We start from the raw sequence: 57671 nt of genomic DNA, 5'->3' as shown, positions 1-57671 counted from the left end.
CTTCGACTTCGAGAATGAGCCGCTGGGCCAGGACTCGGCGGGCAACGATGTCTACCTCAAGGACATCTGGCCGGACCCGACCGAGGTGCAGAAGATCATCGAGGAGTCCATCGACACGGAGATGTTCACCTCCAAGTACAGCACCATCTTCGACGGCGACCACCGCTGGCAGGAGCTGGACACTCCCGAGGGCTCGACCTTCGCCTGGGATGAGGGCTCCACCTACGTGCGCAAGGCCCCCTACTTCGATGGCATGGAGCTGGAGCCCCAGCCGGTGGAGGACATCGAGGGAGCCCGTGTGCTGCTGAAGCTGGGCGACTCGGTGACCACCGACCACATCTCTCCGGCCGGCTCCTTCAAGTCGGACACCCCGGCAGGGCGCTACCTGCTGGAGAACGGCGTGGAGCGCAAGGACTTCAACTCCTACGGCTCCCGCCGCGGTAACCACGAGGTCATGATCCGCGGCACCTTCGCCAATATCCGGATCAAGAACGAACTGCTCGACGGCGTGGAGGGCGGTTTCACCCGCGACTTCACCAAGGGCGGCGAACAGGCCTACGTCTACGATGCAGCGCAGAACTACGCTGCTGAGGGCACTCCGCTGGTGGTCCTGGGCGGTAAGGAGTACGGCTCCGGCTCATCCCGTGACTGGGCAGCCAAGGGCACCCGCTTGCTGGGTGTGAAGGCCGTGATCACTGAGTCCTTCGAGCGTATCCACCGCTCCAACCTCATCGGTATGGGTGTGCTGCCCCTGCAGTTCCCCGAGGGTGAGAACGCCGAGACTCTGGGCCTGACCGGTTTCGAGACCTTCAGCATCTCCGGAATCACCAAGCTCAACGAGGGTGAGACTCCGAAGACTGTGAAGGTCACCGCCACCGGTGAGGACGGCAAGTCCGTGGAGTTCGACGCCGTGGTGCGTATCGATACTCCCGGCGAGGCCAACTACTACCGCAACGGCGGCATCCTGCAGTACGTGCTGCGGTCCCTGGTCAAGAGCTAGTTACGTCCACTGAGGGCGAATGAAGGAGGGTCAGTCTTCGGACTGGCCCTCCTTTCGCCGTACACTGAACCAATGAGCATCCTGCAGACGATCGGCTCACCCCAGGATCTCTCCAAGCTCAGCGAGGACCAGATGACCCGCCTCGCCGAGGAGATCCGCCAGTTCCTGATCACCCATGTATCCGCCACCGGTGGACACCTGGGTCCCAACCTGGGCGTAGTCGAACTCACCCTGGCCATCCACCGGGTCTTCGACTCCCCACGGGACTCCGTAATCTTCGACACCGGCCACCAGTCCTATGTGCACAAACTGGTCACCGGTCGCCAAGACTTCTCCACCCTGCGTCAGCAGGGCGGGCTCGCGGGCTACCCCGACCGCAGCGAGTCCATCCACGACATCGTGGAATCCTCCCACGCCTCCTCCTCCCTGGCCTGGGCGGACGGGATCTCCCGTGCCCGCACACTCCAGGGTGAGGGGGATCGGTATGTCATTCCGGTGATCGGCGACGGCGCCCTCACCGGTGGAATGGCCTGGGAGGCGATGAACAATATCGCCGCTGATAAAGACCGCCGGGTCGTCATCGTGATCAATGACAACGGCCGGTCCTATGCCCCAACTGTTGGCGGTATCGCCAATCAGCTCTCCAAGCTGCGCCGCGGTGTGCTGGACAAGCTGCGCACCCACCGGATCTATGAATCCTTTATGGACGGCACCAAGCGGCGGTTGGCCAAAGGTGGTCCCATCTCCCAGATGACCTATCGCAGCCTGCATGCGATGAAGAAGGGTGCGAAGGACTTCTGGGCTCCCCAGGGACTCTTCGAGGACCTCGGCATGAAGTACATCGGACCGGTGGACGGACACGACCAGCGGGCCATGGAAGAGGCTCTTGCCGATGCCAAGAACTACGGCGGTCCGGTGATCGTCCACGCCATCACGGAGAAGGGCCGCGGCTATGCCCCGGCCCGGGCTCATGAGGCCGATCAGTTCCACGCTGTGGGAGTTATCGACCCCGAAACCGGGGATCCCGTGTCGCGTGGATCAGCGCGTTCCTGGACCTCGGTCTTCGAAGAGGAGATCGCCGCCATCGGCGATGAGCGTGAGGATATCGTCGCCCTCACCGGGGCGATGCTGATCCCGGTGGGTCTGCGCAGTTTCGCCCAGCAGCATCCCGAACGGGTGGTCGACGTCGGCATCGCCGAACAGCATGCCGTAGCTGCCGCGGCTGGCCTCGCCTATGGCGGAATGCACCCGGTGGTCGCGGTCTACGCCACCTTCCTCAACCGGGCCTTCGATCAGGTCCTCATGGATGTGGCCCTGCATAAGGCCGGAGTGACCTTCGTGCTGGATAGGGCCGGGGTCACCGGACCCGATGGACCCAGCCACCACGGCATGTGGGATCTCTCCCTGCTGCAGATGGTCCCCGGACTGCAGATCGCCGCCCCCCGCGACTCCACCCGGCTGCGCGAGGAGCTGCGGGAGGCGGTCACCGTGGAGGATGCACCCACTGTGGTGCGTTTCTCCAAGGGCTCAGTCAATGATGAGCTCGACGCTGTCGAGCGACTCAACGACGGCGTGGATGTCCTCTACTCCAGCAGCGCTAAGGAGAAGGACGGCTCCTATACCAATGACGTCATGATCGTCTCAGTCGGTGCCATGGGGGAGCTGTCCCTGGATCTGGCCCGCCGGCTGGAGGACCAGGGCATCACTGCGACTGTTGTGGATCCCCGCTGGGTGCTTCCGGTGCCCGGCTCAGTGGTCTCCCTGGCTGCGCGTCACCGGATTGTGGTCTGCGTCGAAGACGGTGTGAAAGCCGGCGGTGTCGGATCCCGGATCCGCCAGGTGATGCGCGAGGCCGGTGTGGACACCGCGCTGAACGAAGTGGGTCTGCCGGTGGAGTTCCTCGCCCATGGCAGCCGCAATGAGGTGCTTGAGCGGGTGGGACTGACCTCGGCGCAGATCGCCCAGGACACTGTCGCCCAGGTGCTGGGAACTAAGGTCCCCTTCGCCCGCCGGCTCCCCGGTGAGGAAACCCCCACCGGGGAAATCCCGGTCTTCCGGCGTTAGTGGAAGATCTTACCGTTGACCCGCTGGCTGACGCCCTGCTGGTCGAGGTAAGGGGTGATTCCGCCGCGGTGGAAGGGCCAGCCGGCGCCGAGGATCATGCAGAGGTCCACATCCTTCGGTGAGGCCACGACCTCATCGGCCAGCAGCAGCCCGATCTCCTCGGCCAGTGCATCCAGGACAGTGTTGAGGACCTCTTCGGAGGTCTTCGGGGAGTCCCCGATCTCCATCAGGGCCAGGGTCTCATCCTTGATGTACTTCGCGCCGAGGTCATTGCGGCTCCAGATCTCGGTGACCCCATTGTCGATCAGGGCCTGCAGGTTCTTCGAGACGTAGAAGCGTTCGCCGAAGCTGGACTGCAGGGACTCAGTGACATGCTGGGCCACCGGGATGCCCACCATCGCCAGCAGATCGAAGGGAGTCATTGGCAGCGCCAGGGGGGCAAGTGCCTCATCGGCGGTCTTAGCGTCAGTGCCCTCATCGAATGCCTTCTGCACCTCTGCCATCAGACGCAGCAGCACACGGTTGACCACGAATGCGGTGGCGTCTTTGGCCAGCACCGGGGTCTTGCGCAGTTTGGCGGCCAGATCGAAGGCAGTGGCAATGGCCTCATCGGTGCTCTGCGGGGTCCGGGCGATCTCCACCAGGGGCATCACCTGCACCGGGTTGAAGAAGTGGAAGCCGATGACCCGCTCCGGATGCTTCAGATCCGCAGCCATCTCGGTCACCGAGAGAGAAGAGGTGTTGGTGGCCAGGATCGTATCGGGGGAGATGATCTCCTCCAGTTCGGCGAAGACCTGCTTCTTGACCCCGATCTCCTCGAAGACGGCCTCGATGACGAAGTCAGTCTCGGCGTAGACGGATTTATCGGTGGATCCGGAGACGAGACCCGCCAGAGCCTCTGCCTTCTCCTGGGGCAGCCGGCCCTTCTCCATTTGCTTGGCGATCTGGGCGCGGATATAGTCCAGACCCTTATCCACCCGTGCCTGGTCGATATCGGTGATCACCACCGGTACCTGCAGGCCGGTGGCGAAGACCAGGGCCAGCTGGGAGGCCATCAGACCAGCGCCGACGACGCCGACCCGGTTGATGCTGCGCGGAGCAGTCTCCGGGACCCCGGCCGGCTTCTTCCCGCGCTTCTGGACCAGCTCCATGAAGCCGTAGACCGTATTGCGGAACTCGTCGCTGACCAGCAGCTCACCGAGGGCCTTGACCTCCAGCTCGCGGTCCTCCTCGCGGCTGTTCTGCGGGACCTGTTTGAAGATCTCCAGGCAGCGCAGGGGACCGGGGGCAGTGTCACCGGTTTTGGCAGCTACTGTCTTCGTCGCGGTCTCGATGGCCCGTGCCCAGGCCTCCTCACTGGTGTCACGGCTGCGGTGAGTCTTCAGCCGAGCCACAGTGTCGGCGTCGCCGGCGATGATCTTCGCCGCCCAGGCCAGGGATTCCTGCTCGAAGCTCTCGTCGTCGAAGAGCACATGGGCAATACCCAGATCGAAGGCCTGCTTGCCCTTGAGGCTCTTATTGTTGTTCAGGGGGTTGCTGAAAATGACCTGTGCTGCGGCCTCGGGTCCGATCAGCTGCGGCAGGCGATAGATACCGCCCCAGCCGGGAACCAGGCCCAGGAATGCCTCGGGCAGGCCGATGGCCTTCGCACCTGCGGAAACGGTCCGGTAGTCGGCCGGCAGGGCGATCTCCAGGCCGCCGCCGAGGGCGGTGCCGTTGATGAACCCGAAGGTAGGTGCCGGGAAGTCAGCCAGCAGGTTATAGGAGTAGTGGCCCAGCTCGGCCAGTCCCACGCCCTGATCAGCGCTGGTCAGCCCCTGGGCGGAGACGATATCGGCCCCTGCGGCGAGTGCACCGGCTTTGCCGATGACGCCCAGGCCGACGATCTCGCCGGATTCGGCGCGCTCATATTGGCTGGCCACAGCCTTGCCGAATTCGATCAGTGAACCGGGTCCCAGAGTATTGGGCCGCTTTCCCTGCTGATTATCCAGCCGGATAAGCGCCAGGGTGCCGGCGCCATCGGGCAGTTCCACATCCTCGACTCTGCTATAGGTGAGAACTTCCTGGGGGAAGTCTTCGGTCAGTTGAGTGAAGCGGGAGAAATCCTCGGACACCTATGGCCTCCTGAATGGTATGGATGCTGCGGTCTGCATCACATCATACCGAATACTACTGCTCAGTAAGATCCTCAGGGTCAAGCATGGCAACTGTGATGATGGCAGCGCTCTGAGACACCTGCCAGTCCCGGGCGCCGAACTCCCTCAGGGCCTCACTGACCGTATCGAGATCGATGGACTCCGGAGGTGTCCAGCACAGCTGTTTGAGCACTGCCGGTGCCAGCAGAGTCTCCGGCATCATCTCCAGCTCCTCAGCGCGACGGGCCAGTCTCGACCGGGCCGTGCGGAACTGGGCGAAGGCCCGCGGATTCCTGTCCCGCCAGGTTCGCGGAGCCGGGGGAGTGCCGGATGGGACATGTTTGGCCGGAAGGTCCTCACTGCGGGCCCCGGTCTGCACTGCAGCCAGCCATCGGCGAGCTTCCCGTTTGGCGGCCCGGCCGTGGAAGCCATCAGTGCTCAGCAGCATCGGAACAGTCCTCGGCATGGCCTCGGCGGCTTTGACCAGCGCTGAATCTGGAAGCAGGTGTCCCGGTGCAAGATCGCGTTTCTGGGCAAGATCCTCCCGGGCCCGCCACAGCTCACGCAGTACCGCCAACTGCCGGGGGGACTTCAGCCGGTTCAGGCCCGAGGTCTTCCGCCAGCGGTCCTCATAGGGGACCACCGAAGGTTGGAAACTGCGCAGGGCGTCGAACTCCTCACGCGCCCAATCGGCTTTGGACTGCGCCTGAAGACTCTCCACGAGCTTCTCGCGCAGGGGAATCAACAGGTCCACATCCAGGGCCGCATAGCGCAGCCAATCTGCGGGCAGCGGTCGCTTGGACCAGTCGGCAGCCGAATGCTCTTTGGCCAGCCGTACACCGAGCAGCTGCTCAACCACAGCGCCGAGGCCCACCCTCGGCAGCCCGCTCATCCGGGCTGCGAGCTCCGTGTCGAAAAGCTCCTGGGGGTGCATGCCCAACTCCGCCAGACAGGGCAGATCCTGGGTGGCGGCATGCAGAATCCATTCAGCCCCGCCGATGGCGTCCTGGATGGGCGCCAAAGAGTCAAAAGGTTCTGGATCGATGAGCCAGATCCCAGAACCGGTGCGTTTGAGCTGCACCAGGAAGGCCCGCTGGCCATAGCGGAAACCGGAGGCCCGTTCGGCATCCACCGCCACTGGGCCAGTGCCCGCGGCAATGGCCTCGGCAGCCCGCTGCAGGCCCCGTTCGGTATCGATCACGGCGGGAACTTTTCCGCCCTCGGGTTCCTCATGCAGGGGCAGCTCAGCCTCCACCTGCTCCTCTGTTTGAGTCATCGCCTCAATTCCTCCGTAGATGGGGTAGGGCGACAACACCATCGGGCAGCGGGGGCAGGCCGGCGAAAGAACAGACCATATCTGCCCATGCTTCCAGGTGCGCCCCGAAACGGGTGTCCACCGGTGTCCATGAGGCGCGGAGTTCGACGTCGTTGCTGGCCACACGGGTCTCCAGGGAGCCGAATGACTCCGACAGGATGCGGGTAGCGGTGCCCCCGGCCTGAGTGTGCTGAACACCGTGCTGGGCCAGGGAATCGGCCAGCCAGGTCCAGGCAACTGATGCCAGCAGGGGGTCATTGCCCATTTCCGGCTCCAACTCAGCGCGGATGTAGATGACCACCCGGAAGGTGCCGCTCCAGGACTCCTGCCCCTCGGGATCATGCAGCAGGATAAACCGCCCGGTGGCCATATGCTCTTCGATCTCCGCGCTCAGGGCCACAGCATAGGGGGCCAGACGCGCCGGTGCCGGAATCTCCTCGACCACTGCTTCGGAGCGGGTTTCGGCAGCTTTGAGCTCGTAGATAGCGGCGCGGAAGGATTCGGGCACACCACTGAGCCCCGATGCTGCGCTCACAGGCCCGAATAAGCTCACTCCATCAGCCTATGGAGAGCGTCGTGCAGGCTGGCTCAGGCACGCCGCGCAGGCCAGGAATCACCCGGCGGCACAGGCCACCAGAGCCGAAATATCCTCTTCGGTGGTCTGCCAGGAGCACATCAGGCGCAGCACTGGCTTACCTGCAGGGGAGGTATCCCAAATATGGGCCAGGTAGCGCTGCTGAATCCGGTCGGCGATCTCCTGGGTCACCTCCGGGAAGACCGCGTTGACCACCGGTTCGGTAGGCAGGGCTGCACCGGGCAGTTCCGCAATGGCCCGGCCCAGGGCCGCAGCCTGGGCGTTGGCATGGCTGGCATTCTGCCGCCAAAGCTCGGTGCCGAATAGAGCCAGCAGCTGTGCGGCGACGAAGCGCTGTTTAGAGGCCAGCTGCATAGAGAACTTCCGGATGTAGTCAATGCCGTGGCAACGTTCGGGATTGACCACGACGACGGCCTCAGCTGCCAGTGCGCCATTCTTCGTCCCACCCAGGGAGATGATGTCAGCTCCGACCTCAGAGGTGATCTCACCAAGACCCATACCCAGGGCCGCCGCAGCATTGGAGAGCCTCGAGCCGTCAATATGCACGCCCATGCCCAGGGCATGGGCAGCCTCTGAGACCTCAGCGATTTCCGCGGGGGTATAGAGGGTGCCCAGTTCGGTGGACTGAGTCAGAGTCACTGCTGCCGGCTGTGCCGCGTGAACGAATCCGATGGCTGCGGATTCAGCCTGGATATCGGCCGGGGTAAGTTTCCCGTCAGCTGTGGGGCGCGGCAGCAGCTTCATTGCTCCGAGACGCTCCGGGGCAGCCCCCTCGTCATTATTGACATGTGCCTGAGCTGAGCAGATCGCTGCACCCCAGCGGGGCAGCAGTCCCTGCAGGGCCACCACATTGGCTCCGGTGCCGTTGAAGACCGGGAGGATCTCCGCCTGGTCGCCGAACTCCGTCTTTGCCCAGTCGGTCAGCTCAGCTGAGACTTGATCACCCCCATATGGCAGGGCTGCGCCTTGATTGGCGCCGGCCAGTGCCTCCATGACTTCCGGGCTGACTCCGGCGACATTATCTGAGGCGAAAGAGGCGTCGAGCTCGGGGGTGATGGTGGCGCGTTTCTTGCTCATTCTCCGTCTGTTTTCGGTTCGAAGGTCATGGACACTGAATTGATGCAGTAACGAAGGTCCGTGGGTGTGGAGAACCCCTCACCTTCGAAGACATGGCCCAAATGGGATTCGCAGGACCCGCAGCGGACCTCGATCCGCTGCATACCCATGGAGGTGTCCTTCAAATAGGTGACATTGGAACCCTCGGCCGGTTGGTAGAAGCTCGGCCAGCCACAGCGGGAGTCGAATTTCGTCTCGGATTCGAACAGCTTGTCACCGCAGGCCCGGCAGTAATAGGTCCCGGCTTCCTTATTGTCCCAGTGCTCGCCGGTATAGGGCCGTTCAGTGCCACCTTCGCGCAGCACGTGGTACTCGAAATCGGTCAGCTTTTGGCGGAACGGATCAGTCACCTGACCAGTCTACGCTTCAGGCCGTAGAGTAGAGAGCAGCAGGTCATCAGACGGTGGGAGGTCTATGAACGGCGAGATCAGGCGGAAGCTGCAGAAGGCCGCCGATTCGGCAGAACTTGCTCAGTTGAAGACTCAGCGTCAGACCAAACGGCTGCTGGCGAAATTCCGTCGAGAACCTGAGCCCACCCCCTGGATGCGGTCAGTGGTGCTGGGGGCGGGCACAGGTCTGGCTGCCGGGATGACTATCACCGCTGCAGCCTCCGCGCTGGCCGGCTATTTCGCCCGGGTAGTGGTGACCCCGGTGAAGGAGCGCGTTGAGGACCTCGAGATTCTCGCGGTGGTCCGTGGCAGTGACGGCGATGAGGTCATCCTCCCGGCCACCGATGAGACAGTCGTCGACGGCGTCTACGGGCTCTACTTCCACGGCGGAAAGGGGCACGCCAGAATCGGTGAGATCACCAGCTTCACACCCCGGGACGGCACTTTGGCCCGCCGGGTAGAGGCTGTCACCGGTGGTGATCTGCGCACTGCAGTGCGCGGTTGGTGGTCATCCGTGCCCTGGCTGAGCCCCCAGGCAGCAGGCTTCCCCACGGAAGAGGTTGTCCTGGATCTGCCCGGTGGTCCGGCCCCGGCCTGGTACGTTCCGGCAACTGATGAGAATGCGCCCCTGTACAGCAAGAACGTCTGGGGAATCATGGTCCATGGTCGCGGCGGCACCCGCGCCGAAGGGATCAAAGCACTCTTCGCCATGCGGCGGCTGGGCATCAACTCCCTTCTGATCTCCTACCGCAATGACGGCGAGGCCCCGGCTGCTCCGGATGGGAAGTATGGGCTGGGCGTGACCGAATGGGAGGACGTGGAGGAGGCCATCCGCTATGCCCTGGACCAAGGTGCCGAGGAGGTCGTCCTTCTGGGCTGGTCGATGGGTGGGGCTATCAGCCTCCAGACCGCCGATCGTTCGCCGCTTGCTGCACATATCCGCGGGCTGGTGCTGACCGGACCGGTGATCGACTGGATCGACGTACTGGCCTATCAAGCTCGGGCACTGAAGATTCCTGAGCCCATCGGAAGGCTTACCCGCTGGTTCATCTCCAATAAGGCCGGCCGCCGGGTGACCGGACTGGCCTCACCGGTGGACCTGAAGATCCTCAACTGGATCGACCGATCCGACCAGCTGCATGTGCGAACTCTGGTGCTGCACAGTATCGACGACGACGTCGTGCCTTATGGTCCCAGCCGGGATCTGGCCCGGCGGAACAAGATGGCTAGCTTCGTACCATTCACCGGTGCCCGCCACGTCAAGGAGTGGAACCGCAACCCCGAGCGCTGGGACAGCCGGGTAGAGGAGTGGCTCACGGCCCTGTTCACCAGTCCGGAACCGGGACAGCGCCGGCCAGAGGAGCATGAACCGGTGGAACCTGCGGATTAGCATGACCACTACTCACTGGTAAGGTGATGCGCGTCACATATCTTCAGTGAAGGAGAACACGTGAGCATCATCCCCAGTCCGCATGCACCCGTTGAGATTCCTCAGGGAAGTATTTATGAGCTGATCTTCGGCAACCTCAGCGATGAGGATGCCGAACGAACCGCCCTGATCCAGGGTGAAACCGGTCGGGAGATCACCTACGGGGCCCTGAAGGAACAGGTGGACCTCCTCGCAGGAGCGCTGGCCTCCCGCGGAATCGGCCCCGGTGATGTGATCGCCCTGCAGGCCCCGAACATCCCGGAGTTCGTCACTGCATTCCACGGCATTCTGCGCGCCGGGGCCACCGCCACCACAGTGAACTCCATGTACACCGCAGGTGAGGTGGCCAAACAGATTCGCGCAGCCGGTGCCCGGATGATGATCACCGTCTCAGCTCTGGCTGAGAACGCAGTGGCCGGGGCTGAAGAGGCAGGACTAGGCACTGAATCGATCATCCTGCTCGACGAGGACGGGGTGCACCCTTCTCTGCTGCGGCTGCTGGGTGAGGGACTTAAACCGCCGGAGGTCAATATCGACCCCCAGGAGCATCTGGCGGTGCTGCCGTTCTCATCAGGCACCACCGGAGCGCCCAAAGGCGTGATGCTCACCCACCAGAACCTGGTGGCCAATACCTGTCAGATCCAGTATCTGCTTCCAGCCGGGCCCGGGGTACCGATCCAGGCTGTACTGCCGATGTTCCACATCTACGGGATGACCGTGCTGATGAACTTCGGTCTCTACCGGCGGGCCAAAGTCGTCACCATGGCGAAATTCGACCTCGAGGACTTCCTGCGCATCATCCAGGACCAGCGCATTGAGGTCTCCTTCATCGCCCCGCCGATCGCCGTGGCCCTGGCCAAGCACCCCCTGGTGGATCAGTACAACACCGACAGTCTGATCTCCATCCTCTCCGGAGCGGCACCTCTGGATGAGGGCACTGCCAAGGCCGTCTCCACCCGGCTGGGCTGCGAGCTCAGCCAAGGCTTCGGGATGACCGAGCTCTCCCCGGTCTCCCATCTGTCTCCGTATGGTCAGGACCAGTACCCCCAAGGTTCCATCGGACCGGGTGTCCCACTGGTGGAGACTAAGCTGGTCGACCCCGCCACCGGTGAGGACATCGAGGTGCCTGAGACTGGAGACTCCGCAGCCGGGGAGATGTGGGTCCGCGGACCCATGGTTATGAAGGGATACCTCAACAACCCCACAGCCACTGAGGCGACACTTATGGAAGGCGGATGGCTGCGCACCGGAGATATCGCCGTCTACAACTCCGGGGGCTGGTTCACAGTGGTGGACCGGCTCAAAGAGCTCATCAAATACAAGGGCTACCAGGTGCCTCCAGCCGAATTGGAAGCCCTGCTGCTGGAGCACGAGAAGATCGCCGATGCCGCCGTGGTGGGAGTGCCCAGCGCCGAAGGCGAGGAGATCCCCAAAGCCTTCGTGGTCCGGCAGGCCGATGCCCAGGGAAATCCCGCTGAGCTCAGCGCCGAGGAGGTCATGGAATATGTGGCCGCCCGCGTGGCTCCCTATAAGAAAATCCGCGAGGTGGAGTTCATCGAGCAGGTGCCGAAATCGCGCACCGGCAAGATCCTGCGCAGGGAGCTGAAGCCCGCAGCCTGAGCCCAGCCCCGGAGTCGGCGTAGAGTGGAGGCCATGTCTTTTGCTGCCCAACCACTTGCCGAGCGCACCCCGCAGGTCACAGTCGATGACCTCCTGGCCGGTCTGGAGCCTTCCTTCCGCTTCGCCGAGGTCTCCTTCGACAGCTACATCCCCGATCCCCAACACCCCTCACAGACCGAGGCAGTGGAGGCGCTGAGGGGCTTCTCACGCACTTTGGGCAAGCAGGCGTCGTCGTCATTCTTCGGCAAACTCTTCGGCGGGGGGAAAAAGCCCACCGGACCGGCCGGAATCTACCTCGACGGGGGATTCGGTGTGGGCAAAACCCACCTCTTGGCCTCGCTCTACCATGCAGCCGGCGAGCAGGGGGTCCCCGCTGAGAAGCGCGCCTTCGGCACCTTCGTGGAATACACCAACCTCGTCGGCGCCCTGAGCTTCCGCAAAACCGTGGAGGTGCTCAGCGACTATCAGCTGGTCTGTATCGACGAATTCGAGCTCGACGACGCCGGGGACACCACCCTGATGTCGCGGCTGCTGCGTGAACTGGCTGATGCCGGGGTCAAGCTCGCCGCAACCTCGAACACCCTGCCCGGCTCCCTGGGTGAGGGCCGGTTCGCCGCCAGCGACTTCAAGCGTGAGATCCAGGTACTGGCCGATCAGTTCCGGGTCATTCGGGTCGACGGTGAGGACTACCGGCACCGTGGGCTGCCTGAGGCCCCGGCTCCGCTGAGCACAGGGGAACTGGAGGACTTCGCCGTTGAACACTATGGGGACCAGGAGATCGCCGTGGACGATTTCGGCCCTCTGTGCGAGAACCTCTCCAAAGTCCACCCCAGCCGTTACCGTCAGCTGATCAGCGGTGTCGATGTCCTGGTGCTCAAAGACGTCGAGACGATCGAAGGCCAGTCCCTGGCACTGCGCTTTGTAGTCCTGGCAGACCGGCTCTACGACCAGAATGTGAAGATCATCGCCTCCGGTGTGCCCTTTGATGCGCTGTTCACCGAGGAGATGCTCTCCGGCGGATACATGAAGAAGTACTACCGGACCGTCTCCCGCCTCACAGCTCTGGCCCGTTCGGGGCAGATGGGGGAGCAGGCGCTGTAGGCTGGTAAGTCACCGTTCACGCCCCGTTTACACGCGGGTTGTGAGATGACGCCGTCGTCATCGAGTCGTAGGAAGGGCAGCAGCTATCGTGAAACAGGATCTCTGGGAAGGGCTCGAGGCCAATAAGCCGCGGCAGAATCTGCGGGAGTTCATCGACCAGCTGCGCGCCGGGGGATACACCGTTCAGGATGGTCATACCCCTGACCCCGATCTCATTGACCCCCAGGGCAATGCCGTGGAGACCTGGCAGGAGAACTACCCCTACGAATACCGGCTCAGCCGTGATCTCTACGAGATCGAGAAGTACCACCTTCAGGTAGAACTGCTGAAATTTCAGTACTGGGCTGAGGACTACGGGCTTAAGCACGTCATTGTCTTTGAGGGCCGCGATGCCGCCGGCAAGGGTGGAACCATCAAACGGTTCACCGAACACCTCAACCCACGTACCGCCCGGGTAGTGGCGCTGAATAAACCCAGTGACCGGGAACGCGGCCAATGGTACTTCCAGCGTTATATCTACCACCTGCCCACAGCCGGAGAGATGGTGCTCTTCGACCGCTCCTGGTACAACCGTGCCGGAGTCGAGCGGGTGATGGGCTTCTGCTCTGATGCCGAATACGAAGTCTTCATGAACCAAGCGCCGGTCTTCGAACAGATGCTCATCGACGCTGGAGTGCATCTGACCAAATTCTGGTTCTCCGTCACACAGCGGGAACAGCGCACCCGCTTCGCGATCCGGCAGATCGATCCCGTCCGGCAGTGGAAGCTTTCCCCCATGGACCTGGAGTCACTGGACCGGTGGGAGGCCTATACCGAGGCCAAAGAAGAGATGTTCCGGCGCACAGACACCGATCACGCGCCGTGGATCACCATCAAGTCCAATGACAAGAAGCGGGCCCGGCTCAACGCCATGCGGTATTTCCTCTCCCAGTTTGAATACGAGGGGAAGGACCATGAGGTGGTCGGGGAGCCAGATCCGCGGATCGTCCAGCGCGGACGCAACGCTGTAGGGGACTGATGCTCAGGTGGCGTTGGGTGCCCCTCCGCCCCGAAACCTCCTCCTTTACTCGCCGAACCGCCTGACGGCGGTGTCGGCTCCCCACAAGGGATCCTCCGGTTTCGTGGCTCCGACCCAACGCCACAGCTTCCCCTATAGGATGGACTTCAGCATCCGACCCCCGACCTAGGAGACATAGTGGGCGCTGATATTGGAGTAACCGGACTGGCCGTGATGGGCGCGAACCTCGCCCGGAACCTGGCCCGGAATGGCTACACCGTAGCCCTGCACAACCGGACTTCCGCCCGAACCGATGCGCTCATCAACTCCTACTCCAATGAGGGGACTTTCGTGCGCACCGAGTCCCTGGCTGAGCTGGTGGAATCCCTGGAACGGCCGCGCCGGGTGCTGATCATGGTCAAGGCCGGAGCCGCGGTAGATGCCGTCATCGACGAGCTGACCGGCCTGCTGGAAGAAGGCGATATCGTCATCGACGCCGGTAACTCCTTCTATGAGGAGACCCGGCGGCGCGAGGCCGCCCTGGCGGAGAAGGGTCTGCACTTCGTCGGCGTCGGAGTCTCCGGTGGCGAAGAAGGCGCACTCAACGGGCCCTCCATCATGCCCGGCGGATCCAAGAAATCCTATGAATCCCTGGGACCGATGCTGGAGAAGATCGCCGCCGACTACAACGGCGAACCCTGCTGCGCATGGGTCGGCACGGACGGCGCCGGCCACTTCGTGAAGATGGTGCACAACGGGATCGAATACGCCGATATGCAGGTCATCGGCGAGGCCTTCGACCTCATGCGTTCACTGGCCGGACTGGAACCGGCCGAACAGGCCGGTGTCTTCCGGGAATGGAACACCACCGATCTGGCCTCCTACCTCATCGAGATCACCTCCGAGGTCCTCGAGCAGGAAGACGAGCTCACCGGTCGGCCCCTGGTCGATGTCATCGTCGACGCCGCCGGGCAGAAGGGCACCGGCCGCTGGACAGCCATCTCCGGCCTGGAGGTCGGCTCCCCGGTGACCACCATCGCAGAATCCGTCTTCGCCCGCTCCATCTCCTCCCAGCTGGGCCTGCGCGAGATCACCAACCAGGTCTTCCCGGCAGGAATCAACGAGGCCGTCACCGCCGAGGAGCTCTACGGCTCCGGGGATGCCCGACAGGACTTTGTGGAGGATGTGCGCAAGGCGCTCTACGCCTCCAAACTGGTCTCTTACGCCCAGGGCTTCGATATGCTCACCGCCGCAGCCCAGGAATACGGCTGGGAACTGGATATGCGGACCATCGCCTCCCTGTGGCGGGCCGGCTGCATCATCCGCGCGGACCTGCTGGACACCATCATGAAGGCCTATGAGGGCTCCGAGGAACAACCCCGGAACCTGTTGCTGGCCGAGGAGTTCACCGAGGCCATCGCCGAATGCCTGCCCGCCTGGCGTCGTGTGGTGGCGGCAGCGGCCACCTATGGAGTTCCGGCACCGGTGTTCAGCTCATCGCTGGCTTACTACGACTCCCTGCGCCGGGACCGGCTGCCGGCCTCGCTGACCCAGGGCCTTCGCGACTACTTCGGCGCTCACACCTACCAGCGGGTGGATAAGCCGGGGACTTTCCACACCCGCTGGTCAGACGACCGCACTGAAACCGAGGTCTGAGTCCTAACCGACTCTGCTGGCGGCCGGGTCCCAATCGGTTCCGGCCGCTGAGGCGTCCATGGCCTCATTGCTCAGGGCGTCGGCGTCGCCGTTCTTGGCCCGTGGAATCCAGGTATAGGTGACCTGCATAGGGGAGAGGATGCTCGCGGCCTCAGCGGCCAGGCGCTTCATATCCTCATGTTTGATCTTCCACCGGCCGCTCATCTGTTCCACCACCAGTTTGGAGTCCATCAGGACCTCCACTGAGGCGGCCGGATCGATCTCGCGGGCCAGTTTCAGGCCCTCGATGAGACCGGTGTACTCGGCAACGTTATTCGACGCCTTGCCCAGGGGCACGGCTTTAGTGGCCAGGATCTCGCCGTCGGTATTACGAACAAGGGCACCTGCCCCGGCGATACCGGGGTTGCCGCGGGAACCGCCGTCGGCCTCAATAATCAGATCAGTCACGGGGGACTACCTTACCGTGGAGCAGCGCAGCTGCGTATGAGGAGCGTGAGCGACGACTTTAGGTCGTGATGGATGGAGTAAGCTATCCGAGAGCCGAGCGCGGCGTGTACGCGCCGGCGGAACTAGCGGGGCGTTATGACGAAATCCCAGGGGTCGGTGTTGATACCCGAGACCGCAATCTCCACCTCATATCCGGCATCACCGAGGCGACGGTCCAGAGTCTGGGCGGCTGCAGGCAGCCAGAGCCACTCACTGGCGAAATGCGAAACATCGATCAGATAGGGCCGTTGGCCGGCCACCGCCTCCCGCGCCTCAGAAGCCGGGTGATGACGCAGATCAGCGGTGATGTACACATCAGCCTCAGTCGCCCGCGCTGCGGCTAAGAGAGAATCACCGGCACCGCCGCAGAGGGCGACCCGCTGGACCAATCCGTCCCGGTCACCGGCCACCCGGACACCACCGGCGACTGCAGGCAGGATACCGAAGACAGTGGCGGCGAAATCGCCCAGGGTGGTGGTCTGCGGCAGGGTGCCGATCCGGCCCAGGCCCTCCTCATCCAGACCTTCCTCGGCCGGTTTCAGCGGGCGGGCATCCTGAAGGCCCAGGATCTCGGCGAGGACATCATTGACTCCGCCCACCGCGGAGTCCCCATTGGTATGAGCGGTCAACAGGGCGCAACCAGATTCGATCAGCCGGTGAATCACCTCACCCTTGAAAGTGCCAGCCTCCACGGAGTTCACCCCGCGCAGCAGCAGCGGATGATGGGTGATCAGCAGATCCGCATCGGCAGCGCAGGCCTCCTCAACGACTGCTGAGACCGGATCCACGGCAAAATGGATCTTCTGCACCGGGGCGCTGCGGCGCCCAGCCACCAGCCCCACCGCATCCCAGGACTCAGCCAGCGAGGCCGGCCAAAGCTCTTCTACGACGTCGAGGACCTGCTGCAGTGTTGGAGTCGTCTCACCCATGACTCCATTTCTACCCCTGAAGATGATCCGGCACCAGGAATGAACCGCCGCTCGGCTGAGTTTGCACCGGTATGACTGACCGGACAGTGGTCCTCGGCGCCGGATGCTTCTGGTGCCTGGACTCAATCGCTCGTAAGCTCAAAGACGTGACCCGGGTGCGCTCGGTCTACACCGGCGGCACGGCACAGACCGCCAACTACTACGCAGTCTGTTCCGGGACCACCGGGCACGCCGAGGCCGTGGAGATCACCTTCAATCCCGAGCAGCTGCCTGCCCAGGTGCTCTTCGACGTGTTCTTCTCCACCCATGACCCCACCACCCTGAACCGACAGGGACACGATGTCGGACCACAGTACCGGTCGGCGATGTTTTACTCCTCTGAGGAGGAGAAGCGGGAATTCCAAGCGGCCATCGACACTGCCCAGCAGCACTTTCAGGACCCCATTGTGACCTCCCTGGAACCCCTTGCAGAGGTTTACGAGGCCGAGGCTGAACATCAGGACTTCCACGCCCGGCGTCCCGAGGTCGGCTACTGCCAGTTCATCATTGACCCCAAGATCGCGAAGCTGCGGGCAAATTGGTCCCAGTGGCTGCGTGAGGACCAGCCGGTTCTCTAGATAGGCTTATCACCGAAGTCAGGCAACACAGGCAATCGTCAGTCCACCGAAAGGACGTGAGCACCATGGCCCTGCTCAACAACATCACCGAAGCTGTCGGCAATACCCCCCTAGTCCGGCTGAACGCACTCACTGAGGGTCTGCCCGGCAATGTGGCTGTCAAACTGGAGTTCTACTCCCCGGCCTCATCCGTCAAGGACCGGATCGGTACGGCAATCGTCGACGCCGCCGAGGCCGCCGGAGTGCTCAAACCCGGCGGAACGATCGTGGAGGGCACATCCGGCAACACCGGCATCGCCCTGGCAATGGTCGGAGCCGCCCGCGGCTACCGCGTGGTGCTGACCATGCCCGAAACCATGTCCACTGAGCGTCGGGTCATGCTGCGGGCCTATGGGGCAGAGATCGTGCTGACCCCCGGTGCTGAGGGAATGCGCGGTGCTGTGGAGAAGGCCAAGCAGATCGTCGAGGAGACCGACAACGCCATCTGGGCCCGGCAGTTCGCCAATGAAGCCAACCCCCAGATCCACTACAACACCACCGGTGAGGAGATCTGGCAGGACACTGACGGAGCCGTGGATGTCCTGGTCTCCGGCATCGGCACCGGTGGGACCATCACTGGAGCCGGCCGCAAACTGCGTGAATACAACAGCGACCTCCACATTGTGGCGGTGGAGCCCGAGGACTCACCGATCCTCTCCGGCGGAGCCGCAGGCCCGCATAAGATCCAGGGCATCGGCCCGAACTTCGTCCCGGATGTATTGGACACCGAGATCTACAACGAGGTGATCACCGCCAATCTGGAGAAGGCCATCACCACCTCCCGCGAGCTGGGCACCAAGGAAGGCATTCTCGGCGGTATCTCCACCGGCGCCATGGTGGCAGCAGCCCTGGAGATTGCCGCCAGGGAGGAGATGAAGGACAAGCTCATTGTCACCATCGCCGCGGACTTCGGTGAACGCTATATTTCCACCCTGCTCTACGAAGACATCCGAGGCTGACCGTGGGGATCCTTTCCAGACTGCGCGAGGACATCAAGAATGCCCGGGAGCACGATCCCGCGGCACGTTCGGACGCCGAGATTGTGCTGGCTTATTCCGGACTGCACGCTATCTGGGCCCACCGGCTCGCCCATAAGATGTGGCAGGTCAAACCCCTGAAGACCCCCGCCCGGGTGGTCTCCCAGGTGACCCGAAGCCTCACCGGCATCGAGATTCACCCCGGAGCCACGATCGGCCGGCGGTTCTTCATTGACCACGGCATGGGTGTGGTCATCGGTGAGACCACGGAGATCGGTGATGACTGCATGCTCTACCAGGGCGTCACCCTCGGAGGAACCTCCCTGGAACAGACCAAACGTCATCCGACCCTGCACGATGGCGTCACCGTCGGGGCCGGGGCCAAAGTTCTGGGCCCGGTGGAGATCGGCGAACAGTCAGCCGTCGGAGCCAATGCCGTAGTGGTCAAATCAGCGCCAGCACACTCAGTGCTGATCGGCGTTCCGGCCAAGGATCGCAAACGTCGCGAAGAGGAGCATAAGCCCCTGGTGGACCCAGCTCACTACGAGCTGGATCCGGCCCTGTTTATTTAGAGACCAGGTCCAGCTGGTGGGGTTTGCGTCCCTCAGCGGGCCGGATCTCTACTGTCCAGCGCTGAGCGGCGACCTCGGCAACCTCGTCGATGGTCTCCGCCGGCCTGGGCTGACGCAGCAGCAGTCCGGTCAGCTCGCCCCGGGCATGCTTGGCAAAATGCGTGACCACCTTGCGCTGGCCATCCTTCTCCGTGAAGTTATTGACCTGCAGGACCTGCTCAGCCGGACCCGGCCAGGTCTTCTGATAGCTGCCCGAGCGGCAGTCGACCACCAGCTGGTCACCGACCATCCGGTCCATCGGCTCAGCCAGCTGCTTCTTCCAATAGATGCCCAGGTTCCCCAGGCCCGGCAGCTTCACATCCATGGAACAGCGATAGACCGGAATTTTGTCGGCGAACCCTGTCACCCCGAACAGACCCGAGAAGATCAACACGTCCTCGGCTGCCCGGGCGAGTTCTGCCTCAGACAACGACGACGCCCCCAGCGCCTCGTAGAGGACCCCGGTGTAGATCTGCCAGGACTCAGCGGCAGGGGAGGAACTCAGCTGCGTATTCGCGCCGACCTCAGCCATAGCTTTCGCCCCGACCTTCAACACTGACTGGGCGTCCTCGCCTGCGCTGACCTCGGCCAAGGAGTCCATCACCTCGGTGCGAGCCTCGCATAGGTCCGGGAAGATAAGGGAGCCGAGGTCGAGCCGGTTATCACCGAAGGAGTCGGGGGCGGTCTTGCCTTCACTGGGCGGAAGCAGAATTTTCACCCCGACAGCCTAGCAACACCGCTGTCATGCGCCGGAACCTAGACTTAGGTGGCGTGAACGAGCAATTCGGCCCCATCCACTTAGGCACCCTGGCAGTCACCGTGGTGCTGTGTGCAGTGGTGATCATCCTCGCCAGAAGGATCCGCAATACGGCTGCTGAGCAATATGCAGTACCTGCCGCTGGCTGGATTCTGCTGTTCTTCTCCCTGATCTGGACCGGACTTCCCATGCTCCCGGAGAACTGGACCCTGCAGGAGTCCCTGCCCCTGCACTACTCCGATCTCTTGCGGGTGATCGCTGCAGTAGCACTGATCACGCGGGCCCGCTGGGCAATCGCGATCAGTTATTACTGGGGCCTGACCTTGAATACGCAGGCGATGCTCACCCCGCATCACAGTCAGCTGGACCTGCTGAGCATTGACTTCGCCTTCTACTGGGGGCTGCATATTGCAGCCCTGCTAGTCCCGCTGGCCCTGGTCTGGGGGTTCGGGCATAGGCCTGGGTGGAGGGACTTCTTCATCGCTTATGCGGCAGCTCTGGCCTGGGCAGCGATTCTGATCCCGGTCAACGCCCAGCTGGGCACCAACTACGGCTTCCTCAACGAGCCGCCAGCGGGAGCATCCTTGATCGACTACCTGGGACCCTGGCCCATGTATGTGGTCTGGTTGGTGGTGCTCACTGGTCTCGTATGGGCGTTGATGACCTGGCCTTGGTACGCTCAGGGGCGGACGGGTCGGCCAGATCATCGCGGTGTGTCACCGGCACACCGAGGAAAGTCCGGGCTCCCCAGGGCAGGATGGTGGGTAACGCCCACTCGGGGTAACCCGCAGGCCAGTGCCACAGAAAACAGACCGCCCCACCAGGGGTAAGGGTGAAACGGTGGTGTAAGAGACCACCAGCGCACCGGGTGACCGGTGCGGCTCGGTAAACCCCATCCGGAGCAAGGTCGAGCAGGATACGTTTGAGGGCTGCCCGCCCGAGTATCCGGGTTGACTGCTTGAGGTCCGCGGCAACGCGGAACCCAGATGGATGATGATCCTTCGACAGAACCCGGCTTATCGGCCGACCTGTCCGCATTATTGGATAGAGTTGGGTCCGACAAAGACGTCCGACCGGGAGGAACCAACCCTTGTCCGAAGTGAGCAAGCATCTCAACGAGTGGATCGACCGCGAGGCTCAGGCAGAAGCCATGATCCCGCGGATCGGCCGGCTCTACCGGGAAAACAATGTCGTTACCGGTATCTACGGCCGCCAGCTGGTCAATCAGTCGGCGATCGATATTCTCAAAGCCCACCGGTTCGCTCGGCAGGTCGATGAGATCGAACTCCCCATCTCCGAAACTCTTCCGCTGGTCCAAGCCCTGACCGAACTCAACCTCGGAGCCGCCAGCATCGACCTTGCCCGGCTGAACAATAAGTTCAAGAACTCCGGTGGCTCCGACCTCAAAGCTTTCCTGCAGACCGAGCTGGCCGATGTCGTCGGCAAACAGGGCCAGGGGCGAGCAGAGCCCCAGGATGTGGTCCTCTACGGCTTCGGCCGGATCGGACGCCTGCTGGCCCGGATCCTGGTCGGCCACGCCTCCTCGGCATCAGGCCTGCGCCTGCGGGCCATCGTGGTCCGCAAGGGGAAGGGCAATGACCTTGCCAAGCGCGCCTCACTGCTGCGCCGGGACTCCGTGCACGGGCCTTTCGCCGGATCTATCCGGGTTGATGAGGAAAACAACGCGATCATCGCCAATGGCACCTACATCCAGGTGATCTACGCATCGAACCCCACCGAGGTGGACTACACCGCCTACGGCATCGACAATGCACTCGTGGTCGACAACACCGGTATCTGGCGCGATGAGGAGGGCCTCAGCCAGCACTTGCAGTCCAAGGGTGCCTCCCGGGTGCTGCTGACCGCCCCCGGCAAGGGCGATATCAAGAACATCGTCTACGGGGTCAACCACGGGGACATCACCGATGACGACAAACTGCTCTCAGCGGCCAGCTGCACCACCAATGCCATCACACCGGTGGCCAAATTGATGCATGACACCTATGGCATCGACCACGGCCATGTGGAGACCGTGCATTCCTACACCAATGATCAGAACCTGATCGATAACTTCCACAAGGGTGAACGCCGCGGGCGCTCGGCAGCACTGAATATGGTGCTTACCGAGACAGGTGCTGCCAAGGCCGTGGCCAAGGCGCTGCCGGAACTCGCCGGCAAACTCTCCGGTAACGCCATCCGGGTGCCCACCCCCGATGTCTCCATGGCGATCCTGAACCTGGAGCTGGACAAAGCCCCGGCCTCCAAAGAGGACCTCAACCGCTTCCTGCGGGCAGAATCCCTGGAGGGTCCCCTGCACAGTCAGGTGGACTACATCGACTCCGCCGAGGTGGTCTCCACCGATTTCGTCGGCTCCAGCGCCGCTGGTGTCGTCGACGGACTGGCAACTATTGTCAACGGCAACCAAGCGATTCTCTACGTCTGGTACGACAACGAATTCGGCTATTCCGCCCAGGTGGTCCGTGTGATGGAGCACATCGCCCAGTCCGAACCGGTGAAGTACCCGCTGATCTGAGCACCATGATGGTAATTTCTACAGGTGCCCAGAACCCCAGCAGCTGAGACTCAGCAGCGCCTCACCCTGACCAGTCCCGGGGTGCCCTTTGCCCTGGCCTGGGGACTGGTGGGGTCGCTGCTGGTGCTCATCGGCTCCTTCGGTGTCGGCTGGCTGGCCGGGGCTTCCAGTATTAACCGCTGGGACCTGGTCCGGCCACTGCGGACCGAGGACTGGGGCGTCAACGTCTCAACGGTCGCCCTGACCCTGGGCTGCTGGGTGATGTTCCATGCCTGGCTGCTGCTGGGCCGCGCCCTACGTGAGGCTGACCGGAAGTCCTGGCTTCCGGGCTCTCTGCGGGTGGTCAATATCTCCACCGCAGTGTGGTCGATCCCGCATCTGATCTGTGTGCCGATCTTCTCCCGGGATGTCTACGCCTATGTGAACCAGGGCCGATTGGTGCTCACCGGCCGGGATCCTTACCAGGAGGGGGTCTCTCAGCTGGACAACTGGTTCCATTTCGGCACCGACCCCATGTGGGCCCAGTCCGAGACCCCCTATGGCCCCATGTTCCTGTGGATCGAAGCCGCAGGAATGTGGGTGACCGACCACCATGTCGATGCCGCGGTGCTGCTGTTCCGGCTGGCCTGTGTAGCCGGTGTGATCCTGCTGATGGCCTATCTGCCGAAGCTGGCGGCTCATTACGGAGTCCACGGGGGGCGAGCCCAATGGCTGACCTGCGCGAACCCCCTGTTCATCATCAGCTTCATCTCCTCGGCACATAACGATGCACTGATGATGGGCTTCGCGGTGGCAGGTATCTACTATGCGGCCAAAGGCAGGGGAGTGCTGGCTACTGTCCTGATCACTGTCTCGATCGGGATGAAGATCATCTCCATGGTGCTGCTGCCGTTCATCGCACTGCTCTGGGCTGCAGCCAAGACGCAGGGGGAGACCGACTGGCTGACGAAATTCAAATACTGGTTCTACACTGCCGGGATCTCCGGGGCACTGCTCTTGGTGGTCGGCTGGATCAACGGCTACGGCTTCGGCTGGCTGATGGTGCTGGCCGGAACTGGAGACACCGGTAAATCCTTCTGGTCTCCGATGGGAATCATCGACGACGCGGTGAGCAATACCTTGGCCGCCTTCGGCCAGGACACCGACTGGACCCTGGACACCATCCGGGTCATCGGACGGCTGGTCAGTGTCGTCATCGTTCTGGTGCTGATGTTCATCGGCCGCGATAAACACGTCATGCACCGGATGACCTGGGCATTCACCGCCCTGGTTGTGCTCTCACCGATTATTCACCCCTGGTACCTGCTGTGGCTGCTGCCACTGTTCGCCGCCATCGGGATTCGCAATGACTGGCAGACCAAATGGGTCATCTTCACCGTCGGTTTCTTCATCTGCTACGGAGCCCAGGATCAGCTCTCCATCTGGAGCTTCCTGAACCTGGACCAGGAGATGATCCAGCTGTCAGTGACCACCTCGGTGATCTGCATGATCCTCATCGGTCTGCTGCCCGGGACTCACTGGGTCTGGACCAAGGGCTGGTTCCAATCACCGATCAGGTTTCGGATCCCCGGCACCACGAAGGTCTACGCCCTGGAGACTTTCCACCGGCTCCGGCTAAGAGCCGAACCGCGGGCAACAGTCGACTCAGCCGCGCAGGAGTCTGAGCCCAAGACCGCTGAGGAGCTGCACAAGTGAGTCAGCGCATCCCGGCCAAGCACTGGCTGAGCCTCTGCGCCGTTTTGGCCGGGGCAGCTGCCCTGTACTTGGCCCATTCTCTGCTGCGGTTCCGGAACTTTGAAGCCCGTGGGTACGACCTGGGGATCTTCGATCAGGCAGTACGCCAGTACGCACAATTCGACGCTCCGATCGTGCCGATCAAGGGTGAGGGTTTCCACCTCCTGGGTGACCATTTCCACCCCATCATCGCCCTGCTGGCCCCGCTGTACTGGATTTGGGACGACCCCAGAGTGCTCAACCTGGCGATGATCGTCCTGCTCGTCTCCGCGGCGGTGCCGGTGTACCTGCTGGTTCGTGACTGGTTCAGCCACCGGGTGGGGATCCTCGCCGCAGCCGCGATGCTGCTGTGGTGGCCCTTCCAGGCCTTCATCGACTGGGACTTCCATGAGATCGCCTTCGGCGTCCCGATCATCGGCTGGGTGATCTGGGCCATCCACCACCAGCGTCCATGGCTGGCGGTCATCCTCTCCTCAGTGCTGCTGCTGGTCCGCGAGGATATGGGCGCGACCCTGATGGCCATCGCCGTGGTGCTGGCCATCAGGCGACATTGGCTGCCGGCGGCTGTGCTGGCCATCGCCGGTCTGGTCGGACTGTGGATCGCCCTGGGCGTGGTGATCCCGCATTTCGCAGCCGATGGAGAATTCTCCTACTGGGACTACACCGCCCTGGGCCCCAGCGCCTCGGCCGCTGCAGTATTCCTGCTGACCCAGCCGTGGAATGCTCTTCCGGTGCTGGTGGACCACTATCTGAAGATCGCATTGCTCACCGCGCATTTCCTGCCGCTGTGGCTATTGCCGCTGGCGTCGCCCTATGTGCTCATCGGCATGCCGATCCTGCTCTCGAGGCTGTTCAACGACCGGCTGACTGTCTGGGGCCTGGTCTATCACTACGATGCCATCCTGGCAGTGATATTCATCCTGGCCGCCTTCGACACCCTGCGCCGCATCCGGAGTCGATTCTCTGCCAAGGCAGCTGATGAATACCGGCCGGCTTTGATCCTGCCGGCGGGGCTGATCATTCTCAGCCTCATCGGGGGAGTAGCCATGCAGTTCGCTGCCCCCCGTGAGCACCACATCTTCCCTCTGCACTTCACCTATACCGGACAGACGTGGTCCGCACCGGACCGTGCGGCTGCTCACCAGAGGGCAGTGGATGAAATCCCCGACGGCGCCTGTGTTGAGGCTGCGGACACCGCCGCCCCGCACCTGACCACCCGCACCCATGTGGGCTTGGCCGGGGCACTCGATGATGAGAAGGTCAACTGGCTGATCATTGATAGTTGGGAAGACGAACTCGGCGGCAATGATCCGCTGACCCCTGAGGAAGCATTCGACCGCGCCGAGGAACTCGGCTTCGAAACTGTCACCGCAGACGACCACGGGCTCTGGGTAATGCACCGCGACATCCCCAATCACCGTGTGTGTACTGATTACTTGGAGTAACCTTGTCCGACGTGAAACCCCAGACCGCACCCGCACAGACGGCTGCCCGAATGCAGTGGATGGATTTTCTCCGGGGCATCGCCGTGCTCCTGGTGGTCATCCTGCACGCCAACAGTCAGATCATCGCCGGAGCCTCCGTGGAATGGTGGTCCGATGTCAACCGCCACCTCACGCCTTTCCGGATGCCGCTTCTGATGTTTATGTCCGGCATGCTGCTGCACCGCTCACTGGCCAAGCCGCTGCCGCTGTACATCTGGGGCAAAGTCGCCGCAATCCTGTGGCCGCTGCTGGTATGGATGTTCATCTACGGATTCCTCATCAATGGAGGCGTGGGTGTCCCCAATGATCTGCTGGGACTGCTGGTCACCGGAGACTACCTCTGGTTCCTCATGGCACTGCTGCTGTGCTACTCGGCTGCAATGATCTTCAAGCCCCTGATGGCATATATCCCACATGGTTACAGCTGGGGGTTCCTCGGACTCTTCCTGGCGATGATCACCACCTATGTCAGTACCGATGCCGTCCACGGGGGCCTGTTGGGCAGTACCTTCTGGTACGGGGCGTTCTTCTTCCTCGGGGCCTGGGCAGGGCGACTCATCCAACGTTGGGTGAGAACGCATTGGCTGCTGATGCTGCCACTGCTGCTGCTCACCGCCTATCTGGCGCATATGGGCTACGACGACCGAAGCCTCAGGGTCGGCAGCTTTGCTGCCGCCGGTATCTCGGTACTCGGCATCGCAGTGCTGCTCTGGCTGGCCCCCAGGCTGCCCCGCGGGGGCCTGGTGCGTTTCATCGAATGGTGCGGCCGCAGCTCCATCGTGGTCTATGTGGCCCATTTCCCGGTGATCATCGCGCTACGAGATAACGTCTTCCGGCACACCGACCTCGAGACGGGGCTTCAGGTGGTGCTGATGACCACGATCACTATGTTGATCACGGTGTTGTTCGTCTGGCTGCGGCCCTGGACACCCTGGCTGTACGTCATCCCCGGCCAGGCCCGCGTAGCCCAGAAACTTCGATAGGCTCTTGGTATGCCTGAATTCGTTTACCAGATGGAGTCCGCCCGTAAGAAGGTCGGCGACAAGGTCATCCTCGATGACGTGAGCATGTCCTTCTTCCCCGGAGCCAAGATCGGTGTGGTCGGCCCCAATGGAGCCGGTAAGTCCACAATCCTGAAGATCATGGCCGGTCTCGACGAGCCCTCCAACGGCTCGGCCCGGCTCTCACCCGGCTACTCAGTGGGCATCCTGCAGCAGGAACCGCCCCTGAACGAGGAGAAGACGGTCCTGGGCAATGTCCAGGAGGGTGTGGGGGAGATATACCAGAAGCTGGTCCGGTACAACGAGATCAGTGATGAGATGGCCAACCCCGATGCCGACTTCGATGCCCTGATGGAAGAGATGGGCACCCTGCAGTCGGATATCGACGCCGCCAACGCCTGGGATCTCGACTCCCAGCTGGAACAGGCCATGGATGCCATGCGTTGCCCACCCGGCGACGAACCGGTCACGCACCTCTCCGGTGGTGAGCGCCGTCGTGTGGCCCTGTGCAAGCTGCTGCTGTCCAAGCCTGACCTCCTGCTGCTCGATGAGCCCACCAACCACCTCGACGCGGAGTCCGTGCTGTGGCTCGAGCAGCACCTGGCCTCCTATGAGGGTGCAGTCCTGGCCGTGACTCACGACCGATACTTCCTCGACCATGTGGCCGAGTGGATCTGTGAGGTCGACCGCGGACGGCTCTACCCCTACGAGGGCAACTACTCCACCTACCTCGAGAAGAAGCGCTCCCGGATGGAGATCCAGGGCAAGAAGGACCAAAAACTGGCCAAGCGCCTGGCCGAGGAGCTGGAATGGGTCCGCTCCAACACCAAGGGCCGTCAGTCGAAGTCCAAGGCCCGTCTGGCCCGCTATGAGGAGATGGCTGCTGAGGCCGAGCGCACCAAGAAGCTCGACCTCGAAGAGATCCAGATCCCACCGGGTCCTCGCCTGGGCACCCAGGTCATCGAGGCCGAGAACCTGCAGAAGGGCTTCGGCGACCGGACCTTGATCGACGGGCTGAGCTTCTCGCTGCCGCGTAACGGCATCGTCGGTGTGATCGGTCCCAATGGTGTGGGTAAATCCACCCTGTTCAAGACCATCGTGGGCCTCGAGGAGCTCGACGGAGGGGATCTCACAGTCGGTGAATCCGTCAAGATCTCCTATGTCGACCAGAACCGCGAGAACATCGACCCCGAGAAGAGCCTCTGGGAGGTCGTCTCTGACGGTCTGGACTTCATCCACGTTGGTGCCGTGGAGATGTCCTCACGAGCCTATGTCTCCGCCTTCGGGTTCAAGGGCCCCGATCAGCAGAAGAAGGCCGGGGTGCTCTCCGGTGGTGAGCGCAACCGCCTGAACCTCGCCCTGACCCTGAAACAGGGTGGAAACCTGCTGCTGCTCGATGAGCCCACCAACGACCTCGACGTCGAGACCCTCGGCTCCCTGGAGAACGCCCTGCTGGAGTTCCCCGGCTGTGCCGTGGTCATCTCCCACGACCGGTGGTTCCTGGACCGAGTGGCCACCCATATCCTTGCCTGGGAGGGCACTGAGGAGAATCCGGCCAACTGGTACTGGTTCGAGGGCAACTTCGAGTCTTACGAGAAGAACAAGGTGGAACGTCTCGGCCCGGAGGCAGCACGCCCCAGCCGGGTCACCCACCGCCGCCTCACCCGAGGCTGAGACCGACTCCGCTCAAGCAGCCTGCGGCCGGGAGATCTCTGGTTCACCATTCCAGGGATCTGCCGGCCCCTGCTGTTGCTGCTCATCGGTGGAATCCTCGGCGCTGCCTTCGACCGGCTCCTGGGCCGAGGCTGAGGTACTGGGACTGACCTTCTCAAAACTGGTATGCCCAAAACTGAGATCATGAGCGACTACCTGAGCATTGATCTCGAAATCCCAGCGCTGCCGGCCCTCCTGATCAGTCCAGGGCTTCATCCGTGGCCTTCCGGCGACCACTACCGGTTCGCCCTTGCGGATCGATTCGGTGACATTCTCAGCCAAGCGGCCGAAGCAGGCCACGGTGAACCAATTGGTCTCTCCCGAGACCCAGTCGCCGGTCTGAGGATTACGCCACCGAGGGGTGGAGCCCAGGCGAAAAGTCGCGACGTTGTTTCCAGTGTTGGCAGCCTTGAACTCGGGATCCGTACCGGCGAATCCCCGAACTGTCATCGTGTCAGTCATGGCCGGACACTCCTTGATCCACAGCCTCGATCATCAGGGCAGGCGGTGGCGGGCCGTGGTCAGCGCAACCCCTGCGCCCTCTCGAGTCTGGCTGCGGTCAGGACAGTCCGGCAGTCCTACGTCGTCATATGTGGAGGCAGCGGAGTGTCACCGTCACCTTGGGTCGCTGTGGGGAAAACAAGCCCCTGCTTACACTCGGCGGGCAAGAATGAAGCCCCCGGCAGAGCTCAGCCGCACCCACCTGCCCAGGGTATGAACTGTGCTGGTCGCTGTCTCATCATCACTGAGGAAACCCAGGGAATAGGCACCGAAGGCTGCACCGGCAGGAATCCCCGCAATGTTCAGTGCCGGGAGGCTCTCCTGAAGGTCTGCGCCCCAGATCCGTTCACGGACCTGCTCCACCACGTGGGCGCCGGCGGTCTCAGGTACCACGCGGGCGACCTCAGAGATCCCCGATTCTGCGGCCTGCCGCAGCTGAGCATCCCGAATGGTCCCGGCAGGTTCCCAGCCCGAGCGTGGGGGAGTCACCGCCGCCCAAGGCGCATTGATCTGGCTCGGGGGCAGCGGAAACTGTACATCCACGGGGTTCATCCGGGCCAGACGCTCCGCCACGGCCCCCAATTCGACTGTGAGATCCGCCTCAGATGGCTCAGCCAGTGCCATCGTGCGCAGACCCAGTACCGCGGGGATGCGTGAGGTCAGGGTCGAAGGTGTCATCACGGGCAACCAGGCGGCCAGGACAGTGCCCACGGCCTGAAGCCTGATGCCCTGCTCATTGATCTTCCGGCCCCGTTTGACGAAGGTGTTGAGGTCTTGAAGGGCTGCGGCCTCGGCGAAATGCAGGTGTTGGGTCATAGGATGAACAGTATGGCAGAACGCGCGTACCGAGTGCCCACACCAGAGCAGTCCGTCGAGCAGCTGGTGGGAATGCTCGACCTCGAAGCTCTTCCAGCAGGGGACACCACAGAGGACCGATTCCTGGCCCCGGTCTTCGAACAGGCCTTCTGGCGTGTCTTCGGCGGCCAGGTGCTGGCCCAGGCCACCACTGCGGCCATGCAGACTGTGGATCCCTCACGCCCGGTGCATTCGGTCCACGGATACTTCCTGCGCCCCGGCGATGCGACCAAACCCATCGAACTGCGGGTGGAACGCCTCCGCGACGGGGGATCCTTCTCTGCCCGGCGGTCTCAGGCCTACCAGGACGGCAAGCCGATTCTGTCCATGATCGCGAGCTTCCAGGAGCCGGCAGCCGGTCCGAACCATCAGCATATGCCCACCTCTGCGGTCCCCGACCCCGAGGAGCTGGCCTCCCCACAGGAGTTGGTCGGCCATGTGGACCACCCGGTGATGCAGGAATGGGGACGCGGCCGTCCCTTCGAAATCCGGCATATCGACCGTCCGCTCTACCTCGAGCCCGACCGGGACCGCCGCCCGACCTCAGCAGTCTGGCTGCGCACCAAGGCACCTCTGCCGGATGACCCCAATATCCATCGGGCTGCCATCCTCTACGCCTCCGACTACACGCTCCTGGAACCGGTGCTGCGCCAGCACGGCCAGTACTGGGCCCGGCCCGGGCTCAAAGTCGCCTCCCTGGACCACGCCTTCTGGTGGCACCGCCATGCCCGTGCCGATGAATGGCTGCTCTACATTCAGGACAGCCCCAGTGCACAGAACTCCCGCGGGCTGGGCACCGGTTCCATCTACACCCGGGAGGGCCAGCTGGTGGCCACAGTCGCCCAGGAGGGTATGATTCGGACACCACAGGGGCTCAAACCGAAGATCAAGGAATCGGTGCAGAAACGCAGAATCGGCTCCAAGGTCCAGCGGGAGCTGAACCAGAAGTACAACTCAGCCTGGCGTTCCCGCTACCTGGGCTAACTGGTAGGCATCCAGGGCCTGCCCGGCGGTGGCGTCCCAGGAGTACTTCCGGGCGCAGCGGGCCGCCTCGGCACTATAGGCCTGCCACTGCTCCCAGTCGCCGACCAACTGCTGCAGGGCCTGTCCCCACAGCTCAGGCTCCAGGGAGTCGATGAGCATCCCGGTGGCCCCGTGGTCCACCAGCTCAGCCAGTCCACCGACGTTATGGGCCAACACAGGTGTCCCACAGGCCTTAGCCTCCAGTGCCACCAACCCGAAGGACTCACTGTAGGAGGGCACCAAAACCGCATCCGAGTCGCGGAACAGCTCCGCCAGCTCAGGATGCGGCAGCGGATCGGAATAGACGACGACGTCGTCGACCCCCTCCTGTTCAGCCAGGGCGGGGATATCGATAGCATCCGGCCCCGACTGGCGGCCCGCAACGGTCAGCTGCACCGGAACATGGGGCATCAGCCGGCGGAACTCGGCGATCGCCCCCACGGCAACCTGGGGGCCCTTATGCAGCTGAAGGCGGCCGGCGAAGGTCAGTTTCAGGGGCCGGAGATCCGGGGGAGTGCAGCGGGGATCATCCCCGACCGGCGGGTGGAAGACCTCAAGATCGGTGCCCGGATGGACCATGGCGATCCGCTCTGGCCCCACGCCGAAGATCCGCTGCAGATCCGCGGACTCCCGGATCGTATTGGCGGTCAGCGCTGCGGCCGATGCAGCGATCTGCTGCTCGGCCTCATGACGGCGGGGGTCCTCCACCGCATGGGGATCACGCTCTTCTTTGACTGCGCCGATGGTGTGCATCGTATGCACCAGACGGGCGCCGAGCTGCTCGGCCACCCCCATAGCGGCAAGGCCAGAGATCCAGTAATGCGAATGCACCACCGCCACCGGGGCGGAATCCGCCCGGCGCAGACTCTCCAGGGCCCGAGCCCCGAGATCGTGCAGACATTCGATGAGCCGGGACTTGTCCTCCCGGCAGCTGCGGCAGACTTTGAGCACATGGACCCGCAGGCCGGTGTCCTCGAAGATATGGAGCTTATCGGTATCGGCTTCCCCCGGTTCCGGCAGAGACCAGTCCAGATCCGTGGTGACGATGTCCACGGTATGACCGCGTGCCAAGAGGGCATGGGCCAGGGCGTTGACATAGACGTTGAGACCACCGGCGTCGCCGGTTCCTGCCTGGGCCAAGGGTGAGGTGTGCAGGGACAGCATCACCACACGGTGCGGATGTGACACGCGCCCGAGGAGGGATTCGAACCCCCGACCGGCGGATTAGAAGGCCGCTGCTCTATCCCCTGAGCTACTCGGGCATGGGCCATAGCGACCCGGCAGAACAGTCTACCGGTCTCAGCTGTTGACCATGGAATGGGCTGCTCGCTCGAGGTAGTCCCAGAGTTCAGCCTCATGCATTGCCGAGAGTTCGGCGGCCTCGGCTGCCCTGCGCATATACCGCAGCCAGGTGTCCCGGGCGGCGGCATCGACACGGAAAGGCATATGCCGCATCCGTAGCCGGGGGTGACCGCGCTGGGCCTGGTAGCGGCGGGGTCCGCCCCAGTACTGCTCCAGGAACATCAGCAGACGCTCCTTGGCGGGTTCGAGATCCTCCTCCGGGTACATCGCCCGGAACTCAGGATCCTCAGCCACCTGATCGTAGAAGACATCAACGATCTTCTTAAACGTCTCATGGCCGCCCACCTGGGCATAGAAACTGTGCGGATTCACCTCATCAGGGTTCTCATCCTGGGGCACAGGACGGCCATCCGGCCCGGGCATGAAGCCGAGATCCTTCGGCCGTGGCGGACCCGGCTGATGGGGCACCGCAGGCCCGTCCTCGGAGCCGGGGCGGCCGGTCACATTCGACGGCGGCTTCCCGGCTGGTTTCACAGTGGCAATAGGCGCACCGAGGCGGCGGGAGAACTCGGGCAGCTGGGGTGAGGCGGCGTCGTCGCGGTCTTTATCCATTACCTGGGAAACGATACCGTCCCGCTGAGTGTTCCCGACAGATGCGATTAGGATTGAGGTATGCGTGTCCACATTGCCACTGATCATGCCGGTATGGAACTCTCAGCCCACCTCGTGACCCATCTGCGGTCCACCGGATACGAGGTCATCGACCATGGGCCCCAGGAATACGATGCCCAGGATGACTACCCCGGTTTCTGCCTGCATGCCGCCGAGGCAGTGGCCAAGGACTGGCAGGATGACGTCGAAGCGCTGGGGATCGTCCTGGGCGGCTCCGGCAACGGAGAGCAGATCGCGGCCAATAAGGTCAGGGGCATTCGGGCAGCACTGGCTTGGAACCTGGAGACCGCCCGGCTGGCCCGGGAACACAACAACGCCAATGTGGTGGGCCTCGGCGGGCGTCAGCACAGTGTGGAGGAGGCCACTGAGATCGTGGAAGCCTTCCTGACTGCCCAGTGGAGTGGCGAGGAGCGGCATGCCCGCCGGATCGGGAAGATCAGCCACTACGAGACAACTGGCGAAATCCTCGACTGAGGCATGCCTGAGGGGCATACACTCCACCGGCTCGCCGCCCAGCTGGAGGAGAACTTCATCGGTCGCCCGTGGCGGGTCAGCTCGCCACAGGGGCGCTTCGAAGCCGGGGCAAAACGCCTGACCGACAGGGTGCCCGAACGCGCCCAGGCTTGGGGGAAACAGCTCTTCGTCCACCTCGGGCCCGATATCTGGCAGGTACACCTCGGCCTCTACGGGGCCTTCAGCTTCCGTGGTGACAGCAGCTTCACCGCACCGGCAACCCTCGGTGCACCCCGGGTGGCAGCCGAGGAGTTCACCCCCAGCTACGCCGAGGACGACTGGATCATTCCGCAGCCGGCTACCGGGGCTGTACGTGCCCGAATTCATGTGCACAATGGGTGGGCGGATCTGCGTGGACCGGCCAGGTGCGCAGTGCTGAACCCCATGCAGTATGAGGCGATCATCGCCAGACTGGGCCCCGACCCCCTGCAGCAGCCGGTAGGTGAGACCGACACCAGGCTGCTCGAACAATTCCGCAGCAATCTCGCCCGCCGCCGGATCAGCATCGGGGCGGCCCTGATGGACCAGGCAGTGATCGCCGGAGTGGGCAATATCTACCGGGCTGAGTCCCTCTTCGAGGAGGGAGTCAGCCCCGATACCCCGGCCAATGAGCTCCGCGGGGCGGCGGTGACCGCCCTCTGGGAGCGACTCACCGAGCAGCTGCGCACCGGCTTCGCCGAAGGCATCATCCGGACTCTTCGTCCTGAGGCGCCGGAGCTGGGAGCCCGTGGCGGTGACCTGCGACTGCGCCGACACTGGGTCTACCAGCATCAGGGAACCCCCTGCCTGCGCTGTGGGGCGACAATCGCAGAGCGGGAGCTGCAGGGCCGCAGACTCTACTGGTGTCCCGGCTGCCAGCCCCTACCCGCAGCCACGGCGAGATCATAGGCGATCACCGCCAGCTGCAGCAGCAGGCGGTCTCGGGGCTTCTGCATATCACAGCCGGTGAGCTCGGTCAGCTGGCGGCTGCGGTAGATCACCGTGTTGCGGTGGCAGAACAGTTCCTCTGCCGCATAGGTGGGGGAGCCGTCATGGCGCAGCAGCGCTTGAAGAGTCTGCAGCAGGGTGCTGCGCTGATGCACCGGCAGACTGAGGACCGGACCCAGCACCTGGTCCATAATCATGGTGCCCAGCTCGGGGCTGGACTCCAACAGCAGTTCGGGCAGCCGCGCCGAGGCCCAGACCAGACGGGGCTCACCGGGGGGAAGGGTAGCAGCTGCCCGCCCGGCCAGACGGAAGGCCGAGGCTGTGCCGGCGATTCCCTCCCGCGCCACGGAGAGTCCTACCCGACCACGCACCGCCGGGTGCAGGGCGTCACTGAGCCGCTCCTCATCCAACCCCTGGAAGCTGATGATCCCGTAGAAGGCGTCGTCGCGCATACCCCATCGAGAGGTGCCGCCCAGGCGTTCGATCCGGTCCTCGGGGTGGTGCAGGGGGTCGTTGTAGGTGTCCTCAACAATGGCCACCACACACACCACAGGTGTCTCCGGGTGCAGGCCCAGAATCTCTTCGGATCGGGCGGCGAACTCTGGCAGGGCACCGCGGCCCTCCAGGAGGCCCGCGAGATAGTTCTCCTGGCGGCGTCGGTCCTGGACCTCCAGCCGTGCCATCTCCCGGCGATAGGCCTCACTGACCAACTTCGACTGGATCTCCAGCTCATGCCAGAGACTGCGGCCCACGGCCACCAGCTGCTCGGCAGGCAGGGTGATCCGTCCGTTGCGCACCCGGGTCGCCAGTTCCTCCCAGACCAACAGGTTCCCTGAGGTATAGGCAGAGAGCACAGCCTCCAGCGGTACGCCCTGACGGGCCCGCTCGATACCGGTGGCCCGCAGGACCTCGGCCATCGAGGCAGCCCGGCGCTGCTGGTCTGTGCCCTCGGCAAGTCGGGAGAGGCCCCGGCGGATATGTTCACGCATGCTCCGGCGCAGCAGTGCTTGCAGTTCCGCGGTGGACCAACTGGCACCGGCATCCCGATCCAGAGTCACCCTGGTGATCTCATCAGCGATCTCATCAGACTGCTCCAGCATCTGGCGCCAGGCCTGACGCAACAGGGCCTCGGGGTCCTGATCGACCTGTGCAGACTCTGCTGACGTGCTCCGATTCATGTGACTACGATCTCATGCTTCGGCTCTGGCGCCAGTGCACAAGAGGGTTTGTGCACTGCGCCCATTGAATGAATGTGACCTGGCACACATGCTTGATGGCGGAGTTGAAAGGAGATTCAAGTATGACCGAAACCCCGACCCGCAATGGCGTACTCAGTGACCACGACATCTATCTGCTCGACGACCGCCTCACCGAGGAGGAACTGGCCATTCAGGCCAAAGTGCGGCAGTTCGTCGATAATGACCTCAAGCCTGTGATCAACGGTTACTGGGAGCGGGCGGAGTTTCCGCACGAACTGGTTCCCAAGATCGCCGAACTCAATGTTGCCGGAACAGTGATGGAGGGCTACGGCTGCCCCGGGATGAGCCGGATGGCAGGAGCCCTGGTCTCCGTGGAACTCGCACGTGGCGATGGTTCCTTCAACACATTCTTCGGCGTCCACTCCGGCCTCGCGATGGGATCGATCAACGTTATGGGCTCCGAGGAGCAGAAGCAGCGGTGGCTGCCTGCCATGGCGCGGTTGGAGCGTATCGGGGCCTTCGCACTGACCGAACCGCTGCACGGCTCCGATTCCGTGGCACTGGAGACCAGCGCACGCCGGGAGGGTGACACCTGGATCCTCAATGGGCATAAGCGCTGGATCGGCAATGCCTCATATGCCCATGTTGTGATCATCTATGCCCGTGATGAGGCAGATGGTCAGGTCAAGGCCTTCGTTCTGGAGCGTGAACCTGATCAGGAGTTCCGCGACGGCTTCCGGCCTACGGTCATCGAGGGCAAGATCGGCAAACGCGCGATCCTGCAGTCCGATATTCTCATCGAGAATCTGCAGATCCCTGAGGCTGACCGACTGGCCCACTGCGATTCCTTCAAGGACGTCAATAAGGTCCTGACCGCAACCCGTGGGGGAGTCGCCTTCGAATCTCTGGGCCATGCCATCGGGGCCTATGAGGCTGCCGTACGCTACGCCGGCGAGCGCGTCCAGTTCGGCAAGACCATCGGCAGCTACCAGCTGGTGCAGAACAACCTCGCGAATATGCTCGCCGAGGTCACTTCGATCAAACAGATGTGCTACCGCCTGGTGGACCTCCAGGATCAGGGCCACCTCACCGCCCCAATGGCTTCGATGGCCAAACTCTCGGCGGCGAAGAAGGCCAAATGGGTTGTCTCCACTGCACGCGACATCCTCGGCGGCAACGGGCTGCTGCTGGAGAACGACATCGGCCGCCACCTCACCGATATGGAAGTCGTCTACACCTACGAGGGCACCGACTCCATGCAGTCGTTGATCGTCGGACGCTCCATCACCGGCGTCTCAGCCTTCGTCTGATCCCCGATCTGAACTTCCAATCTGAGCCCAGGAGCAGCTACAGCAATGCCCACTAACCAACGCACAGCAATCGTCACCGGGGCAGCCCGCGGCATCGGTGCCGCCCTGGCCCAGAGGCTCGCCGCGGAGGAATATGCGGTGGCCGCCGTGGACCTCAGCGCCGAAGCCTGTGAGGAGACCGTCAGCTCCATCACCGACGCAGGCGGGACAGCCCAGGCCTATGCGGCGGATGTGGCCGATGAGGGTTCGGTGACCCAACTGGTCGAGACCATCACCTCAGACTTTGGTGCCCCAACCGTACTGATCAACAACGCAGGGGTCCTGCGGGACAACCTCCTGTTCAAAATGAGCACCGATGACTGGGACACAGTTATGAACGTGCACCTCCGTGGGCACTTCCTGATGTCCCGGGCAGTCCAAGGTCATATGCGAGATGCCGGCTTCGGCAGGATCGTCAACATCTCCTCAACCTCTGCCCTGGGCAATAGGGGACAGGCCAACTACGCCTCAGCCAAGGCCGGAATCCAGGGCTTCACCAAAACCCTGGCCATCGAACTCGGCAAGTACGGCACCACGGTCAACGCCATCGCCCCGGGGCTTATCGAAACGGCGATGACCAAAGCCACCGCAGAGCGGATGGGCATCCCCTACGAAACCTTCGTGGAGAAGGCCGCCGAGCAGATTCCGGTGGCCCGAACCGGAAAGCCCGAGGATATCGCCGCTGCGGCCGCCTTCTTCATCCGAGAGGACGCCGGCTTCGTCAACGGCCAGGTTCTCTACGTAGCCGGCGGCCCCCGCACCTAACCCCTTTGAGGAGAGACTTATGAAGACATTTTCCGGACTGCAGGAATTCTCCGAAGCCCTGGGCACTCACCTGGGGTACAGCGACTGGCGCACCATCACACAGGAACAGGTCGATCTCTTCGCCGATGCGACTGACGACCACCAGTGGATCCATACCGATACCGAACAGGCCCACTCTGGGCCCTTCGGTGGACCCATCGCCCACGGCTACCTCACTCTCTCACTGATCCCAGCCTTCATGCGGGAGATATACCAGATCGAGGGACTGGCCATGGGGATCAACTACGGCTCCGATAAGGTCCGCTTCCCCGGCCTGGTGCCGGTGGGCAGCAGGGTCCGCGCCGGTGCGAAGCTCACCGCCTTCGACCAGACACCGCAGGGGGCCCGGACCGTCCTGGAGATCACCGTGGAAGTCGAAGGAGCCGAGAAACCGGCCTGCGTGGCAGAGATCCTCTCCCTGCTGCGTCCCCGGGAGGAGGGGAAATGACCTTCAACGTCTCGCTCATGCTGCGTGAAACCGCAGCCGACCACCCTGAGAAGCCCTGTGTGGTCCTGGGCAAGCGCAGCTGGAGCTACGAGCAGGTGGACCAGGCAGCAGACCTCGTGGCTGCCAATCTACGCCGGCTGGGTCTGCAGCCGGGGGCGAAGATCGGGGTGCAGCTGCCGAACCTCCCACAGTTCCTCTTCGCCTACTTCGGGATGGTCCGAGCCGGATACGTCATGGTTCCGCTGAACCCACTGCTCTCAGCACGAGAGGTGGGCTTCATGCTCAAGCACTCCGACTGCCAACTGCTGATCACCACAGATGCAGTGGCCACTGAGGCCGTCCAGGCTGCGGCTGAAGTCGGGGATGTACCGGTCTATGTAGTGGAGACCGGCACCGCCGGACGCCCCGAGGGAACTGAGGACTTCAACGCCCTGCTCGCCCCGCAACCAGCCGGGGATATGGCCGCCACCGAGGCCGATGACACTGCCATCATCGTCTTCACCAGTGGTACCACCGGAACCCCGAAGGGCGCAGAACTGACCCACTTCGGTATCTATATGAACTCCACTGTGGCCACCGAGAGGATCGGCCTGGAACCAGAGCACACCACTCTGGCCATGCTGCCGTTCTTCCACGTCTACGGCCTCACCAGCGTGCTCAACGTCTCGGTGCACAACGGGGTCACCATGATCCTGTTGCCGCAGTTCGATCCAGTGGCAGCCATGGACCTCATCGAGGAACACCAGGTGGTGCGGTTCTCCGCGGTGCCCTCGATGCTGATCTCCATGATCGACGCCGGCACCACCGGGCGTGATCTCTCCAGCGTGGAGAAAGTCACCTCGGGCGGATCAGCCCTGCCCGGAGAGACGCTTCGGCGCTTCGAATCAGCTTTCAGCTCCGCCACCATCCTGGAGGGCTATGGCCTCTCAGAATCCACCAGTTCCGTGGCCGTGAACATCTCCGCCGAAGAGCGCAAGATCCTCTCCATCGGTAAACCACTCTGGGGCACCGAATGTCGGGTCATCGGCGAACAGGGTCAGATCCTGCCCCCGGGCAAGGACAATGTCGGAGAGCTGACCTTCCGCGGGCCCAGCATTATGAAGGGCTACTACAGCAACCCCGAAGCCACCGCGGAGACCCTGCGAGAAGGCTGGCTCTACACCGGAGATATGGGCTACGTCGACGAGGACGGCTACCTCTTTGTGGTCGACCGGAAGAAGGAACTGATCATCCGCAACGGCTATAACGTCTTCCCACGGGAGGTCGAAGAGGTCATCGCGACCCATCCCGATGTGGTTGAAGTCGCCGTCGTGGGCAAACCCCATCCACAGTACGGACAGGAAATTGTGGCGGTGGTCAGTATCAGCGAGGGCTCGACGGCCACCGACGAAGCGATCAAGGACCACGCCAAGGAATCGCTGGCCGCTTATAAGTACCCACGCGAAGTGCATATCCTCGGCGAGCTGCCCAAGACTGCCACCGGCAAGATCCGGAAGAAGGACCTCGCTCAGGACTTCGCAGCCCAGACAGTGCCACAGGGATAGGGTCATGGTGCACAAACTGAGAAAGACCGCGGTTTCAGCGCTGTCGGTGGCTGCGGCCATCGCGCTGATCGCGATGATGAGTCATATTGTGCTCAATGCGCTGCTTCGATTCGGCTTCAGCGCGCCGATTCTGGGCACCCATGAGCTGGTCGAATACTGGTATCTGCCGTTCCTGGCCCTGGCCGGTATTCCGGCTGCCCAGCTCAACCGTGAACAGATTGTGGTCAATCTGCTGACCGAAAGGATGGCCGAGGGGACGGCAAGAGTCTTCGCCATCATCACCCTGACCCTGGCTATGGTCTTCTCCCTGATGCTGACCTGGTTCGGTCTCCAGGCCGCCCTGCACCAGGCCTCCATCGGAGCAACCGGAGGAGTTATCAGCATCACCGTCTGGCCGGCCTACTTCTTCGTCCCGGTGATGTTCCTCTTCCTGAGCGTACTGCTCCTCGGGGACCTCGTGGGACTGGTGCGCAAGCGCAGCGAGAGGACCACAGACGCAGGCACCCCAGACACAGGCAGGACGCCATGACACAAGAAGTGACAAAGCCACAGACCAGCGCAGAGCTCAGCAGTGCTATGGGGGCCCCATATACCCCGCTGGGCAATACCAACCAGAAGGCCAAGACCGGCTGGGTCAGCATCGGCATCGGGCTCGGTCTGATCGGCCTCTGCCTCCTGGGGTTGTTCACCAGCGGAACTGTGGGCGTCGCCGGGCTCTGGACGGTCGGAATGATGCTGACCCTGATGTTTCTGGGTCTTCCGGTGGCCGTCGCCCTGGCCCTGCCCAGTGTGGTGGGCATCTACGCGATCTCCGGAAGCCAGGCAGCATCCAATGTGCTCTCCACCGCTCCCTATAACTCGGTCTCCAGCTGGTCGATGAGCGTGCTGCCCATGTTCATCTTCATGGCCATGCTGCTGACCCACTCCGGACTGGTGGAGAAACTCTATGGTGCGGCCTACCAATGGTTCAGCTGGCTGCCCGGAGGCATCGGCGTAGGCACCACCGCGGCCGGAGCCGGACTGGCTTCAGTCTCCGGTTCCACTATCGGCATGACCTACGCCCTGGGCAAGGCCGGTATCCCCGAGATGCTCAAAGTCGGTTACGACAGGCGGATTGCTGTGGGCACTGTGGTCATCGCGGGCCTGCCCGGAGCTCTGATCCCACCCAGCATCCTGCTGGTGATCTACGCCAGTATCGCCAGCGTGCCGGTGGGCCCCCAGCTGGCCGCAGGCGCTGTTCCCGGAATCCTGATTGCCGTGCTCTTCGCGGTCTTCCTGGTGACCCTGGGCTTCATCATTCCCCGGTTCTTCGGCCGAGGAAGCGAAGCAGCAGTCCAGGCCACCACACCGACGGTGAACTGGACCAGTCGGATGAAGGCGCTGCGGGGTATCTGGGGCGTACCGCTGATTCTTATCGTGCTCTTCGGCGGTATGTTCTCCGGTTTCTTCACACCCACCGAAGCTGGTGCCGCCGGCGCCCTGGTTGCCCTGCTGCTGACCCTGTGGCTGCGTCGAAAAGAGTCTCCGATGCAGCATGTGGCCAAAGCCGCGGTGGCAACGATCAGTTCTACAGCAGCCATCTTCTTCGTCCTGGTCGGTGCCGAGATGCTCACCCGAGTGCTGGCCCTGACTGGACTGGCCACAATGCTCACCGAGTTCATCACCGACCTCGGCCTGTCCCGAGTGACCTTCCTGCTGGCACTGATCCCTGTGTACATCGTGCTGGGCATGTTCTTCGACACGCTCTCGATGCTGCTGCTGACCGTGCCGATCCTGCTGCCGACCCTGCAGGCCATGGATGTCAACCCCCTGTGGTTCGGTGTCTTCGTGGTCCTGCTGGGTGAGCTGGGCATGATCACCCCGCCAGTGGGCATCATCTCCTACATCATCTACAACATCGCGAAATCCCCTGAAGTGAATCAGGGGCAGCGGATCAGCCTCGGGGACGTCTTCATGTCACTGGTCTGGTTCCTCCCGGTGGCGGTGCTGTTCCTGGTGCTGATGGTGTTCTTCCCGGGCATGGTCGAATGGCTGCCCTCTTTATTGTCCTGACCCAATTCACTCACCAACCCGTCATCGATTGAGGAAACCATGAAAAACACGAAGTCTGATCACACTCGCCTCACGACATTCGGTCTGCGCTTCACCGCAGTCGGGGCAGTCCTAGCCCTGACCGCATGCGGCGGCAGCGTGGGCGGCGGGGGAGAGGACCGCGGCGAAGGTTATGAATACGGGGCATCGGAGGAGGAGATCCACGCCCTGGTCGAAGACCTCGACCCCATCACCATCACCTTCCAGCCCAGCGGCGCCTCCCCGGAGGCCCCCTCCGCACCGGGGGGCCTCGTAGTCAAAGAAGCCATCGAGGAACGCTCCAATGGGAAGATCACCGTGGATCTCGCCTGGGGGCATTCTGTGGCAGGCTATGACGAGGTCCATGACGCACTGGCCGACGGTCGGGTGGACCTCTCCCACACCCTGCCTTCGTACCACCCGGATGAATTCCCCGCGGTGGACGCCTTCAACGACATGCTGAACTTCCCGTCCTCGCCCTGGTCCGGGGAACTGGCGGCCAATGCCGCCGCAGTCAGCGTCGGCTTCGACACCCCCGAAGTGATGGCCGACTTCGAGGACAAAGGGCTCATCCCCCTGGCACCAACATTCCTCGGCGGCGGTTACTACGTCATCTGCAGCGGAGACGTCCCCGTTGAGCTGGAGGATTGGCAGGGACTGCAGGTCCGGGTCGGGGCAAGTGCTCAGGCAGATGTAGTCAGCGAACTCGGAGCCAGCCCCGTCTCCCTGGACCGCACCGAGGTGTATGAGGGCCTCCAGCGGGGCACCGTGGACTGCGCCATCTCCCAGCTGACCGATGTCGCAAGCTTCGGTCTTGCCGAGGTGGCCCCCAATATCGGCTACCTCACTGAAGCCGGACTGCCCCGAGTGATCAGCTCCCTCGTGGCCAGCCCCTCCATTGAGGAGCTCCCACTGGTGTATCAGCAGATCATCCACGACGCCGCCGGAGACTACTACCACGGCGCCATCCGTGGCTCCATCGACGTCGGCGTCCCAGTGGTCGAACAGGTTCAAGAACTCGACGGAAGCTTCCAGGAGCTCTCCTCTGAGGTGCAGGCGGCCATCGCCGAGAGCAACACCAACCGCGCTGACCGGACCGCCGAAGAGTCGATGCTCGACCCCGAAGTCTACGAGCAGCTGAACTCTGCCTATGAGGAATGGGCTGATGATGTCGAAGAGATGGGATACGTCGACGGCGGAACTATCGAGGATATGCATCAGTGGCATGAAGGCGAGGACATCGACTACTCCAGCGTCGTCGAGGCCTACTTCCTCTCCACTGCACAGGCCAACCGGCCGGAGTAGCAAATGAGAGGCCCGGACCCCGGGCCGAAGTGGGGCGCCGTTGATGGGTGGCGTAGAATCGCGTGGTCAGCATTTTCCTTAAGAAACAGGAGAGACCGAGACCCGTGTCCGAGCAGATCAACATCACCCTCAACGGCGCACCTACCACCTGCGAGGCGGGCACAACTGGCACCACACTCTTCGCCGATTCGGCCAGCACAGTGGTCATGCGCGTCAACGGTGACCTCTGGGATCTCTCCCGCACCCTCCCAGAGGGTGCAGTCGTCGAACCGGTGGACATCACCGAGGAGGACGGGCTCAATGTGCTGCGCCACTCCACCGCCCATGTGATGGCCCAGGCCGTCCAGCAGCTCTTCCCGGGGTCCAAACTGGGAATCGGTCCCTATATCACCGACGGCTTCTACTTCGACTTCGACGTGGAGAACCCCTTCACTCCCGAGGATCTGAAGAAGATCCAGAAGACGATGCAGCAGATCATTAAATCGGGCCAGAGCTTCGAACGCGAGGTCGTCGACGCCGATGAAGCCCGCCGACAGATGGCCGATGAACCCTATAAGCTCGAGCTGCTCGGCGAGGGTGAGAAGGGCAGCGCAGCCGCCGAAGGAGCCTCCGTTGAGGTCGGTGGCGATGTCATCACGATCTACCACAATGTCGACCGCAAGGGTGAGCGGGTCTGGTCCGACCTCTGCCGCGGCCCCCACCTGCCCAATACCAAGCTGATCGCCAATGCTTTCGCGGTGATGCGGGCAGCCGGCGCCTATTGGCGCGGCAAGGAGACCAATCCCCAGCTGCAGCGCCTCTACGGCACCGCCTGGGCCACCAAAGAGGATCTCAACGCCTATAAGGAACGGCTGGCCGAGGCCGAGCGCCGCGACCACCGGAAACTGGGCCGGGAACTGGATCTGTTCAGCTTCCCCGAGGAGATCGGCTCCGGACTCTCGGTCTGGCACCCCAAGGGCGGTCTGGTCCGCGGCATCATGGAACAGCACGCCCGAGCCAAGCACCTCGAGGGCGGCTACACCTATGTGTACACCCCGCATATCTCCAAACAGGACCTCTTCGCCACCTCCGGGCACCTGGCCAACTACAAGGGCGATATGTGGCCGGCGATCTCCATGGATGAAGAGGTCGACGAGGACGGCAATATCACCAAACAGGGCCAGGACTACTACCTGAAGCCCATGAACTGCCCCATGCATATCCTCATCTACAAGGAGCGTGGACGCAGCTACCGGGACCTGCCCCTGCGGTTTGCCGAGAACGGCACTGTCTACCGCAATGAACGCTCCGGAGCGCTGCACGGGCTGACCCGTGTTCGCGGATTCACCCAGGATGACGCCCACCTCTTCGTCCGTGCCGACCAGTTGGAGGAAGAGGCCACCAAGGTGGTCCAGTTCGTCATCGACCTGCTGCGTGACTTCGGTCTGGAGAACTTCGAACTGGAGCTCTCCATGCGAGACGACGAGAAGGAGAAATGGGTCGGCTCCGAAGAGTTCTGGGAGTCCTCCACCCAGGCGCTGCGCAATGTGGCCCTCAAAAGCGGGCTGAAGCTCACCGAGATCCCCGGTGAGGCAGCCTTCTACGGACCGAAGATCGATCTGAAGATCACCGACGCCATCGGTCGGAAGTGGCAGCTCTCCACAGTCCAGGTTGACCCCAACCTGCCCGAGCGCTTCGAACTGGAGTACACCGCCAGCGACGGCAGCAAACAGCGTCCGATTATGATCCACCGGGCCCTGTTCGGATCTATCGAGCGTTTCTTCGCGATCCTGCTCGAACACTACGCCGGTGCCTTCCCCGCCTGGCTCGCTCCGGTCCAGGTTCGCGGTATTCCCGTGGCAGAACCGTTCAACGACTATCTCGGCGAGGTCATTGAGAAGCTGCAGAAGGCCGGAGTCCGGGCTGAGCTCGACGACGGCACCGACCGCTTCCCGAAGAAGATCCGCACTGCCTCAAAGGATAAGATTCCCTTCGTGCTCATCGCCGGGGGAGAGGACGCCGAGGCCGGTGCCGTCTCCTTCCGCTTCCGTGACGGAAGCCAGGACAACCAGATCCCGGTTGATGAGGCTGTGGCGCGAATCCTGGCCGCCATCGAGAACAGGGAGGCCTGAGGCACGGCAATGGCGGAGACACCCTGGGTCACCGATGATTATGTGCTGCCTGGGGTGCCTGATGCTTTCCAACGGCTCTGGACCCCGCACCGGGAGGCCTATCAGTCCAAAGGCCAGGACCAGGTCACCGGCGAGCATGACTGCCCGTTCTGCGCTGCCCCGGAACGGGATGATGAGCAGTCTCTGATCGTCCACCGCGGAGAAAGCTGCTTCGTGCTGCTGAACCTCTATCCGTATAACCCCGGACATCTCTTGGTCTGCCCCTACCGCCATGTACCGGATCTCACCGACCTCACTGCAGAAGAGGCAGCGGAGTTCATCACGCTGACCCAGGCTGCGATGAAAGTCCTGCGGGCTGAGTCCAAACCTGCCGGATTCAACCTCGGGATCAACCAGGGCAAAGTCGGTGGCGCAGGAATTGCCGCGCATCTGCACCAGCATGTGATCCCACGCTGGAGCGGGGACACCAATTTCCTGCCGATCATCGCCCAGACGAAGTCTCTGTCGGTGACCCTGGGGGAGATCCGGCGGATCATCGCCCAGGCCTGGCCGCAGGGGGATGACTGATGCTCAAACATCTGCGGACGTTCTTCTCGGCGATATTCACCCCCTTGGCCCGGTTCTTCCTGAAGATCGGACTGACGCCCAATGCTGTGACCGTGATCGGAAGTATCGGCGTGGTCATCGGGGCATTGGTCTTCTACCCCTTGGGCGAACTGTTCTGGGGAACACTGTTCATCACCCTCTTCGTCTTCAGTGATCTCATCGATGGGCTGATGGCGAGACTGGGCAACCGGGGCAGCGTCATCGGCGGTTTCCTGGACTCAGTATTCGACCGAATTCAGGATTCGGCAGTCTTCCTCGGCCTGATGCTGTGGTTCTTCGGTGACGGGGAGAACTACTGGATCGGCACCTCAGCCGCAGTGTGTATGGTCCTGGGGCTGCTGGTCTCCTATATCCGAGCCAGAGCAGAGTCCGAGGGCTTCGACGCCAATACAGGGATAGCCGAACGCCCCGAACGCATGGTCCTGACCCTGGTCTTCACCGGCTTTGTTGGGCTCGGACTGGCCGAGGAGGTGCTCCTGGCGGTGCTGATCCTGCTGGCCACCGCCTCGGTAATCACTGTGGCCCAGCGCATCACCACGGTCATCCGCCAGGCAGGCGAAGGCAGCCAGGCCTAGGACCCAACTGTCTAAGCCGCTTGGGCAAAGTCCACGCGGAAAGGCGGCAGGTGCGTTACTCCAGGCCGAGGCTGCGCATCAGGGCGACAGGATCGGGGTCCCTGCCCAGTGCGGCCCGGTAGGACTGCAAGGGGTCCCGGGTATTGCCTCGGGAGAGCAGCTCCTGACGGAACTGTGTTCCCCGAAAGGCCAGGGCGTCGTCGTCGTTGTTCTGCATGACCTCACGGAACCACTCACTGGCATCGGCGGCCAGCACCTGGGCCCAGAGATAGGAGTAGTAACCGGCGGCATATCCCGAACCGGCGAAGACATGTTTGAAGAACCCACCGTGGTACCGGGGCGGGACCATCGGCATATCCAGGCCCCAATCCTGCAGCACCTTCTGCTCGAAACCGGTTGGATCCTCCGCCGCCGCAGCAGCCTCTTCGGGTGAGAGGGTATGCCAGGCCAGATCGATCACCACAGCCGCCACATGCTCCAGAGTCGAAGCACCCTTGCCCCAGAGCTCATCTTCGGAGGGAGTTGCCCCGGCGGCCGGACCACCACGGTAGAGCTCCTGGAAGACCTCATTGACCTGGGAAGGGAACTCCACATTATCCCGGGGCACCGCCGTCCCGGAGAGCTGCGGGAACTCCGCCACCGCCAAGAGGGCATGCAGGGCATGGCCGAATTCATGGAAGAGAGTGCGCTGCTCCCGGGTGCTCAGCACTGTCTGCTCGCCCTCGGCAACCGGATCCAGGTTGAGGTTATTGGTGACAACAGCCTTCGTCTCGGCCAGCGAGGAGGGCACACGGAAGCCATTCATCCAGGCGCCGCCGGATTTGGTGTCCCGGCTGTAGAGATCCAAGAGGAATAGGCCAAGCCCGGAACCGGTCTCGCCCGCCGAGCCGTCAAAGACCTCAAAACTCATGGCACCTGGTACATACCCCGGCAGATCAGGGCGGGGTACCACTGTGATTCCGTAGACCCGGCGGGCGGCATCAAAGAGCCGTTCCAGGGCCTCGTCCAGCGTCAGATCCCCGCCGCCGGAGGACTCAGTCTCTAGGGTGGCCTTCACCTTCTCCAGGCCGAAGCTGAGGTCCCAGGGCTGCAGGGGGTCATCGAGATCATCGGCGAGGACCTCATTGATCCGGGCGACCTCCTGTTCGGCGCGTTCCCGGGCCCCAGTGCCGATCCGGGCCAGCATGGACTCCACCGCAGTACGGCTCGGCGCGGTGCGCAGCGGCAGCACTGATTCCAGGAAGTTCGGGTAACCCAGCAGCTGGGCCTTCTGGGCCCGCAGGACGGCAATCCGAGCGCCGATCTCGCGGGTGGTGCGGCCATCCTCTCCGGCAAGGGTCCCGCGGTTGACCGAGGCCTCAAAGAGTCGACGACGCTGCTGCCGGTCCTGCTCCTCGGCCAGGGCGGGCTGCTGGACGAAGAGGCTGAGCTGGAAGGGGCTGTCGGCGGCCTCCTTCAGCTGTAGCTGGGTATAGGCCGACTCCTCCAGGGCCAACTGCTGATTGATCTCCTTGAGCTCAGTCTGCACCGCCGGATCCAGATCAGCACCGGCAACCTCAGCCTTGCGGATCTGCTGATCCAGGAACCACTGCTGCTCAGCACTGGCGGTCACATCACCGGAGGTGATCCGCTGCTGCAGCTGCTGGAACCGGGTGAAGAGTCCCGGATGCAGAGAGATCCAATCCTGGTGAGCGGCCAGCTCCGGGGCCAGCTCAGTGCGGATCTGCTGGCGCTTCTCCGTGCCATCAGCGGCGATGAGCACCCCGAAGGCCTGTTCCAACTGGCGGAGCCTGCTGCCGGAGAGGGCAAAGGCATGCAGAACATTCGCCACCTCAGCGGGGGAGTCATCGGCGGCGATCTTCTCCACCGCGCTGCGCTGATCCTGAACAGCTGCCCGAAATGCCGGTGCCCAGGCGTCGTCGTCGACGGTACGGGTATCCGGGTAGTCGTAATCCAAAGTGGCGGTCCAAGGCATAGTTGCCATAGCACATCCCTTCCAGCAAGTAGTCTGGAAGTCAGACTATCGAACCGTTGCCACATGCAACCAAATGCGTTAGAGGAGAACTATGGCCGGTCACTCCAAATGGGCCAATACCAAGCACCGTAAAGCCGCAGTGGATGCCAAGCGGGCCAAGATCAACGCCCGGTACATCAAACAGATTGAGGTGGCCGCACGTAACGGCGGCCCCGATCCCGACGGCAACCCAGCACTGGCCCTGGCGGTGGCTAAAGCCAAGAAGGAATCGGTGCCCAATGACAATATCGACCGGGCGATCAAACGCGGTGCAGGTCTCACCGGTGACTCCGTGGAGTACGAGGAGATCACCTATGAGGTGCGCGGTCCGGCCGGTTCGGCCCTGCTGGTGGAGTGTCTGACCGATAACCGCAACCGTGCCGCAGCCGAGGTCCGTACCGCGGTGACCCGCTCCGGCGGCACTGTGGCCGATCCCGGGTCAGTGGCCTATATGTTCCAGCGCAAAGGCGTTGTCACCGTGCCCAAGGCCGAAGGGATCGCCGAGGACGATGTGCTCGCCGCCGTCCTGGAGGCCGGTGTAGAGGACGTCTTCGAGCGCGAGGAGCACTTTGAGGTGCAGTCCGAGCCGGGTGATCTGCAGGATGTCACCAAGGGGCTGGAGGAGGCCGGTATCAACTACGACTCCGATGAGGTCGCCTTCATCTCGGATATGAAAGTCGACCTCGAGCTCGACGACGCCAAGAAGTTCCTGCGGCTGCATGATGCCATCGATGACCTCGACGACGTCCAGGGCATCCACACCAATGCCGACCTCAGCGCGGAGACTATGGCCGCGCTGGATGCCGAGAGCTAGAGGGATCCGGTCATCGCTGTTCAACGACTGGCCTCCACGGCGGGAACCTCCCGGGTTGCCCAGCGGATTATGGGGGTGGACCCCGGGCTGACCCGCTGCGGTTTCGCGATAGTGGAGATGCAGCCGAATCGCAGCGGCAGTTCCCTGCATGTGGAGGTCAAGGGAACCAACAGTGAGCAGGACCTCGCAGTGCGCATCCTGGCCATCCAGCGGGCCGCCGAGGAACTGCTTGAGGAATACGCCCCGGATGTGCTGGCCATTGAACGGGTGTTTTCCTCGGCCAATGCGCCCACTGCAATCGGCACTGCACAGGCCTCCGGTGTGGTGATCGCCGCTGCTGCCGCCCGCGGGATTCCGGTGGCCTGGCACACTCCCTCAGAGGTCAAGGCGGCAGTCACCGACGACGGGCAGGCGGATAAGGACGCTGTGGCCCGGATGGTGCAACGGATCCTGGGCCTGCCCGGACTGCCCAAACCGGTGGATGCCACCGACGCCTATGCGGTGGCCATCTGCCATGGCTGGCGTTCAGGTGTGGGGGCGGCTTTCAATATGACCGCCGGAACTCGGACCCATCAGGGCGCCCAGACCGCCTTGCAGAAGGCCAGCGCGCAGCGCTCAGGAGGTCTCACTGCCGCCCAGCGGGCCTGGCAGGAGGCCGAGAAGCGTGCGGCACGCCGCTGAAACGACCGGCCTGGGGGAGGCCCACCCAGTAGGCTAGTCGAAGATAGGTTCTAGTCCGCGCCGCGGGCCGCGATATCAACGGGAAGGTGACCAGATGATCTCCAGTATCCGGGGCGAGGTGCTCCATGTGGGCCTCGACCACGCAGTGGTGGAAGTCTCCGGATTCGGGCTCACTGTCTATGCGACCCCACAGACCCTGGACACTCTGCGCAGCGGATCCAACGCCTTCCTCTCCACCAGTTTCGTCCCCCGGCAGGATGAGGCGCCCCTGCTGTTCGGCTTCGCAGATGCCGATGAGCGCGAGATCTTCACGACCCTGTTGGGCATCTCCGGGGTCGGACCGCGGCTGGCGCTGGCTGTGCTGAGCGTGCACACCCCGGACGAGGTGCGGCTGGCCATCCGTGAATCCGATACCGCGGCCTTCACCAAGGTCCCGGGAATCGGGAAGAAGACCGCCCAGCGGATCCTGCTGGAGCTGGCCGGGAAACTGGTCATCGAGCCCGTGGAGCAGACCAGCAGCAAGGCCTCGGACTCCAGTGCCGCCCCGGCAGTCAGTGCAGAGGTCCAAGCCGCACTGACCTCCCTGGGATGGACTGATAAGGATGCCGCCAAGGCGGTGGAGGAAATTCTCAAGGCCCAGCCGGAGCTGGCTGAGGCCGATACCGCCACGGTGCTGCGCCAGACCCTGCGGTCACTGGGAACAGCTAAGGGAGGCGGCAGCTGATGTCCACCGAAGATCCCCGGGAGCTGATCGGCACTGCCCCGGCAGCCGAGGAGAAGGCCCTGGAGGGCGCCCTGCGCCCCAAGGCGCTGGATGACTTCGTCGGCCAGCAGAAGGTACGCCACCAGCTCTCCCTGGTCCTGCAGTCCTCCAAGCTGCGCGAGACCGCCGCTGATCACGTTCTGCTCTCGGGGCCACCGGGTCTGGGCAAGACCACCCTGGCGATGATCATCGCCGCCGAGATGAGCGCACCGCTGCGCATCACATCCGGTCCTGCCATCCAGCATGCTGGAGATCTCGCGGCAATCCTCTCCTCGCTGACTGAGGGGGAGGTGCTGTTCATCGACGAGATCCACCGGATGTCACGCCCGGCCGAAGAGATGCTCTATATGGCCATGGAGGACTTCCGGGTCGACATCATCGTGGGCAAGGGAGCCGGAGCTACCTCCATCCCACTGGAACTGCCCCGGTTCACCCTGGTGGGAGCCACCACCCGGGCCGGCCTGCTTCCCGGACCCCTGCGGGACCGTTTCGGGTTCACCGGGCACTTGGAGTACTACACCCCCGAGGAGCTGCAGCAGGTGCTGCGGCGCTCAGCGGGAATGCTGGATATGAACGTGACCACCGAAGGCTTTGTGGAGATCTCCACCCGCTCCCGGGGAACACCGCGAATCGCCAACCGCCTGCTGCGACGGGTCCGGGACTGGGCGCTGGTCCATGAGGTCGACGAGGTGGACCGAACCACTGCAGCCCAAGCCCTGGACACCTACGAGGTGGATGCCCTCGGACTGGACCGACTGGACCGCGCCGTCCTGCATGCCCTGTGCACCAAATTCAACGGCGGCCCAGTGGGACTGTCCACCCTCGCCATCCTGGTGGGGGAGGAGACGGAGACAGTCGAGACTGTCGCCGAGCCCTATCTGGTCCGTGAAGGTCTGTTGGCGCGGACTCCCAGGGGCCGGATCGCGACCACCGCGGCCTGGCACCATCTGGGACTGACCCCACCGGATGAGGGCGGGGCCAACACCCCTGCGCTCTGGGCGAATGAGCCATGAGCACATAGCTACGCCTGATAGCCTTGCGGGTTGTGATTGATACCTTGAATCTCCCCCTGACTTCATTGCTTACAGCCCCTGTCGCCAATGGCGAGGGAGGCGGCGATGCTGGCGCCGAGGGCTCCGGCTTCCTGATGATCATCATGCTGGGCATCCTCGTGCTGTTCATCGTCATGACCTTCCGCCGCAGCCGCAAGCTGCGCCAGCAGCAGCAACAGGCCACCTCCACCGCCGTGGTGGGCGCCGAGGTGATCACCGCCGGCGGCATTATCGGTAAGGTCGTTGCCCGTGACGAGGAGCGCCAGCGGATCACCCTGGAGTTCTCTAACGGCGACCGGATGGACTTCCTGCTTGGCGCCGTCCAGCAGGTCACCGAGCGTGCCCCCGGGGATAAGCCCTCCTCGGACGACACCGAAACCAACAACAACTAGTCGCTGCACTCTATGGCCGCCTCCAAACCCGTGCGGAAAGCCCGCGCCGCACTCGTCGCCCTCTTCGTGCTGCTCATCGGCATGGGAGGTCTGCTCGCCTACGGCGTCCAGCAGGACAAAGCCCAATGGGCTCCACTGCTCGCCCTCGACCTCGAGGGAGGCACCCAGATGGTGCTCTCCCCACAGGTGGACGAGGGTGAAGAGATCGATGACGATCAGCTGGAGCAGGCTGTAGAGATCATCCGTCAACGTGTTGACGGAACCGGTGTCGCCGAGGCCGAAATCGCGGTCCAGGGTGCGGAGAACGTCGTCGTCAGCCTCCCAGGCACCCCCGATGAGGAGACCCGCGAACTCATCCAGGCCAGTGCGGATATGGAATTCCGTCCGGTCCTGAAATCCCGGTATGACACCGCCTTCGCTGAGGAGGTCAGCCTCCGTGAGGCCGCCGAGGACGGCGCCAGCGAGGAGGAGCTGGCCGAACTCGAGGAGTTCCTGGAGCAGGAGAGCCAGCAGCAGGAGGACGAGGAGACTGAGGGCACTGCACAGCCCGAGGACTTCCCCGAACCTGAGGGTGAACCGGAGGAGGGCAACCACTCCGATCCCAACTGGATCACCCCTGAGATCGCTGCCGAGTTCGAGAACTACGAGTGCACCACCGAGCTCAGCATGGAGGAGCGCAGCGCCCAGGATCCCGATGCTCCGCTGGTGACCTGCAACCCCAGCACCGGTGAGGTTCTGCTGCTGGGACCCGTTGATGTCGACGGCGAGTACATCAACGACGCCAGCTGGGGTGCAGAGTCCCGACCCGATGGCTCCACCACCGGGGCCTATGAGACGGTTATCCACTTCGACAACGCCGGCACCGAACTCTTCCGCGAGACCTCCCAGCGGCTCTACAGCTTCCCCGAGGGCGACGACAGGAACCGCTTCGGCATCGTGCTTGACGGTCAGGTGATCGTGGCACCGAATATGCGGGCAGTCATCACCGACGGCAACGCCTCGATCACCGGTGGCTACACCGATGAGGAAGCCCAGACCCTCGCCGAGCAGCTGCGCTACGGCTCGCTGCCGATCAGCTTCGAGATCGAATCCGAACAGCAGATCTCAGCCACCCTCGGTGCTGACCAGCTTCGGATGGGTCTGCTGGCCGGCATCATTGGTCTGATCCTCACCGCCGGCTACGCCATCTACCAGTACCGTGCACTGGCCCTGGCGGTGACCATCCCCTCCCTTGTGGTGGTCGCACTGATCACCTGGTGGGCACTGTCCCTGCTGGGCTGGTCAGACGGTTATCGACTCTCCATGGCGGGTATCGCAGGTCTTATCCTCTCCATCGGTCTGACCGCGGACTCCTTCGTGGTCTACTTCGAACGTGTCAAGGATGAGCTGCGCGAGGGCAGATCGCTGGCCGGGGCAGTCGAAGCCGGTTGGGCCAGGGCCCGCCGGACCATTCTGGCCTCGAAGGCAGTCAATATCATCGCCGCAGTGGTGCTTTACCTCGTGGCCGTGGGCAATGTGCGAGGCTTCGCCTTCACCCTGGGCCTGACCGCTCTGATCGACGTGATCCTGGTCTTCCTGTTCACCCACCCACTGATGCAGGTCCTGGCAAGACGCAGGTTCTTCGCCTCCGGCAAGCGGTTCTCCGGTCTCTCGGCCAAGGAGCTCGGCGTGGACGTGCTCTACAAGGGCGCGGGCCGGTTCGCACGCAGCAATGTGGTCTACTCCGAGCAGGCAGCAGCAGCTGTGGGCGTGGGAACCGATGAGGAGACCACAGCCGAGGACCCCACCGCCGAGGAGGAGAAGAAGCCCAGCCGTAAGCTGCCGCCATCGGATCCGGAGGCAGCCGCGGCGCGACGCGAGGAAGTGCCCGATATTCCCGAGGAGGAATGGGCCAAGATGACTATCGCTGAACGCAGGCGCGCCCGAGCCAAGGCACAGGCCAACCAGGCGGATGCCGAGCAGGCAGAAGAGGCCGAGACCAAGGAGGCTGACAACTGATGGCAGCCGGATTCGCCCAGGCGGGCAACCAGCTCTACACCGGTGAACGGTCCTACCGATTCATCCAGCGCTCCAACCTGTGGTTCCTGATCGCCGGAATCCTGATCATCGCCTCGGTGGCGATCCCCTTCCTGCGCGGAGGGTTCAACTTCGGCATCGAATTCACCGGCGGCAGCGAGTTCATGATCTCGCAGACCGAGAACACCGAGATCAGCGTCGGCGAGGACGCGGTGGCATCAGTCACTGACCAGGAGGCCACGGTCACCCATATCGCGGAGAACACCATCCGCGTGCAGACCGAAGAGCTCGACGACGCCGAGACACTCGAGGTCGGCCAGGCCCTGCAGGAGGGCTACGGCGTCGGCGCTGATCAGGTCTCATCCACCTTCATCGGTCCGGTCTGGGGCGATCACATCTCCCAACAGATGATGATCGGACTGGCCGTATTCCTCGCCCTGGTGGCCCTCTATATGGCCCTGTACTTCCGCACCTGGAAGATGTCAGTTGCAGCCATTGCGGGACTGGCCTTCGTTGTGGTGGTCACCGTCGGTATCTATGCGGCTACCAACTTCGAAGTCACACCCAGTGCGATCATCGGATTCCTCACCATCCTCTCCTATGCGCTCTACGACACGATGGTGGTCTTCGACAAGATCAGAGAGAATCTGGCCTCCCTCCACGAACAGAAGGACCAGACATTCACCGAAAGAGTGAATCTGGCCATCAACCAGACACTGGTTCGATCGGTCAACACCTCAGTGGTCGGCATCCTGCCGGTGGGCTCCATTCTGTTCATCGGCTCGTGGCTGCTGGGGGCAGGTACCCTGCGCGATATCGCCCTGGCCCTGTTCACCGGCATCATCGTGGGCACTGTGGCCACAATCTTCGTCCAGGCCCCGCTCTATGCTCGGATGCGCCGCGGCGATGCAGATATCAAGGCCCATACCGAGGAGGTGCTGGCTCTGCGCGAAGAGCGCCTGGAGCTCTCCGAGGGCAAGATCGCCAGCATCACCGCCTCCGGCACCCCGCTGGATGAGGACGGCAAACCTGTGGCCTTCCCGCCGCTTCCCGAACCCGAGGAGGAGGACGAGGAGGACGATCCCGTGGAGCTGCTGGACCTCGATGTGGTGCTCAGCGGCGACACAGCGGAATCTGAAGGGGAAGAACAGCGTTAGACTGTTCTTTCATGAAGGACCGTGACCAGGCGCAGGCCGCCCGCCCCCCACGCACTGTGGGCACCCTGGCCGAGTCCGCCGACTCGCCCCTGTTGGAGCCCCTGCTGCGGGCCATCCGAGCCCAGAACGGGGAACAGGACCTCGAACTCATCCGCCGGGCCTTCGACGTCGCCCATCATCACCACGCCGGGCAGAAACGGAAATCCGGGGACCCCTACATCACCCATCCGGTGGCCGTGGCAACGATTCTGGCCGAACTGGGGCTCAATGGGGCGACTCTGGCCGCAGCACTGCTGCATGACACCGTTGAAGACACCGACTACAGCCTCGATACCCTCACCGGGGACTTCGGTGAGGAGATCGCCCTGTTGGTCGATGGTGTCACCAAACTGGATAAGCTGAAGTTCGGCGATGCCGCCCAGGCTGAGACTGTGCGCAAGATGGTCCTGGCCATGGCCAAGGACATCCGAGTGCTGATGATCAAACTCGCCGACCGGCTGCACAACGCCCGCACCTGGCGCTATGTGCCGCCGGAGAAGAGCGCGAAGAAGGCCAAGGAGACCCTGGAGATCTTCTCGCCCCTGGCGCACCGGCTGGGTATGAACACGATCAAATGGGAGCTGGAGGACCTTTCCTTCGCCGCGCTCTATCCCAAGGTCTATGAGGAGATCGTGCGACTGGTGGGGGACCGGACCCCGCAGCGGGAGAAGTTCCTGACCGAGGTGCGCAGCATCATCGCCGATGACCTCAACGAGTCAAGTATTGGGGCCACCATCACCGGAAGGCCCAAACACTACTACTCGATCTACCAGAAGATGATCGTCCGGGGTAAGGAATTCGACGATATCCACGACCTCATGGGCGTGCGTGTGCTGGTGGAATCGGTGCGGGACTGCTATGCCGCACTGGGCGCACTGCATGCCCGGTGGACCCCGCTGCCGGGGCGGTTCAAGGACTATATCGCCATGCCGAAGTTCAATATGTACCAGTCGCTGCACACCACAGTGCTGGGACCGGCAGGTAAGCCCGTTGAGGTCCAGATCCGCACTCACGAGATGCACCGCCGGGCCGAATACGGTGTGGCCGCTCACTGGAAGTACAAACAGGACCAGCGGGCAGCCGGGGCAACCCCAGAGAGCACCGAATCGCCCACTGCAGGCCAGGCTCAGGGTCAGGCCACCCAGATGAACCAGACCACCGCAGATATTGGCTGGCTGCGGTCCCTGGTGGACTGGCAGTCCGAGACCACAGACCCCGATGAGTTCCTCGAATCCCTGCGGTATGAGATCAATACCCGGGAAGTCTTCGTCTACACCCCCAAGGGTGAAGTCATCTCCCTGCCGGCCGGGGCCACACCAGTGGATTTCGCCTATGCCATCCACACCGATGTGGGCCATAAGACCATCGGTGCCCGGGTCAACGGGAAACTGGTCCCGCTCAGCAGCGAGCTCAATCATGGGGACTGGGTGGAGATCTTCACCTCCAAGGCCGAAGGAGCCGGGCCCTCAAATGACTGGCTGATGTTCGTGAAATCGGCCCGGGCACGGAATAAGATCCGGCATTGGTTCTCCAAGGAACGCCGCGAGGAGTCCATCGAACGCGGCAAGGAGATGCTGACTAAGGCGATCCGCAAGTCCAGCCTTCCGCTGCAGAAGGTGATGAACCCCGATGTGCTGCTGACTGTCTCTGAACAGCTGCACTATACGGATATCTCCGGACTCTATGCCGGGGTGGGGGAGGAGCATGTCTCCACCCAGAACGTCATCGAGCATCTGCTGGATCTTTTCAACGACGATGAGGAGGAGTCGGAGGAGCACGACACCACTCCGATCACCTCCCCGGCCACCAAGCCCACTGATTATTCCGATGCCGGGATCATCGTCAAAGGTGCCGGCAATGTGCTGGCCAAACTGGCTCGCTGCTGCACGCCTGTGCCCCCGGATGAGATCGAAGGTTTCGTCACCCGCGGTCAGGGGGTATCGGTCCACCGGGCGGACTGCCGCAACGTCAAGCAACTCAGGGATCAGCCCGGCCGGCTCATCGAGGTCGAATGGGCGCCGACGAAATCCTCGGTCTTCCTGGTGGAGATCCAGGTGGAGGCCCTGGACCGGAAATCACTGCTCTCAGATGTCACCCGCACCCTGGCCGAATCCCAGGTCAATATCCTTTCGGCGACCGTGCACACCTCCAAGGACCGGGTGGCGATCTCACGGTTCAGCTTTGAGATGGGCGATCCCCGCTACCTCAACCATGTGCTCAACACTGTGCGGCGTATTGATGGGGTCTACGATGTCTACCGCACCGTGGGCAAACGCCGCGAGACACACTGATCTAAGATCTCCCGGATACTCTTCTCCCGGGTTTCATCCCAGCCGCCGCGGCACAGCTGCCGAGTAATCCCTCCGGCAAGCTCCTGCACGGCCTCGGGCTGCGAGGAGCTCTCCAGGAGCCTGCCGATCAGGGATAGTCGGGTCTTCAGCTGGTGATAGTCCCCCTCTGCGGTTGGCCAGTCCAGAAGCTGAGGGGTGGGATGCTGGGCTCGGGCCAGCACGGTATCCACCGGCTTAGCCATCGGTTCGCCGTCCAGCCCGACCCCGGTGAAGAGATCCGCCACAGTTCGGGCTGGAGTGGTCACCCGCACCCGGCCCAACTGTTGGATCTCGGAAGCATACAGGCGCAC

At 63.1% G+C, this 57671-nt stretch carries 51 protein-coding genes, 1 tRNA gene, 1 other RNA gene and 1 pseudogene (2 of these 54 cut by a window edge); 38 read left to right on the top strand and 16 right to left on the bottom strand.

Features of this window, described 5'->3' with window-relative positions:
- Positions 1–1000, top strand: partial view of an aconitate hydratase gene (locus tag HGQ17_RS01925; RefSeq protein ID WP_168886264.1) — the final stretch only. The gene continues 1829 nt to the left of window position 1, outside the view; only the last 1000 of its 2829 coding nucleotides appear in the window; the start codon falls outside the window, past its left edge; its stop codon occupies positions 998–1000.
- A 72-nt stretch (positions 1001–1072) separates the two neighbouring features.
- Positions 1073–3064, top strand: coding sequence for a 1-deoxy-D-xylulose-5-phosphate synthase (gene dxs, locus HGQ17_RS01920; protein WP_168886263.1), 1992 nt, complete (start codon positions 1073–1075; stop codon positions 3062–3064).
- Here dxs and HGQ17_RS01915 read toward each other — a convergent pair.
- The 5 genes from HGQ17_RS01915 to msrB form a co-directional block, all read right to left on the bottom strand.
- Positions 3061–5178, bottom strand: a complete 2118-nt coding sequence (locus HGQ17_RS01915) for a 3-hydroxyacyl-CoA dehydrogenase NAD-binding domain-containing protein (RefSeq protein ID WP_168886262.1) — start codon at positions 5176–5178, stop codon at positions 3061–3063. The two genes, dxs and HGQ17_RS01915, sit on opposite strands and share 4 nt — an antisense overlap.
- Before the next feature lie 55 nt (positions 5179–5233).
- Positions 5234–6475 carry a ribonuclease D gene (locus tag HGQ17_RS01910; protein WP_168886261.1) on the bottom strand — a complete coding sequence of 414 codons (1242 nt, stop codon included), beginning with the start codon at positions 6473–6475 and terminating at the stop codon, positions 5234–5236.
- Between the two features lie 4 nt (positions 6476–6479).
- The gene (locus tag HGQ17_RS01905) at positions 6480–7049 is read right to left on the bottom strand and encodes a DUF3000 domain-containing protein (RefSeq protein ID WP_168886260.1); all 570 of its coding nucleotides are present in this window, start codon (positions 7047–7049) and stop codon (positions 6480–6482) included.
- A gap of 78 nt (positions 7050–7127) precedes the next feature.
- Positions 7128–8186: a threonine aldolase family protein gene (locus HGQ17_RS01900; protein ID WP_168886259.1), complete on the bottom strand. Its 1059-nt coding sequence runs from the start codon at positions 8184–8186 to the stop codon at positions 7128–7130.
- Positions 8183–8575, bottom strand: a complete 393-nt coding sequence (gene msrB / locus HGQ17_RS01895) for a peptide-methionine (R)-S-oxide reductase MsrB (RefSeq protein WP_168886258.1) — start codon at positions 8573–8575, stop codon at positions 8183–8185. The genes HGQ17_RS01900 and msrB overlap by 4 nt, the downstream gene beginning before the upstream one ends.
- 64 nt (positions 8576–8639) lie before the next feature.
- Between msrB and HGQ17_RS01890 the strand changes: the two genes are divergently transcribed.
- The 5 genes from HGQ17_RS01890 to gndA all read left to right on the top strand — a co-directional run bounded on the left by HGQ17_RS01890 (position 8640) and on the right by gndA (position 15417).
- On the top strand, positions 8640–10004 hold the full coding sequence (locus HGQ17_RS01890; protein WP_168886257.1) for an alpha/beta hydrolase family protein: 1365 nt from the start codon (positions 8640–8642) through the stop codon (positions 10002–10004).
- Between the two features lie 60 nt (positions 10005–10064).
- The gene (locus HGQ17_RS01885; protein ID WP_324615142.1) at positions 10065–11663 is read left to right on the top strand and encodes an AMP-binding protein; all 1599 of its coding nucleotides are present in this window, start codon (positions 10065–10067) and stop codon (positions 11661–11663) included.
- Between the two features lie 33 nt (positions 11664–11696).
- Entirely contained in the window at positions 11697–12764 is a 1068-nt protein-coding gene (gene zapE / locus HGQ17_RS01880) for a cell division protein ZapE (RefSeq protein ID WP_168886256.1), read from the top strand.
- Positions 12765–12852: 88 nt separating this feature from the next.
- Positions 12853–13782: a polyphosphate kinase 2 gene (ppk2, locus tag HGQ17_RS01875; RefSeq protein WP_168886255.1), complete on the top strand. Its 930-nt coding sequence runs from the start codon at positions 12853–12855 to the stop codon at positions 13780–13782.
- 177 nt (positions 13783–13959) lie between these two features.
- On the top strand, positions 13960–15417 hold the full coding sequence (gene gndA / locus HGQ17_RS01870; protein ID WP_168886254.1) for an NADP-dependent phosphogluconate dehydrogenase: 1458 nt from the start codon (positions 13960–13962) through the stop codon (positions 15415–15417).
- A gap of 3 nt (positions 15418–15420) precedes the next feature.
- Here gndA and HGQ17_RS01865 read toward each other — a convergent pair whose 3' ends face one another.
- Positions 15421–15864: a reverse transcriptase-like protein gene (locus HGQ17_RS01865; protein WP_168886253.1), complete on the bottom strand. Its 444-nt coding sequence runs from the start codon at positions 15862–15864 to the stop codon at positions 15421–15423.
- A 122-nt stretch (positions 15865–15986) separates the two neighbouring features.
- Positions 15987–16832 (bottom strand): Nif3-like dinuclear metal center hexameric protein, encoded by an 846-nt coding sequence (locus HGQ17_RS01860; protein ID WP_168886252.1) that lies wholly within the window; start codon positions 16830–16832, stop codon positions 15987–15989.
- Between the two features lie 71 nt (positions 16833–16903).
- On the opposite strand from HGQ17_RS01860, the gene msrA reads away from it, so the two are divergent.
- The 3 genes from msrA (at position 16904) to epsC (ending at position 19037) form a co-directional block, all read left to right on the top strand.
- Complete coding sequence (gene msrA, locus HGQ17_RS01855) at positions 16904–17449, top strand: peptide-methionine (S)-S-oxide reductase MsrA (RefSeq protein ID WP_168886251.1); 546 nt, start codon at positions 16904–16906, stop codon at positions 17447–17449.
- A gap of 65 nt (positions 17450–17514) precedes the next feature.
- Entirely contained in the window at positions 17515–18447 is a 933-nt protein-coding gene (gene cysK / locus HGQ17_RS01850) for a cysteine synthase A (RefSeq protein WP_168886460.1), read from the top strand.
- Positions 18448–18449: 2 nt separating this feature from the next.
- On the top strand, positions 18450–19037 hold the full coding sequence (gene epsC / locus HGQ17_RS01845; protein WP_168886250.1) for a serine O-acetyltransferase EpsC: 588 nt from the start codon (positions 18450–18452) through the stop codon (positions 19035–19037).
- Here epsC and HGQ17_RS01840 read toward each other — a convergent pair.
- Positions 19030–19794, bottom strand: coding sequence for a YaaA family protein (locus tag HGQ17_RS01840; protein WP_168886249.1), 765 nt, complete (start codon positions 19792–19794; stop codon positions 19030–19032). The two genes, epsC and HGQ17_RS01840, sit on opposite strands and share 8 nt — an antisense overlap.
- Before the next feature lie 26 nt (positions 19795–19820).
- Here HGQ17_RS01840 and HGQ17_RS15810 point away from each other — a divergent pair.
- From HGQ17_RS15810 to ettA, 7 genes and pseudogenes are all read left to right on the top strand, one after another.
- Positions 19821–20501 (top strand): annotated as a pseudogene (locus HGQ17_RS15810) (YwaF family protein); the annotation flags it as partial.
- A 22-nt stretch (positions 20502–20523) separates the two neighbouring features.
- Positions 20524–20868: RNase P RNA component class A (rnpB, locus tag HGQ17_RS01830), an RNA gene on the top strand.
- Between the two features lie 55 nt (positions 20869–20923).
- Positions 20924–22366, top strand: coding sequence for a glyceraldehyde-3-phosphate dehydrogenase (locus tag HGQ17_RS01825; RefSeq protein ID WP_168886248.1), 1443 nt, complete (start codon positions 20924–20926; stop codon positions 22364–22366).
- 24 nt (positions 22367–22390) lie between these two features.
- Positions 22391–24061, top strand: coding sequence for a polyprenol phosphomannose-dependent alpha 1,6 mannosyltransferase MptB (gene mptB / locus HGQ17_RS01820; protein ID WP_168886247.1), 1671 nt, complete (start codon positions 22391–22393; stop codon positions 24059–24061).
- Positions 24058–25545 carry a DUF2079 domain-containing protein gene (locus HGQ17_RS01815; protein WP_324615141.1) on the top strand — a complete coding sequence of 496 codons (1488 nt, stop codon included), beginning with the start codon at positions 24058–24060 and terminating at the stop codon, positions 25543–25545. Before mptB ends, HGQ17_RS01815 begins: the two co-directional genes overlap by 4 nt.
- 11 nt (positions 25546–25556) lie before the next feature.
- Positions 25557–26567, top strand: coding sequence for an acyltransferase family protein (locus HGQ17_RS01810; protein WP_168886246.1), 1011 nt, complete (start codon positions 25557–25559; stop codon positions 26565–26567).
- A gap of 9 nt (positions 26568–26576) precedes the next feature.
- Positions 26577–28259: an energy-dependent translational throttle protein EttA gene (ettA, locus tag HGQ17_RS01805; RefSeq protein WP_168886245.1), complete on the top strand. Its 1683-nt coding sequence runs from the start codon at positions 26577–26579 to the stop codon at positions 28257–28259.
- A 12-nt stretch (positions 28260–28271) separates the two neighbouring features.
- Here the strand turns inward: ettA and HGQ17_RS01800 are convergent, their stop codons facing one another.
- Together HGQ17_RS01800 and HGQ17_RS01795 are read right to left on the bottom strand one after the other, a co-directional pair.
- A complete protein-coding gene (locus HGQ17_RS01800; protein ID WP_168886244.1) occupies positions 28272–28760 on the bottom strand; it encodes a single-stranded DNA-binding protein in 489 nt (162 codons plus the stop codon).
- 189 nt (positions 28761–28949) lie between these two features.
- Positions 28950–29615, bottom strand: a complete 666-nt coding sequence (locus HGQ17_RS01795) for a hypothetical protein (protein ID WP_168886243.1) — start codon at positions 29613–29615, stop codon at positions 28950–28952.
- 12 nt (positions 29616–29627) lie between these two features.
- On the opposite strand from HGQ17_RS01795, the gene HGQ17_RS01790 reads away from it, so the two are divergent.
- Positions 29628–30638: an acyl-CoA thioesterase gene (locus tag HGQ17_RS01790; protein WP_211090329.1), complete on the top strand. Its 1011-nt coding sequence runs from the start codon at positions 29628–29630 to the stop codon at positions 30636–30638.
- Here HGQ17_RS01790 and HGQ17_RS01785 read toward each other — a convergent pair.
- From HGQ17_RS01785 to HGQ17_RS01775, 3 genes are all read right to left on the bottom strand, one after another.
- Complete coding sequence (locus HGQ17_RS01785) at positions 30609–31865, bottom strand: glycosyltransferase (RefSeq protein ID WP_168886241.1); 1257 nt, start codon at positions 31863–31865, stop codon at positions 30609–30611. The genes HGQ17_RS01790 and HGQ17_RS01785 overlap by 30 nt on opposite strands.
- A 1-nt stretch (position 31866) precedes the next feature.
- Positions 31867–31939: transfer RNA gene (locus HGQ17_RS01780), tRNA-Arg, on the bottom strand.
- Positions 31940–31976: 37 nt separating this feature from the next.
- On the bottom strand, positions 31977–32351 hold the full coding sequence (locus tag HGQ17_RS01775; RefSeq protein ID WP_324615162.1) for a globin: 375 nt from the start codon (positions 32349–32351) through the stop codon (positions 31977–31979).
- 300 nt (positions 32352–32651) lie between these two features.
- Between HGQ17_RS01775 and HGQ17_RS01770 the strand changes: the two genes are divergently transcribed.
- Both HGQ17_RS01770 and HGQ17_RS01765 read left to right on the top strand, forming a co-directional pair.
- Entirely contained in the window at positions 32652–33125 is a 474-nt protein-coding gene (locus HGQ17_RS01770) for a ribose-5-phosphate isomerase (protein WP_168886239.1), read from the top strand.
- Between the two features lie 3 nt (positions 33126–33128).
- Entirely contained in the window at positions 33129–34052 is a 924-nt protein-coding gene (locus HGQ17_RS01765) for an Fpg/Nei family DNA glycosylase (RefSeq protein WP_168886238.1), read from the top strand.
- Here the strand turns inward: HGQ17_RS01765 and HGQ17_RS01760 are convergent.
- Positions 34001–35269 carry a PucR family transcriptional regulator gene (locus tag HGQ17_RS01760; RefSeq protein ID WP_168886237.1) on the bottom strand — a complete coding sequence of 423 codons (1269 nt, stop codon included), beginning with the start codon at positions 35267–35269 and terminating at the stop codon, positions 34001–34003. The two genes, HGQ17_RS01765 and HGQ17_RS01760, sit on opposite strands and share 52 nt — an antisense overlap.
- A 122-nt stretch (positions 35270–35391) precedes the next feature.
- Here HGQ17_RS01760 and HGQ17_RS01755 point away from each other — a divergent pair, with 122 nt between their 5' ends.
- From HGQ17_RS01755 to pgsA, 10 genes are all read left to right on the top strand, one after another.
- A complete protein-coding gene (locus HGQ17_RS01755; protein ID WP_168886236.1) occupies positions 35392–36600 on the top strand; it encodes an acyl-CoA dehydrogenase family protein in 1209 nt (402 codons plus the stop codon).
- Between the two features lie 45 nt (positions 36601–36645).
- On the top strand, positions 36646–37404 hold the full coding sequence (locus tag HGQ17_RS01750) for an SDR family oxidoreductase (protein ID WP_168886235.1): 759 nt from the start codon (positions 36646–36648) through the stop codon (positions 37402–37404).
- Positions 37405–37423: 19 nt separating this feature from the next.
- Positions 37424–37891 (top strand): MaoC family dehydratase, encoded by a 468-nt coding sequence (locus HGQ17_RS01745; protein ID WP_168886234.1) that lies wholly within the window; start codon positions 37424–37426, stop codon positions 37889–37891.
- A complete protein-coding gene (locus tag HGQ17_RS01740; protein ID WP_168886233.1) occupies positions 37888–39435 on the top strand; it encodes a long-chain-fatty-acid--CoA ligase in 1548 nt (515 codons plus the stop codon). The genes HGQ17_RS01745 and HGQ17_RS01740 overlap by 4 nt, the downstream gene beginning before the upstream one ends.
- A 4-nt stretch (positions 39436–39439) precedes the next feature.
- Positions 39440–39964 carry a TRAP transporter small permease gene (locus HGQ17_RS01735; protein ID WP_168886232.1) on the top strand — a complete coding sequence of 175 codons (525 nt, stop codon included), beginning with the start codon at positions 39440–39442 and terminating at the stop codon, positions 39962–39964.
- A complete protein-coding gene (locus HGQ17_RS01730; protein ID WP_229503209.1) occupies positions 39961–41487 on the top strand; it encodes a TRAP transporter large permease in 1527 nt (508 codons plus the stop codon). Before HGQ17_RS01735 ends, HGQ17_RS01730 begins: the two co-directional genes overlap by 4 nt.
- Positions 41488–41526: 39 nt before the next feature.
- Positions 41527–42810, top strand: coding sequence for a type 2 periplasmic-binding domain-containing protein (locus HGQ17_RS01725; protein WP_168886231.1), 1284 nt, complete (start codon positions 41527–41529; stop codon positions 42808–42810).
- A 104-nt stretch (positions 42811–42914) separates the two neighbouring features.
- Positions 42915–44921 carry a threonine--tRNA ligase gene (gene thrS, locus HGQ17_RS01720; RefSeq protein ID WP_168886230.1) on the top strand — a complete coding sequence of 669 codons (2007 nt, stop codon included), beginning with the start codon at positions 42915–42917 and terminating at the stop codon, positions 44919–44921.
- A 9-nt stretch (positions 44922–44930) separates the two neighbouring features.
- Positions 44931–45488: an HIT family protein gene (locus tag HGQ17_RS01715; RefSeq protein WP_168886229.1), complete on the top strand. Its 558-nt coding sequence runs from the start codon at positions 44931–44933 to the stop codon at positions 45486–45488.
- Positions 45485–46102, top strand: coding sequence for a phosphatidylinositol phosphate synthase (gene pgsA / locus HGQ17_RS01710; protein WP_168886457.1), 618 nt, complete (start codon positions 45485–45487; stop codon positions 46100–46102). Before HGQ17_RS01715 ends, pgsA begins: the two co-directional genes overlap by 4 nt.
- Before the next feature lie 55 nt (positions 46103–46157).
- On the opposite strand, the gene HGQ17_RS01705 is transcribed toward pgsA, so the two are convergent.
- A complete protein-coding gene (locus HGQ17_RS01705) occupies positions 46158–48086 on the bottom strand; it encodes a M3 family metallopeptidase (protein WP_168886228.1) in 1929 nt (642 codons plus the stop codon).
- A gap of 82 nt (positions 48087–48168) precedes the next feature.
- Here HGQ17_RS01705 and HGQ17_RS01700 point away from each other — a divergent pair, with 82 nt between their 5' ends.
- From HGQ17_RS01700 to HGQ17_RS01665, 8 genes are all read left to right on the top strand, one after another.
- Positions 48169–48930: a YebC/PmpR family DNA-binding transcriptional regulator gene (locus HGQ17_RS01700; RefSeq protein ID WP_168886227.1), complete on the top strand. Its 762-nt coding sequence runs from the start codon at positions 48169–48171 to the stop codon at positions 48928–48930.
- A gap of 69 nt (positions 48931–48999) precedes the next feature.
- Complete coding sequence (gene ruvC / locus HGQ17_RS01695; RefSeq protein WP_168886226.1) at positions 49000–49611, top strand: crossover junction endodeoxyribonuclease RuvC; 612 nt, start codon at positions 49000–49002, stop codon at positions 49609–49611.
- 94 nt (positions 49612–49705) lie between these two features.
- Positions 49706–50335, top strand: coding sequence for a Holliday junction branch migration protein RuvA (gene ruvA / locus HGQ17_RS01690; protein ID WP_168886225.1), 630 nt, complete (start codon positions 49706–49708; stop codon positions 50333–50335).
- Positions 50335–51387, top strand: coding sequence for a Holliday junction branch migration DNA helicase RuvB (gene ruvB / locus HGQ17_RS01685; RefSeq protein ID WP_168886224.1), 1053 nt, complete (start codon positions 50335–50337; stop codon positions 51385–51387). Before ruvA ends, ruvB begins: the two co-directional genes overlap by 1 nt.
- A 65-nt stretch (positions 51388–51452) precedes the next feature.
- Positions 51453–51818, top strand: coding sequence for a preprotein translocase subunit YajC (locus HGQ17_RS01680; protein WP_168886223.1), 366 nt, complete (start codon positions 51453–51455; stop codon positions 51816–51818).
- A 12-nt stretch (positions 51819–51830) separates the two neighbouring features.
- Complete coding sequence (gene secD, locus HGQ17_RS01675) at positions 51831–53816, top strand: protein translocase subunit SecD (protein WP_168886222.1); 1986 nt, start codon at positions 51831–51833, stop codon at positions 53814–53816.
- On the top strand, positions 53816–54991 hold the full coding sequence (gene secF / locus HGQ17_RS01670; protein WP_168886221.1) for a protein translocase subunit SecF: 1176 nt from the start codon (positions 53816–53818) through the stop codon (positions 54989–54991). Before secD ends, secF begins: the two co-directional genes overlap by 1 nt.
- An 11-nt stretch (positions 54992–55002) precedes the next feature.
- Entirely contained in the window at positions 55003–57321 is a 2319-nt protein-coding gene (locus HGQ17_RS01665; RefSeq protein WP_168886220.1) for a RelA/SpoT family protein, read from the top strand.
- On the opposite strand, the gene HGQ17_RS01660 is transcribed toward HGQ17_RS01665, so the two are convergent.
- Positions 57285–57671: the 3' portion of a hypothetical protein gene (locus tag HGQ17_RS01660; protein ID WP_168886219.1), read on the bottom strand. The gene runs 351 nt beyond the window's last position; only the last 387 of its 738 coding nucleotides appear in the window; its start codon lies off the right edge, out of view — the gene reads right to left on this strand; its stop codon occupies positions 57285–57287. The genes HGQ17_RS01665 and HGQ17_RS01660 overlap by 37 nt on opposite strands.

The sequence above is a fragment of the Nesterenkonia sedimenti genome (genome assembly GCF_012641515.1).
Classification (GTDB): domain Bacteria; phylum Actinomycetota; class Actinomycetes; order Actinomycetales; family Micrococcaceae; genus Nesterenkonia; species Nesterenkonia sedimenti.
This window is presented reverse-complemented; position numbering and strand designations above follow the sequence as displayed.

Excerpts from the sequence above, each read along its gene's own strand:
- HGQ17_RS01755 (WP_168886236.1), top strand. The coding sequence starts at position 35,392 with ATGACCGAAACCCCGACCCGCAATGGCGTACTCAGTGACCACGACATC.
- HGQ17_RS01730 (WP_229503209.1), top strand. The coding sequence starts at position 39,961 with ATGACACAAGAAGTGACAAAGCCACAGACCAGCGCAGAGCTCAGCAGT.
- HGQ17_RS01740 (WP_168886233.1), top strand. The coding sequence starts at position 37,888 with ATGACCTTCAACGTCTCGCTCATGCTGCGTGAAACCGCAGCCGACCAC.
- HGQ17_RS01750 (WP_168886235.1), top strand. The coding sequence starts at position 36,646 with ATGCCCACTAACCAACGCACAGCAATCGTCACCGGGGCAGCCCGCGGC.
- ruvA (WP_168886225.1), top strand. The coding sequence starts at position 49,706 with ATGATCTCCAGTATCCGGGGCGAGGTGCTCCATGTGGGCCTCGACCAC.
- HGQ17_RS01800 (WP_168886244.1), bottom strand. The coding sequence starts at position 28,760 with ATGACTGACACGATGACAGTTCGGGGATTCGCCGGTACGGATCCCGAG.
- ruvC (WP_168886226.1), top strand. The coding sequence starts at position 49,000 with ATGGGGGTGGACCCCGGGCTGACCCGCTGCGGTTTCGCGATAGTGGAG.
- HGQ17_RS01715 (WP_168886229.1), top strand. The coding sequence starts at position 44,931 with ATGGCGGAGACACCCTGGGTCACCGATGATTATGTGCTGCCTGGGGTG.
- HGQ17_RS01700 (WP_168886227.1), top strand. The coding sequence starts at position 48,169 with ATGGCCGGTCACTCCAAATGGGCCAATACCAAGCACCGTAAAGCCGCA.
- HGQ17_RS01890 (WP_168886257.1), top strand. The coding sequence starts at position 8,640 with ATGAACGGCGAGATCAGGCGGAAGCTGCAGAAGGCCGCCGATTCGGCA.
- HGQ17_RS01665 (WP_168886220.1), top strand. The coding sequence starts at position 55,003 with ATGAAGGACCGTGACCAGGCGCAGGCCGCCCGCCCCCCACGCACTGTG.
- HGQ17_RS01745 (WP_168886234.1), top strand. The coding sequence starts at position 37,424 with ATGAAGACATTTTCCGGACTGCAGGAATTCTCCGAAGCCCTGGGCACT.
- secD (WP_168886222.1), top strand. The coding sequence starts at position 51,831 with ATGGCCGCCTCCAAACCCGTGCGGAAAGCCCGCGCCGCACTCGTCGCC.
- zapE (WP_168886256.1), top strand. The coding sequence starts at position 11,697 with ATGTCTTTTGCTGCCCAACCACTTGCCGAGCGCACCCCGCAGGTCACA.
- HGQ17_RS01900 (WP_168886259.1), bottom strand. The coding sequence starts at position 8,186 with ATGAGCAAGAAACGCGCCACCATCACCCCCGAGCTCGACGCCTCTTTC.
- ettA (WP_168886245.1), top strand. The coding sequence starts at position 26,577 with ATGCCTGAATTCGTTTACCAGATGGAGTCCGCCCGTAAGAAGGTCGGC.
- cysK (WP_168886460.1), top strand. The coding sequence starts at position 17,515 with ATGGCCCTGCTCAACAACATCACCGAAGCTGTCGGCAATACCCCCCTA.
- secF (WP_168886221.1), top strand. The coding sequence starts at position 53,816 with ATGGCAGCCGGATTCGCCCAGGCGGGCAACCAGCTCTACACCGGTGAA.
- HGQ17_RS01770 (WP_168886239.1), top strand. The coding sequence starts at position 32,652 with ATGCGTGTCCACATTGCCACTGATCATGCCGGTATGGAACTCTCAGCC.
- HGQ17_RS01705 (WP_168886228.1), bottom strand. The coding sequence starts at position 48,086 with ATGGCAACTATGCCTTGGACCGCCACTTTGGATTACGACTACCCGGAT.
- dxs (WP_168886263.1), top strand. The coding sequence starts at position 1,073 with ATGAGCATCCTGCAGACGATCGGCTCACCCCAGGATCTCTCCAAGCTC.
- msrA (WP_168886251.1), top strand. The coding sequence starts at position 16,904 with ATGACTGACCGGACAGTGGTCCTCGGCGCCGGATGCTTCTGGTGCCTG.
- HGQ17_RS01790 (WP_211090329.1), top strand. The coding sequence starts at position 29,628 with ATGGCAGAACGCGCGTACCGAGTGCCCACACCAGAGCAGTCCGTCGAG.
- ruvB (WP_168886224.1), top strand. The coding sequence starts at position 50,335 with ATGTCCACCGAAGATCCCCGGGAGCTGATCGGCACTGCCCCGGCAGCC.
- HGQ17_RS01725 (WP_168886231.1), top strand. The coding sequence starts at position 41,527 with ATGAAAAACACGAAGTCTGATCACACTCGCCTCACGACATTCGGTCTG.
- HGQ17_RS01765 (WP_168886238.1), top strand. The coding sequence starts at position 33,129 with ATGCCTGAGGGGCATACACTCCACCGGCTCGCCGCCCAGCTGGAGGAG.
- HGQ17_RS01760 (WP_168886237.1), bottom strand. The coding sequence starts at position 35,269 with ATGAATCGGAGCACGTCAGCAGAGTCTGCACAGGTCGATCAGGACCCC.
- HGQ17_RS01910 (WP_168886261.1), bottom strand. The coding sequence starts at position 6,475 with ATGACTCAAACAGAGGAGCAGGTGGAGGCTGAGCTGCCCCTGCATGAG.
- HGQ17_RS01795 (WP_168886243.1), bottom strand. The coding sequence starts at position 29,615 with ATGACCCAACACCTGCATTTCGCCGAGGCCGCAGCCCTTCAAGACCTC.
- HGQ17_RS01735 (WP_168886232.1), top strand. The coding sequence starts at position 39,440 with ATGGTGCACAAACTGAGAAAGACCGCGGTTTCAGCGCTGTCGGTGGCT.
- HGQ17_RS01860 (WP_168886252.1), bottom strand. The coding sequence starts at position 16,832 with ATGGGTGAGACGACTCCAACACTGCAGCAGGTCCTCGACGTCGTAGAA.